Origin of the sequence: Halomonas saccharevitans (genome assembly GCF_900116405.1) — a bacterium.
Classification (GTDB): domain Bacteria; phylum Pseudomonadota; class Gammaproteobacteria; order Pseudomonadales; family Halomonadaceae; genus Halomonas; species Halomonas saccharevitans.
Genome location: NZ_FPAQ01000030.1, coordinates 1 through 41,357 on the forward strand (window position 1 = coordinate 1; position 41,357 = coordinate 41,357).

At 66.6% G+C, this 41,357-nt stretch carries 37 protein-coding genes and 1 other RNA gene; 22 read left to right on the plus strand and 16 right to left on the minus strand.

All coding sequences use genetic code 11. The features are described 5' to 3' along the window. Window positions 1–264: group II intron maturase-specific domain-containing protein (locus BM388_RS18000; protein WP_342714255.1), on the plus strand; the 264-nt coding region annotated here is incomplete at its 5' end. Between the two features lie 89 nt (window positions 265–353). Here the strand turns inward: BM388_RS18000 and ccoG are convergent. Next, complete coding sequence (gene ccoG, locus BM388_RS13180) at window positions 354–1,793, minus strand: cytochrome c oxidase accessory protein CcoG (RefSeq protein WP_089850912.1); 1,440 nt, start codon at window positions 1,791–1,793, stop codon at window positions 354–356. A gap of 232 nt (window positions 1,794–2,025) precedes the next feature. On the opposite strand from ccoG, the gene mapR reads away from it, so the two are divergent. After that, window positions 2,026–3,435 carry a GntR family transcriptional regulator MpaR gene (gene mapR, locus BM388_RS13185; RefSeq protein ID WP_089850974.1) on the plus strand — a complete coding sequence of 470 codons (1,410 nt, stop codon included), beginning with the start codon at window positions 2,026–2,028 and terminating at the stop codon, window positions 3,433–3,435. Between the two features lie 166 nt (window positions 3,436–3,601). On the opposite strand, the gene BM388_RS13190 is transcribed toward mapR, so the two are convergent. The 3 genes from BM388_RS13190 to BM388_RS13200 form a co-directional block, all read right to left on the minus strand. Next, complete coding sequence (locus BM388_RS13190) at window positions 3,602–3,889, minus strand: hypothetical protein (RefSeq protein ID WP_089850914.1); 288 nt, start codon at window positions 3,887–3,889, stop codon at window positions 3,602–3,604. A 127-nt stretch (window positions 3,890–4,016) separates the two neighbouring features. After that, window positions 4,017–4,430 carry a hydroxyisourate hydrolase gene (gene uraH / locus BM388_RS13195; protein ID WP_089850916.1) on the minus strand — a complete coding sequence of 138 codons (414 nt, stop codon included), beginning with the start codon at window positions 4,428–4,430 and terminating at the stop codon, window positions 4,017–4,019. Window positions 4,431–4,561: 131 nt separating this feature from the next. Then, on the minus strand, window positions 4,562–5,071 hold the full coding sequence (locus BM388_RS13200; RefSeq protein ID WP_089850918.1) for a GlcG/HbpS family heme-binding protein: 510 nt from the start codon (window positions 5,069–5,071) through the stop codon (window positions 4,562–4,564). A 135-nt stretch (window positions 5,072–5,206) separates the two neighbouring features. Between BM388_RS13200 and BM388_RS13205 the strand changes: the two genes are divergently transcribed. Further along, entirely contained in the window at window positions 5,207–5,878 is a 672-nt protein-coding gene (locus BM388_RS13205; protein WP_089850920.1) for a heavy metal response regulator transcription factor, read from the plus strand. Then, window positions 5,878–7,287 (plus strand): heavy metal sensor histidine kinase, encoded by a 1,410-nt coding sequence (locus BM388_RS13210; RefSeq protein WP_089850922.1) that lies wholly within the window; start codon window positions 5,878–5,880, stop codon window positions 7,285–7,287. The genes BM388_RS13205 and BM388_RS13210 overlap by 1 nt, the downstream gene beginning before the upstream one ends. On the opposite strand, the gene BM388_RS13215 is transcribed toward BM388_RS13210, so the two are convergent. After that, on the minus strand, window positions 7,238–7,729 hold the full coding sequence (locus tag BM388_RS13215) for a universal stress protein (protein ID WP_089850924.1): 492 nt from the start codon (window positions 7,727–7,729) through the stop codon (window positions 7,238–7,240). The two genes, BM388_RS13210 and BM388_RS13215, sit on opposite strands and share 50 nt — an antisense overlap. A 110-nt stretch (window positions 7,730–7,839) precedes the next feature. Next, entirely contained in the window at window positions 7,840–8,745 is a 906-nt protein-coding gene (locus BM388_RS13220; protein ID WP_089850926.1) for a LysR family transcriptional regulator, read from the minus strand. 215 nt (window positions 8,746–8,960) lie between these two features. On the opposite strand from BM388_RS13220, the gene cuyA reads away from it, so the two are divergent. The 12 genes from cuyA to BM388_RS13280 all read left to right on the plus strand — a co-directional run bounded on the left by cuyA (window position 8,961) and on the right by BM388_RS13280 (window position 21,380). Beyond that, window positions 8,961–9,974 carry a D-cysteate sulfo-lyase gene (gene cuyA, locus BM388_RS13225; protein ID WP_089850928.1) on the plus strand — a complete coding sequence of 338 codons (1,014 nt, stop codon included), beginning with the start codon at window positions 8,961–8,963 and terminating at the stop codon, window positions 9,972–9,974. Window positions 9,975–10,086: 112 nt separating this feature from the next. After that, complete coding sequence (gene hisD, locus BM388_RS13230) at window positions 10,087–11,403, plus strand: histidinol dehydrogenase (protein WP_089850930.1); 1,317 nt, start codon at window positions 10,087–10,089, stop codon at window positions 11,401–11,403. Window positions 11,404–11,413: 10 nt separating this feature from the next. After that, window positions 11,414–12,622: a DegT/DnrJ/EryC1/StrS family aminotransferase gene (locus BM388_RS13235; RefSeq protein WP_089850932.1), complete on the plus strand. Its 1,209-nt coding sequence runs from the start codon at window positions 11,414–11,416 to the stop codon at window positions 12,620–12,622. A gap of 57 nt (window positions 12,623–12,679) precedes the next feature. Further along, window positions 12,680–13,663, plus strand: coding sequence for a TRAP transporter substrate-binding protein (locus tag BM388_RS13240; RefSeq protein WP_089850934.1), 984 nt, complete (start codon window positions 12,680–12,682; stop codon window positions 13,661–13,663). 76 nt (window positions 13,664–13,739) lie between these two features. After that, a complete protein-coding gene (locus BM388_RS13245) occupies window positions 13,740–14,294 on the plus strand; it encodes a TRAP transporter small permease (protein WP_217641071.1) in 555 nt (184 codons plus the stop codon). 5 nt (window positions 14,295–14,299) lie between these two features. Beyond that, window positions 14,300–15,580, plus strand: coding sequence for a TRAP transporter large permease (locus tag BM388_RS13250; RefSeq protein ID WP_089850936.1), 1,281 nt, complete (start codon window positions 14,300–14,302; stop codon window positions 15,578–15,580). 39 nt (window positions 15,581–15,619) lie between these two features. Further along, the gene (gene cuyB / locus BM388_RS13255; RefSeq protein ID WP_217641072.1) at window positions 15,620–16,369 is read left to right on the plus strand and encodes a cysteate racemase; all 750 of its coding nucleotides are present in this window, start codon (window positions 15,620–15,622) and stop codon (window positions 16,367–16,369) included. Between the two features lie 159 nt (window positions 16,370–16,528). After that, on the plus strand, window positions 16,529–17,563 hold the full coding sequence (locus tag BM388_RS13260) for a YeiH family protein (protein ID WP_089850938.1): 1,035 nt from the start codon (window positions 16,529–16,531) through the stop codon (window positions 17,561–17,563). A gap of 196 nt (window positions 17,564–17,759) precedes the next feature. Then, the gene (gene acuR / locus BM388_RS13265; RefSeq protein ID WP_089850940.1) at window positions 17,760–18,392 is read left to right on the plus strand and encodes an acrylate utilization transcriptional regulator AcuR; all 633 of its coding nucleotides are present in this window, start codon (window positions 17,760–17,762) and stop codon (window positions 18,390–18,392) included. An 88-nt stretch (window positions 18,393–18,480) separates the two neighbouring features. Continuing rightward, window positions 18,481–19,464: an acrylyl-CoA reductase (NADPH) gene (acuI, locus tag BM388_RS13270; protein WP_089850942.1), complete on the plus strand. Its 984-nt coding sequence runs from the start codon at window positions 18,481–18,483 to the stop codon at window positions 19,462–19,464. A 128-nt stretch (window positions 19,465–19,592) separates the two neighbouring features. Beyond that, window positions 19,593–20,810, plus strand: coding sequence for an MFS transporter (locus BM388_RS13275; RefSeq protein ID WP_089850945.1), 1,218 nt, complete (start codon window positions 19,593–19,595; stop codon window positions 20,808–20,810). A gap of 129 nt (window positions 20,811–20,939) precedes the next feature. Next, complete coding sequence (locus BM388_RS13280; RefSeq protein WP_089850979.1) at window positions 20,940–21,380, plus strand: DUF3617 domain-containing protein; 441 nt, start codon at window positions 20,940–20,942, stop codon at window positions 21,378–21,380. Between the two features lie 105 nt (window positions 21,381–21,485). Here the strand turns inward: BM388_RS13280 and BM388_RS13285 are convergent, their stop codons facing one another. Together BM388_RS13285 and BM388_RS13290 are read right to left on the minus strand one after the other, a co-directional pair. Then, entirely contained in the window at window positions 21,486–24,599 is a 3,114-nt protein-coding gene (locus BM388_RS13285) for an efflux RND transporter permease subunit (protein WP_089850947.1), read from the minus strand. After that, window positions 24,599–25,693, minus strand: a complete 1,095-nt coding sequence (locus BM388_RS13290; RefSeq protein WP_089850949.1) for an efflux RND transporter periplasmic adaptor subunit — start codon at window positions 25,691–25,693, stop codon at window positions 24,599–24,601. The genes BM388_RS13285 and BM388_RS13290 overlap by 1 nt, the downstream gene beginning before the upstream one ends. Window positions 25,694–25,932: 239 nt before the next feature. On the opposite strand from BM388_RS13290, the gene BM388_RS13295 reads away from it, so the two are divergent. The 3 genes from BM388_RS13295 (at window position 25,933) to BM388_RS13305 (ending at window position 30,877) form a co-directional block, all read left to right on the plus strand. After that, entirely contained in the window at window positions 25,933–27,108 is a 1,176-nt protein-coding gene (locus BM388_RS13295; RefSeq protein WP_089850981.1) for a BaiN/RdsA family NAD(P)/FAD-dependent oxidoreductase, read from the plus strand. 185 nt (window positions 27,109–27,293) lie between these two features. After that, entirely contained in the window at window positions 27,294–29,285 is a 1,992-nt protein-coding gene (locus tag BM388_RS13300) for a hypothetical protein (RefSeq protein WP_089850952.1), read from the plus strand. 344 nt (window positions 29,286–29,629) lie between these two features. Next, window positions 29,630–30,877: an ATP-grasp domain-containing protein gene (locus BM388_RS13305; RefSeq protein WP_089850954.1), complete on the plus strand. Its 1,248-nt coding sequence runs from the start codon at window positions 29,630–29,632 to the stop codon at window positions 30,875–30,877. A gap of 129 nt (window positions 30,878–31,006) precedes the next feature. Here BM388_RS13305 and BM388_RS13310 read toward each other — a convergent pair whose 3' ends face one another. The 5 genes from BM388_RS13310 to BM388_RS13330 all read right to left on the minus strand — a co-directional run bounded on the left by BM388_RS13310 (window position 31,007) and on the right by BM388_RS13330 (window position 33,779). Beyond that, window positions 31,007–31,462, minus strand: coding sequence for a CopD family protein (locus BM388_RS13310; protein WP_089850956.1), 456 nt, complete (start codon window positions 31,460–31,462; stop codon window positions 31,007–31,009). Window positions 31,463–31,610: 148 nt separating this feature from the next. Continuing rightward, entirely contained in the window at window positions 31,611–31,889 is a 279-nt protein-coding gene (locus BM388_RS13315; RefSeq protein ID WP_175535100.1) for a YqjK-like family protein, read from the minus strand. Continuing rightward, a complete protein-coding gene (locus tag BM388_RS13320; protein WP_089850960.1) occupies window positions 31,876–32,271 on the minus strand; it encodes a phage holin family protein in 396 nt (131 codons plus the stop codon). Before BM388_RS13320 ends, BM388_RS13315 begins: the two co-directional genes overlap by 14 nt. Beyond that, on the minus strand, window positions 32,271–32,603 hold the full coding sequence (locus tag BM388_RS13325) for an ElaB/YgaM/YqjD family protein (protein WP_089850962.1): 333 nt from the start codon (window positions 32,601–32,603) through the stop codon (window positions 32,271–32,273). The genes BM388_RS13320 and BM388_RS13325 overlap by 1 nt, the downstream gene beginning before the upstream one ends. Window positions 32,604–32,738: 135 nt before the next feature. Next, window positions 32,739–33,779: a phospholipase A gene (locus BM388_RS13330; protein WP_089850964.1), complete on the minus strand. Its 1,041-nt coding sequence runs from the start codon at window positions 33,777–33,779 to the stop codon at window positions 32,739–32,741. Between the two features lie 147 nt (window positions 33,780–33,926). Here BM388_RS13330 and mscK point away from each other — a divergent pair, with 147 nt between their 5' ends. Beyond that, complete coding sequence (gene mscK, locus BM388_RS13335) at window positions 33,927–37,379, plus strand: mechanosensitive channel MscK (protein ID WP_245781551.1); 3,453 nt, start codon at window positions 33,927–33,929, stop codon at window positions 37,377–37,379. Between the two features lie 35 nt (window positions 37,380–37,414). On the opposite strand, the gene BM388_RS13340 is transcribed toward mscK, so the two are convergent. Together BM388_RS13340 and BM388_RS13345 are read right to left on the minus strand one after the other, a co-directional pair. Next, on the minus strand, window positions 37,415–38,179 hold the full coding sequence (locus tag BM388_RS13340; protein WP_089850968.1) for a TlyA family RNA methyltransferase: 765 nt from the start codon (window positions 38,177–38,179) through the stop codon (window positions 37,415–37,417). Between the two features lie 187 nt (window positions 38,180–38,366). Continuing rightward, the gene (locus BM388_RS13345) at window positions 38,367–40,409 is read right to left on the minus strand and encodes a hypothetical protein (RefSeq protein WP_089850970.1); all 2,043 of its coding nucleotides are present in this window, start codon (window positions 40,407–40,409) and stop codon (window positions 38,367–38,369) included. Window positions 40,410–40,592: 183 nt separating this feature from the next. Between BM388_RS13345 and ffs the strand changes: the two genes are divergently transcribed. Next, window positions 40,593–40,689: signal recognition particle sRNA small type (ffs, locus tag BM388_RS13350), an RNA gene on the plus strand. A gap of 83 nt (window positions 40,690–40,772) precedes the next feature. Beyond that, the gene (locus BM388_RS18280) at window positions 40,773–41,087 is read left to right on the plus strand and encodes a DUF6538 domain-containing protein (RefSeq protein ID WP_425431935.1); all 315 of its coding nucleotides are present in this window, start codon (window positions 40,773–40,775) and stop codon (window positions 41,085–41,087) included. Here the strand turns inward: BM388_RS18280 and BM388_RS13355 are convergent. Beyond that, on the minus strand, window positions 41,020–41,357 hold a 338-nt coding region (locus tag BM388_RS13355), incomplete at its 5' end, for a transposase (protein ID WP_139233946.1). The genes BM388_RS18280 and BM388_RS13355 overlap by 68 nt on opposite strands.

Here is a 41,357-nt window from a genome sequence, read left to right on the forward strand (position 1 = left end):
CTGGAAGCGTTGGATCAATGGGTACGTCGCCGATTACGCGACGTGATCTGGCGGCAATGGAAGCGCCCGAAGACCCGGCGCCGTAAGCTTCTGGCATTGGGTCTGAATGGCTTTCGGGCGTGGAAATCAGCGGGGAATGGGCGAGGCCCCTGGTGGAATGCCGGTGCCTCGCACATGAATCAGGCCCTCCCCCGGAAGTGGTTCGACTGGCTGGGTCTGATCTCGGTACTCGATACGGTAAGAGGGCTCAATCGTGCTTCGTGAACCGCCGTGGTACGGAACCGTATGCCCGGTGGTGTGGGAGGGCTCCGGGGGCGACCCCGGACCCTACCCGATAGTGTCGTGCGGCGCCCTCAGCGCGTGGCGGCCGGCCCCAGGAAACGCGTCTCGCGCTCGATCGCAAGCGCCCCGTCGCCGGCGGCGACGATTCTCAGCGTGACGGGGTGGCTCGGCCGGGTCAGGGCCTCGCGCTCGGCCTGAAGCGCGACCCGCCAGCGCTGGGTGCTGTTCGCTCCCACTTCCATGACGTCGGGGCCGATCAAGGCGAGCGCCGGGAGCCCGCTCGCGTCGAGGCGAAAGCGATGCGCCCGGTCGTCCTGATTGCGCAGGGTCAGGGTGTAGTGGTTGACGACGCGGCCTTCCGCGACCTGGGTGAAGAGCCGCTGGCGATCCCGTTCGATCTCGAACTGCAGGGGCGTGCGATCGACCATGAACGCCACCATCAGGCCGATCATCACGGCAAGCCCAATGGCGTAGCCCACTAGCTGGGGGCGCAGGATCCGCGAGGGCTGGCCGGCCAGGGCCCGCTCGGTGGTGTAGCGCACCAGGCCGCGCGGCTTGCCGATGCGTTCCATGACGTCGTCGCAGGCATCAATGCAGGCGGCGCAGCCGATGCACTCGTACTGCAGGCCGTCGCGGATGTCGATGCCGGTGGGGCAGACCTGAACGCACAGCTCGCAGTCGATGCAGTCGCCCGCCGGCGCGGCCTGGCCCGCGGCCTTGTGCTGGCGGTCGCGGCGCGGCTCGCCGCGGGCGGCATCGTAGGAGACGATCAGCGTGTTGGCGTCGAACATCGCCGACTGGAAGCGGGCGTAGGGGCACATGTGCAGACACACCTGCTCGCGCAGCCAGCCTGCGTTGAGGTAGGTGAAGAGCGTGAAGAAACCGATCCAGAACAGCGCCCAGGGGCCGACGTCGAGGCTCGCCAGGTCGACGACCAGCTCGCGTATCGGCGTGAAGTAGCCGACGAAGGTCAGGCCGGTGACGAAGGCGATGGAAAGCCAGGCGCCATGCTTGGCGGCCTTGCGCCACAGCACATCGAGGCGTCGAGGCGAGCGGTCGCGACGCATGCGCCGGTGCCGCGGGCCCTCGAGCCGATGCTCGAACCAGATGAACAGGAAGGTCCAGACGCTCTGCGGGCAGGCATAGCCGCACCAGACGCGTCCGGCGAGCACGGTGATCAGGAAGAGGCCGAAGGCGCAGACGATCAGCAGCCAGGCCAGCAGGATGAAGTCCTGGGGATAGAAGGTGGCGCTGAAGAGGTGGAACTCGCGGCTCGGCAGGTCGAACCAGACCAGGGGGCGATCGCCGAAGCGGAGCCAGGGCAACCCGACGTAGAGCGCCATCAGCACCCAGTTCGCGCGGCGTCGCAGGCGCTGGAAGACTCCCTTTATCTCGCGGACGTAGAGGCGCGAGCGCGTGGCGGGCCTCGCCGGCGGCGGGGTGCCGGCGGGCTCGTGGTGACCGACACCGGCCTCGGCCGCCAGGTCGTGAAGGGGAATGCGTTGCGTCATATCGGTATCCAGGGAAAGGGCAGGCGGGCAACGCCCGCACTATGCGTGCCGGGTGCTTGGCATAACAGGCTCAGTTGGAAAGCAAAAAGCCATATCAGATGCTCCCTGCACCCTCTGTCGCAGCGCTTGCTGCTGTGCTGTGGTTTCTCTCCCCGGCCGAGCCTGTTTTCGCAGCGAGCGCCTCGGGTGGGGTATGCTGACGCTCCCCCCCGACTCGCCGGATGCGGAGCCGATGAAGCGCTACGAGCAGTTTGCCGACAGGATTGCGACGCTCATTCGCCAGGGCGTGCTGGCGCCCGGCGAGCGCATCCCCTCGGTGCGCCAGGCCAGTCAGCGCCACGGCATCAGCCCGTCGACCGTGTTCCAGGCCTACTACCTGCTGGAGAACCGCGGGCTCATCACGGCGCGGGCCCGTTCGGGCTATTTCGTGCGCGCACATGCCCGGCGCCTGATGGAGGAGCCCAGGGTCTGTGTGCAGCGGGCGGATCCCGCCGAGGTGGAGGTCAGTGAACTGGTCTTCTCGGTGCTCGAGTCGCTCCAGGACACCAGTACGGTGCCCTTCGGCTCGGCCTTTCCGAGCCCCGAGCTCTTCCCCCTGTCGCGCCTGGCGAGCAGCATGGCGCGGGGGCTGCGCGGGCTGTCGCCCGACGCGGTGATCGCCGACATGACCGCCGGTCATCCCGACCTGCGCCGCCAGATCGCCCTGCGCTACACGCTCGGCGGTATGCAGCTGCCCCTGGAGGAACTGGTGATCACCAACGGCGCCATGGAGGCGCTGAACCTGGGCCTGCAGTGCGTCACTCAGCCGGGCGATCTGGTGGCCATCGAGGCGCCGGCCTTCTACGCGAGCCTACAGGTGCTGGAGCGGCTCGAACTGAAGGCGGTGGAGATACCAGTGCATCCGCGTGAGGGCATCGACCTCGATATCCTCGAGGAACGCCTGGCGACTCTGCCCATCAAGGCCTGCTGGTTCATGAGCCACCTGCAGAACCCCCAGGGCGCCAGCCTCAGCGATGCGCGCAAGCGTCGCCTCTACGCCCTGTTGAAGCGCCATCGGCTGCCCATGCTCGAGGATGATGCCTACGCCGAGCTGTACTTCGGCAGCACGCCGCCGACGCCCGTGAAGTGGCTCGACGAAGAGGGCCTGGTGATGCACTGCGGTTCGTTTTCGAAGTGCCTGGCGCCCGGTTATCGGGTCGGCTGGGTGGCGGGAGGGCGCTTCGCCGGGGCGATTTCGCGGCTCAAGTTGATGACGACCATCTCTCCGTCGATCCCCGCCCAGGCGGCCATCGCGGATTACCTGCTGCGCGGCGGCTTTGACCGCCACCTGCGCACGCTGCGCCATGCCCTGGAAGCGCAGCAGGCCGCCATGCTGGCCTCGGCCGACCGGCACTTTCCCGCCGGCACCCGGATCACCCGGCCCGAGGGCGGCTACTTCCTGTGGGTCGAGTTTCCGGAACACATCGACTCGCTGCGCCTGTTCCGCATGGCCCTGGACCAGGGCGTCAGCCTGGCTCCTGGCCCCATCTTCTCGGCTACCCAGGGCTTTCGCCACTGCGCCCGCCTCAGCTATGGCCACCCGTGGACGGCGCGCAGCGAGCGGGCCATGGAGACACTGGGGCGGCTGCTCGCCTCGTTCTGATCCGGTGCATCCCCACCCGCACAGATCAACGTGTCGCCCAGATTGGTGTGCCCCAGACGCAACGATGCCAGTCGGCTTTCGCCGACTGGCATCTTCGCTATCGCCTCATCCCACACCAGGGCCGAGTGCCGCTTCGGCTAGCCCTTCGTGTGGCAGGCGGAGTGTTTTAGCTGCCCGTCGCCTCGCGGGCCGGATACAGACCGCTGGGCATCAGGGCCAGATCGCGTGTGGCGTTCTGGCTCTGCTGCAGGCGCTTACGCGCCTCCATCATGGCCGTGGAGTCGCCGAGCATGCCGCCGGCGAAGACCTCCAGGTCGGTCATGTCCATCGGCGCGGCGTAGGAGATCGTCGCCTCGTTGAGGCCAAGGGCACGCTCGGTGGCCGGGTCGGCCTGGGCCGTTCCGGCGAGCATGACAGTGGCCAGCATCAGACCTGCAAGTGACTTGGAAAGCATGGTAAACCTCCGGCAATAGCGATATTGAAACGATGTTGAAGCTTAGGTGAACGGTCTTACGTGAGCGGGCTTGAATGAACTCACTGGCGTGAATCGACGCTGACGAGCCGATCCACGCCGGCGGTTATCAGTTGCCGCGGTAGGTGGAGTAGCCGTACGGGCTGAGCAGCAGCGGCACGTGGTAGTGCTGCTCGGTGTTCTCGACCTGGAAGGGCACCGGGATCTCCGGGAAGAAGGTGGCGGTGTCGTGTTCGGCGAACCACTCGCCGGTCTCGAAGGTCACGCGGTACACGCCGGCTTCGAAGGCTTCGTCTTCGGGATACAGGGCGTTGATGCGGCCGGCCTCGTCAGTGGTCGCGGTGGCCATGGATTCCCAGCCCGCGTCGGTGCGACGCTCAAGTTCGACCTCGACGCCCGGTGACGGCTGACCGTTCTGGATGTTGAGCACGTGCACGCTCAGCGGGTTGTCGGCGGCCATGGCGGTGGCGGCGGCGCTGCTGAGGGCGATACCGGCGGCGACGGAAGTGAGGATCTTTTTCATGGATGACTCCTGTTGGCGTATTGTCGACGGCGCTGTCGGCGCGTCCGTCGTGGGTCTATCGGAACGTGTGTCGAGGGTCTGTCGACCCGAGGCTTTCGGGTGCTGCAAATTCGGATGTTGCCAAAACGGGCTTACTGGCCGGCGTTGGCCTGGGGCAGCACGTCCTCGATGGCGCTGATGGCGCAGCCTTCGTCGATGGCGGAGCCGCCGGCGCCGGCAACGCCCAGGGCGCCGATCACTTCACCGTCGATGGTCACCGGTACGCCGCCGCCGAGCAGCAGCAGCTCGTCCAGGGTGTTCAGGTTGGCCGACTCGGGATCGTCGCGAGCGATCTTGGAAAGCGCCCGGCTGCTGGTGCCGGTAGAGAGCGAGGTGAAGGCCTTGCGCTGGGCGGCCACGGTGTTGTGCGGGCCGATGTTGTCGTCGCGCTGCAGGGCCACCAGGTTGCCGCCGCGATCGACAGCCGCCACCACGGCGGTGCGTCCGTCGGCGTTGCAGGCCTCGAGCGTGGAGTCGACCAGGCGATTGGCCAGCTCCAGCGACATGTTCTGCTGCGTGAGGCCTGCACCGGTGTCGGCGAGGACACTGCCGGCCAGCATGGCGGCGCCGAGCAGCGGCAGTCGAGCCAGTCGTGATGTCATGAGAACCTCCTGATGAATTGACGAGGCCATCGTGACACGCTGGCCTCGTCAATCACCTGACGGCAGGATTACAGCTTTGTAATGGGCAAGGGGGGCGGCTCCGGCTACTCTGTGCCGATTTCGCGGAGGGGCAGCATGCGTATCCTGGTGGTAGAGGATGAACAGAAGACCGCCGACTACCTGTGCAAGGGGCTCGGGGAGTCGGGATATCGCGTCGAGGTGGCGCGCGACGGCTTCGACGCCCAGCACCTGTTCACGGAAGTAGAGTTCGATCTGATCATCCTCGACGTGATGCTGCCGGGCCTGGACGGCTGGCAGCTGCTGCAGCTGATCCGTCGCCGCAGCCAGGTGCCGGTGCTCTTTCTGACCGCGCGCGACGCGGTGGAGTATCGCGTCAAGGGTCTCGAGCTCGGGGCCGACGACTACCTGGTCAAGCCGTTCTCCTTCGTCGAGCTGCTGGCGCGGGTGCGCACACTGCTGCGCCGCGGCCCGCCCCGTGAGACCGAGCACTTCCGCGTGGCCGACCTGGAGATGGACGTGCTGCGCCGCCGGGTGACCCGCCAGGGCGAGCGCATCGCGCTCACCAACAAGGAGTTCGCGCTGCTGGAGCTGTTCCTCGATCGCGAAGGGGAGGTGCTGTCGCGCACCTACATTGCGTCAAGGGTCTGGCAGATGAACTTCGACAGCGACACCAACGTGGTGGAAGTGGCCGTGCGCCGGCTGCGCGCCAAGGTCGACGATCCCTACACGCCCAAGCTGATTCACACCGAGCGCGGCATGGGCTACGTGCTGGAGGATCGTTCCTGATGCCGGTGCTCAACTCTCTGGCGGCGCGCCTGGCGCTGCTGTTTGCCCTGGTCAGCGTGGTGCTGCTGGGCAGCGTCGGCGCCTATCTGTATCACTCGCTGAATCGGGAAATCGCCTGGCGCGACGACCAGATGCTGCGCGGTCGCCTGGAACGCATGGAGGCGCTGCTCGACGACGGCGAGAGCGTTGCCGCCCTGCGCGAGCGCCCTCAGCTCTACGCCAACATGCTCGGCAACCGCGACAGCCTGCTGTGGATCCTCGACGCCCAGGGCGAGGTGCTGATCGAGGTCAATCCGGGACGCCTGCCGGTGCCCGACCTGCCGGAAAGCGACGGTGTGCGCCTCGACGGCGTGTCCGGTGCGATCCCGGCACGCCTGGCCTGGCAGACGCTCGAGAAAGACGGGCGGGCGCTGACGCTGGTGGCCGGCAAGCTGCTCGGCGAGCGCCAGCAGATGTTGGCGGCCTACCGGCTGCGGCTGTGGCTGGTGCTGGTCGCCGGGGCGCTGCTGGCCTTCCTGCTGGGATGGGGGGTGAGTCGGCGTGGGCTGCGACCGCTGCGCCGCCTGGCCGAGCAGGCCAACCGCATCGACGTGCGCCATCTGGATCGGCGCCTCAACGATGAGGGTGAGACCCAGGAGATCGGCGCGCTGAGCCTCGGATTGAACCAGATGCTCGATCGTCTGGAGGAGGGCTTCATGCAGCTCGCCCGCTACTCCGCGGACATGGCCCACGAGATGCGCACGCCGCTGACCAACCTGCTGGGGCAGACGCAGCACACCCTGCGACGTGAGCGCAGCGCCGAGGAGTACCGGCAGGTGCTAGAGTCGAACATCGAGGAGTACGAGCGGCTGTCACGCATGATCGACAGCATGCTGCTGCTGGCGCGTACCGAGAATCCGTCGAGGGATACGCCCCGCGAGGCGGTCGACCTGGGCCTGCTGGTCGAGCAGCTCTGCGAGTATTTCGAGGGCATGGCGGAAGACGACGAGCGCGAGCTTATTCATCGTGCCAGCGGCTGCGTGGTGGCTAACTGTGAGCTGCTGCGCCGGGCGCTGGCCAACCTGCTGGCAAACGCCCTGCGCCACGGCCGCAGCGGCACGCCGATCTGCGTCAGCACCGCAGTCACGGCGGAGAGGGTAGCGCTGCGCGTGCAGAACCAGGGTGACGTCATCGCGCCCGATGACCTGTCGCGGGTGTTCGAACGGTTCTATCGCTGTGATCCCGCGCGCACCGGTTCGGTGGATTCCGGCGGTTTGGGGCTTGCCATCGTGCGCTCGATCGCCCAGTGGCACGGCGGCGAAGTGGACGTCGAGAGCAGCGCCGAGCACGGCACCACCTTCACCCTGTCGCTGCCGCGGATCAGTCGCGACGCGGCGGCACCACCACCACCGGCACGTGGGAGCGCTTGATCACGCCCTTGGTGATCTTACCCGCATAGGTGGCCGAGAAGCTGCGCTTGTTGGCCGCCATCACGATCATGTCGCTGCCGCTGCGATGGGCATAGTCGGTGATCACCACGGCCGGATAGCCCTCCAGCACGCTGCGCTTCATCTCGCGGGCGCCGAAGGCGTCACGCAGCTCGGGGTGGCCGGCCCAGAAGGTCTCGATCTTCGCATCCAGCACCTCGCTGGCCTCCTTGAGACGCTGTTCCCGTAGGGTCTCGAGGATCTCCCGATCCGGGATGTTGACCCGGAGCGTGTTCACGACGTCATCGGACAGCGACTTGACCGCGTGCAGCACCTCCAGTTCGGCGCCGGTGGCCACCGCCAGTCCCACCGCTTGCGCCAGCACCGGATTGCAGTCGATCTTCAGCCCCACACAGCACAGGATGCGACGGATACCATGGCTCATGATGCCTCCTTGGACGGCGCGGCAACCAGGCGCCGCGTCGCGCGATCGGTATGAGTAAGCTGCACTATCTTATCGCACTTGGCCCATAGCGCCGAGGGTTGGCGTCGCGCTCAGATCGTCGGCGGCCGGTCGTGCATCAGCTGCCACAGCGTCTCCAGTGAGGTGGACTCGACGTCGGGCTGGCGGTAGCAGGCCACGACCAGCTTCGGGCCGCCCAGCGTGTCCAGCAGCGAGATCAGCCGGCCCGCCATCAGGTCCTCCTCGATCAGGCCGTGGGGCAGCCAGCCGATCCCCAGGCCCGCCAGGGTCAGCTCGCGGATGCCGATCGTGAACGAGGTCTCGCACACCAGCTCGGTATCGAAGCGGCGCTGAAGGTCGAGCAGGTAGGGGCTGGCCAGCACTCCCCCCAGAAAGCTGTCCGCTTCGTAGCCGATCAGCGGCAGATGCGCCTTGCCGTCGAGGTCGAACAGGGGGTGGCCATGCGGGCCGGCGGCGCAGACGGGGATCAACTGCTCCACGCCCAGCGGGACGCGCTCGATCTCCTCGCGATCAAGGAACAGCGGCGCGCCCTCGAGCTCGCTGCACAGCAGCAGGTCGGCCTCGCCGCGCTGGAACTGGCGAATGCAGTCGCTGCGATCCGAGGATCTGACCTGCAGGCGCGCCTCCGGTGCCTGCTGACGGAAATGGCGCAGCAGTCGCGGCAGGTAGCTCACGGTGAGGGTGTGCTGGGTGGTCAGGATCGTCCGGGGGCCGTGCAGGGCATCCGCCCGGATGCGGCTGCGCATGGCGTAGAGGCGCGCCAGCCAGTCGCGCATCGACGACTCGTAGGTCCGCGCATGGGGCGTGAGCGCGAGGCGTGGCGAGTGGCGATCGATCAGCTCGACCCCCAGCCACTCCTCCAGCTGGCGGATGCGACGCGAGAAGGCCGGCTGGGTGACGTGCCGCACCTCCGCGGCCTGGGAGAACGTGCCCGCCTCGATAAGCGCAAGAAAATCTTCTATCCATTCGATTTTCATAATAATCTTCCGGGAGTCGGCGCTAACAAGGGCATATTTGTGGTGTATGCAAAAAAGTAACCGTCCATGAGTATCTTGGCATTGGTGCGCGTCGGCGTGCAGGTATTAGCTTTAGTCCAGACCGGTCGGTGGCAAACGGTGATTCGCCGGCCCGTTGACCGTCTCATTTCGAGAGTACGCTTATGCCACAACAAATTACTCGCCTGGAGGCTCGTATGCATCTTTCCCGCTTTCCCCGTGTCCGGCTCGGCCACATGCCGACACCGCTCGAGCCGATGGACAACCTGAGCCGTCTGCTGGGTGGCCCGCGCCTGTGGGTCAAGCGCGACGACTGCACGGGGCTCTCCACCGGCGGCAACAAGACCCGCAAGCTCGAGTTCCTGATGGCCGATGCCCTGGAGAAGGGCGCCGACACCATCATCACCCAGGGCGCAACCCAGTCTAACCATGCCCGCCAGACCGTCGCGGCGGCCTGCAAGCTGGGCCTGGGCTGTCACATTCTGCTCGAGGATCGCACCGGCAGCCATGACCCGGCCTACAACTACAACGGCAACGTCTTCCTCGACCAGCTGCACGGCGCCAGCGTCGAGAAGCGCCCCGGCGGTGCCGACATGGCGGCCGAGATGGAGGCCCTGGCCGAGACGCTGAAGGCCGAAGGCAAGACCCCCTACATCATTCCCGGCGGCGGCTCCAACGAGATCGGCGCCCTGGGCTACGTCAACGCCGCCCTGGAGCTGCTCGCTCAGGCCAATGACATGGGCCTGCAGATCGATCACCTGGTGCATGCCACCGGCAGCGCCGGCACCCAGGCCGGCCTCGTCACCGGCCTTGCCGCCTGCAACGCGGGCATCCCGGTGCTCGGCGTCGGCGTGCGTGCGCCCAAGGACAAGCAGGAGGCCAACGTCTTCGCGCTGGCCCAGAAGACCGAGGCCAAGCTCGGGCTGACCAACGTCGTGTCTCGCGAGGACGTCGTGGCCAACTGCGACTACGTGGGCGAGGGCTACGGCATCCCCACCGAGAGCATGGTCGAGGCCGTCACCCTGATGGCGCGTCACGAGGGCATCCTGCTCGATCCGGTCTACTCCGGCAAGGGCATGGCGGGCCTGATCGACCTGATCCGCAAGGGCCATTTCAAGGAAGGCGAGAACGTGGTGTTCCTGCACACCGGCGGCAGCGTCGCCCTGTTCGGCTACCCGGATGCCTTCGGCTTCCCCGACTACCAGGCATGACGATCGGTCCCCGGCCCTCGGTGGGCCTCGAGGGGCCGAGTCGTCGTCCCCGGGGTGCGCCCCGGGGGATTCATCAGAGATTTGAGCCGTTAGCGCCATTGCGGAGCACACAATGACAATTCGACATCTCAAGACGGCGGAGGGCGCCGAGGGCGTCGCCGCCGAGGATCAACGGGTCACCACCGCGGTGCGCCAGATGCTCGACGACATTCGCGAGCGTGGCGAGCCGGCCGTGCGCGAGTACGCCGAGAAGTTCGATGGCTGGACCGGCGACTTCGTGCTCAGCGACGAGAAGCGCCAGCGCCTCATCGACGGCGTGCCGCAGTCGGTGAAGGACGACATCGACTTCGCCCATCGCCAGATCCGCCGCTTCGCCGAGGCGCAGCGCGACAGCCTGACCTCCTTCGAGATCGAGACCGAGCCCGGCGTGCTGCTCGGCCAGCGGGTGCTGCCGGTCGACTGCGCCGGCTGCTACATCCCCGGCGGCCGCTATGCCCATGCCGCCTCGGCGCTGATGAGCGTGGCGACGGCCAAGGCGGCCGGCGTGCCCCACGTGGTGGCCTGCTCCCCGCCCCGCGGCGACAGCATCAACCCGGCGGTGGTCTATGCCCTGCACGTGGCCGGCGCCGACATGATCCTCGAGATGGGCGGCGTGCACGCCATGGCGAGCATGGCCTTCGGCCTGTTCGGCGGGCGCGAGGCCGACATCCTGGTCGGCCCGGGCAATGCCTACGTGGCTGAGGCCAAGCGCCTGCTGTTCGGCCAGGTCGGCATCGACGTCTTCGCCGGCCCGACCGAGTCGGCGGTGATCGCCGACGACTCCGCCGACCCGATGACCATCGCCGTCGACCTGGTCTCCCAGGCCGAGCACGGCACCAACTCGCCGGTGTGGTTGTTCACCACCAGCGAGGCGCTGGGCCAGAAGGTCATCGAGCTGGTGCCGAAGGTCGCCGACGACATGCCCAACGCCGACGTGATCCATGCCGCCTGGCGCGACCACGGCGAGGTGATCCTGGGCGACACCCGCGAGGAGGTCGTCGAGGTGAGCGACCGCTACGCCTGCGAACACCTGCAGGTGCTGTGCGAGGATCTCGACTGGTGGAAGGAGCACCTCGGCAACTACGGCTCGCTGTTCCTCGGCGAGGGCAGCACCGTGACCCACGGTGACAAGTGCTCGGGCACCAACCACATCCTGCCGACCAAGCGCGCCGGTCGCTACAGCGGCGGTCTGAACGTGCACAAGTTCATGAAGGTGCTGACCACCCAGCAGCTCAGCGAGGAGGCCAACCGCACCTTCAGCGCGGTGGGCTCGCGCATCTCTCGCGTCGAGGGGATGGAAGGGCATGCCCGCGCCTGCGACTGGCGCCTGACCAAGTACTTCCCCGACGAGCAGTGGGATTTCCCCGTCCATCACCAGCAGCGTTATTGAGGCAGGTTCCATGCGCCGTTTCCCGAAATCCTTTACCCAGCAGGAGCCGATCGCCGAGGCGGCGATCGAGGCCGCGGTGGCGGTGATGCGCACCGGTCGCCTGCACCGCTATAACCTGGTCGAGGGGGAGAAGGGCGAGACCGCCTTGCTGGAGCAGGAGTTTGCCGAAAGCCTCGGGGTCCCCTATGTACTGGCCTGCGCCTCCGGGGGCTATGCGCTGCAGCTGGCGCTGCGCGCCTGCGGTCTCGAGCGGGGCGAGGCGGTGCTGTGCAACGCCTTCACGCTCTCGCCGGTGCCGGGCAGCATCCACGCCGCGGGCGGTGAGGCCGTGCTGGTGGACATCCTCGAGGACACCACCGTGGACCCCGACGATCTGGCCGCCGCGGCGCGGGAGACGGGAGCGCGCTTCTTCCTGCTCTCGCACATGCGCGGCCACATCGGCGACATGGACGCCATCGTGGCGGTCTGCGAGGCCCACGGCATCACCCTGATCGAGGACTGCGCCCACACCATGGGGGCCTGCTACGACGGCCGGCCCAGCGGTACCTTCGGCAAGGTGGGCTGCTTCAGCACCCAGACCTACAAGCACCTCAACTCCGGCGAGGGGGGGCTTTTGAGCACCGACGATCCCGAGGTGATGCGCCGCGCGGTGATCATGTCGGGTTCCTACATGCTCTACGACCGTCACCTGGCGGCCCCGGAGGCCGAAACGTTCAACGAGACGCGCTTGGTGACGCCCAACATGAGCGGGCGGATGGACAACCTGCGCGCGGCGATCCTGCGCCCGCAGCTGGCCGAGCTCGACGCTCGCCGGCAGCGCTGGAACACGCTCTATCGACGCCTCGAGGCGGGGCTGGCCGCGATGGCCCCGGTCGAGACGATTCCCCGGCCTGAAAAAGAGGATTTCGTGGGTAGTTCGATCCAGTTCCGGCTGCCAGCGTTCACCCACGACGAGATCGCCCGGTTCATCGCCGGCTGCGAGGCGCGGGGCATTCCTCTCAAGTGGTATGGGAAATCGCAGCCCGAGGACTACACCAGCCGCTACGACAGCTGGGGCTATCTCGAGGCCACTCGTCCCCTGCCCAACGCCGATCGCATCCTGGCCACGCTGTGCGATCTGCGACTGCCATTGACCTTCGATGAACAGGACTGTGACGACATCGCCCTGCTGATGGGCGACGCCATGGACCAGGCCACCAACAAGACTACCCGCGGGTAGTGCGTACCCCGCGGTACGCAGTAGCAGCACCCACCCGATGAAAATGGAGTGACAACAATGTTCAAGAAAACTCTCTTGGCTTCCGCCGTGCTCGCCACGCTGACTGCCCATGCCGCCCAGGCCGAGACCTTCAAGGTCGGCATGGGTGATCCCATGGAGTCCGACCAGGGGGCCCTGGCGCAGCGCTTCGAGGAGCTGGTCGAATCGCTCTCCGGCGGCGAGATGCAGGTCGAGCTGTTCCCCGGCGGTCAGCTCGGTTCCGAGACCGGCATGATCCAGGACACCCGCATCGGCAAGCTCGACTTCGCCCTGGTGGGGGTGGGTAACCTGACTCCCTATGCGCCGCGTCTCGGCGCCCTGACCATGCCCTACGCGATTCGCAGCCATGCCGATGCGGTCAAGGCCACCACCGGGCCCCTGGCGGATCGCTGGAACAGCATTGCCGAAGAAGAAGCCGGCGTGCATATCGTCAGCTGGCTCTATTCCAACTTCCGCTACCTCACCAACTCCGAGCGCCCCGTGACCACCCTTGCGGACATCGAAGGCCTCAAGGTGCGGGTGCCGCAGAACGAGCTGATGCTCTCCACCTATGAAGCCTGGGGCGCCAGCCCGATCAGCATGTCCTGGCCGGAGGTCTTCACCGGCCTGCAGCAGGGCGTGATCGACGGTCAGGACAACCCCTACATCGTCAACTACACGATGAAGTTCCACGAGGTACAGGACTACCTCACCGAGATCCACTACCAGTATTCCCTCCAGCCCATCGTGATGGGCGTGCGGACCTACGAGAAGCTCTCCGACGAGGAGCGCGCGATCATCGACCGGGCGGGTCTCGAGGCGCAGCTCTACGCGCTGCAGTTCCAGCTGACCGAGGCCTCCAAGGCACGCGCCGGCATGGAGGCCGAAGGGGTCGAGGTCTCGACCCTCGAGGACGAGGAAGAGTGGGTGCGCATCGCCAAGGAGCAGGTCTGGCCGGAGTTCTATGACGACATCGGCGGTCAGGAAGCCTTCGAGGAAATGCAGAAAGCATTGGGCCACTGAGTGAGGCCGGACCGGGCGGCGAGGCGTCGCCCGGTCCGTCGCGCTTCTCGCACTCCCACCGGGGAAGGAGGCTTTCGTGTTAGCCAAGCTCAATCATATCGAGGATTACGCCTGCCGCTTCCTGCTCGGGGTGTTCGTCGTGCTGCTGTTCGTGCAGGTGGTCATGCGCGTGACGCTGGGCATCGGCATGGCGTGGATCGAGGAACTGGCGCGCTACGCGTTCATCTGGTTCGTGTTCCTTGGGGCGGCCCATGCGGCCCACCTGGGGGCCCACAACCGTTTGCAGACGCACATCAAGCTGTTGCCCAAACGCGTCGCCAACACCTTGCTGCTGCTGGTCGACCTGATCTGGGTGGGCTTCTGCCTGGTGCTGGCTTGGAAGAGCCTGGATCTGATCGGGCTGCTGCTGGAGTTTCCCTACGACTCGCCGGCCCTGGGCTGGTCGCTGGCCTACGTCTACTTCGTGTTCCCCATCGCCTTCGTGCTGATGGCCTTTCGCGTGCTGCAGGTCCAGTACATGAAGCTGGTCAAGGGCATCGAGCCCGGCGACGTGGAACAGCAGGAAGTCAGCAAGATTACCGAGGGGGAGTCCAACACCACTGACGACTCGTCCTCCAACGGCAAGGGGTAAGCCGCATGGCCGCAACGTTACTGTTTTCCATGTTCGGGGCGCTGCTGTTCTTCGGCGCGCCCATCGTGGTGGCCCTCGGGGTCGCCTCCATGGCGGTCTACGTGCTCAACGGCGACGATATCAGTTCGCTGATCGAGCTGGCCTTCTCCGCCATCAACTCGTTTCCGCTCATGGCGCTGCCCTCGTTCATCCTGGCCGGCGCCCTGATGGGCGACGCCGGTATCGCCCGACGCCTGATCCACATCGCCGAGGAGCTGGCGGGTCCCGCCGCCGGCGGGCTGGGCGCCGCCGCGGTGATGGCCTGCATGTTCTTCGGCGCGATTTCCGGCTCCGGACCGGCGACCACGGCCGCGGTCGGCATGCTGGTAATTCCGGCGATGATCGAACGCGGCTACGGGCGCAGCTATCCGGCGGCGATCACCGCCACCGCCGGCGGGCTCGGAGTCGTGATCCCGCCCAGCATGCCGCTGGTGATCTACGGCGTCACCGCCAACGAGTCCATCTCGGCGCTGTTCATGGCCGGGGTCTTTCCCGGCATCATGCTCGGCGTGGGCCTGATCGTGGCCAACTACATCACCGCCAAGCGCAACGGCTACCAGACCGAGGGCACGGGCTACGACAAGAAGCGCATCTTCAGGGTCCTGAAGGACGGCTTCTGGTCGCTCATGGCGCCGGTGGTGATCCTGGGCGGCATCTATTCCGGGATGTTCACGCCTACCGAGGCGGCGGTGGTCTCGATCTTCTATGCCCTGTTCGTCGGCATCTTCATCCACAAGGAGTCGTCGCTGCGCGGGCTCAACGAGGCCTTCCAGAGCACCACCTGGCTGACCGGGCGGGTGCTGATCATCATGTTCACCGCCACCGCCTTCGGCCGCATTCTGGTCGAGAATCACATCCCGGCGATGATTGCCCAGGGCATCCTGCAGATCACCGACAGCCTGTGGCTGGTGTGGATCCTGGTGATCGGCTTCCTGCTGATCGTCGGCATGTTCATCGAGATTCTCGCCACCATCATGATCGTCACCCCGGTGCTGCTGCCGGTGATGGTGGAGCTGGGCGTCGATCCGATCCACTTCGGGATCGTGCTGGTGGTCAGCCTGGGCATCGGCTTCTCCACGCCCCCCCTGGGCGAGAACATGTTCATCAGCTCGAGCATCGCCAACGTCTCCATCGAGCGCATCTCGGTCCGCGCCATTCCGCTGGTCGGCTCCATGATAGTGATCGATCTGCTGCTGGCGTTCTTCCCCCAGATCACCCTGTGGCTGCCCACGGTGCTGGGCTTCTGATCATCCATGACACTCATGACACCGATGAATAGGCAAACGATGACGACCGACGACCGCGACAGCCAGGCCTCCTCCCGCGAGCCGCACACCATGGTCGGCGTGCTGGGGGGCATGGGGCCCGATGCCACCGTGACCTTCATGCAGCGGGTCATCGACGCCACGCCCGCCGAGGATGACATCGATCATGTCCATCTGCTGGTGGACAACAACCCCAAGGTGCCCTCGCGGATCAAGGCGCTGATCGACGGCGACGGCGAGAACCCGGGGCCGGCGATCGCCGCCATGGCCCGGCGCCTCGAGCGGGCCGGCGCCGCCTTTCTGGTGATGCCGTGCAACACCGCCCACTACTACTGGCGGGATGCCCAGGACGCCGTCGACATCCCGGTCTGGCACATCGTCGAGCGGACGCTGGACAGCGTCGCTCGTCGCCTGCCCGGGGCCCGGGTTGGCCTGCTCTGCTCGCCGGCGCTGCGCAGGATCGGACTCTACGAGGGCTTCGTCGAGGCGCGCGGCCTGTCGCTGGTCTATCCCGAGGACGAAGGCGCGGTGCTCGAGGTGATTCGCGCTGTCAAGCGCGGGCAGGGGCGTCATCCCGACACCCTGGCCGCCTTCGCCCGGGCCGCCGACGATCTCAAGGCGCGCGGGGCGGACGTGCTGGTGCTGGCCTGTACCGAGCTCTCGGTCATCGACGACGCCCTCGATGGCTCGCTGCCCGTGGTAGATAGCGTCCGGGTGCTGGCCGAACAGGTGGTGGCCGCCGCCGAGGGCGTCGAGGCCGTCACGCCCTAGCCGTTAAGCCCTAGCCGTCAAGACCTAGCCGTCTCGACCGAACGGGTCCGAACGATACCGGCCCCCACTTTTCCCGACTCGCCGGGCCTGTCTGTCCCTGTTTGCTGGATCGGGGGGAGAGGTCGTGCGCCCGGCGAGCGGCACCAGGAGAACCGCGACATGAAAACCACCCTCTTCGATACGCCACTCGCCGAGCGGCTCGGCCGGGCCACCCCCATCGGCCGCGGCCTGCTGGTGTGCGTCACCATTGCGCTTGCCACCACCTTCATCGCCGACCACTACGGCGGGCCGACGCTGCTCTACGCCCTGCTGTTCGGCATGTCGCTGCACTTCCTGAGCGAGGAGGGGCGCTGCCGCCAGGGCATCGAGTTCGCCGCTCGAACCGTGCTGCGCCTCGGCGTGGCCCTGCTGGGGGCGCGCATGACCCTCGCCCAGGTCGGCGACCTCGGCATCGGCCCCGTGCTCACCGTGGTGGTGGCCGTGGCCCTGGTCATCGCCATGGGCTCGGTGCTGGCCCGGGTGCTGGGCCTGGATCGCGATCTCGGGCTCCTGACCGGCGGCGCCGTCGCCATCTGCGGCGCCTCGGCGGCGCTCGCCCTGTCGGCGGTGATGCCGCGCCACGAGACCCACGAGCGCAACACCATCCTCACGGTGGTCGGGGTCACCACGCTCTCGACCATGGCGATGGTGATCTACCCGCTGATCGCCGGGGCCCTGGAGCTCGCCAACGCCCAGGCGGGGATCTTTCTCGGCGGCACCATCCACGACGTGGCCCAGGTGGTGGGCGCCGGCTACATGATCTCGGAAGAGACCGGCGACATCTCGACGCTGGTCAAGCTGGTGCGGGTGGCCATGCTGGTGCCGGCGGTGATGGTCTTCATGTGGCTGTTTCGGGCCTCGCGCCAGGCAGAGGGGGCGGCGACCAAGGTGCCGATGCTGCCGAGCTTCCTGGTGGGCTTCGTGGTGCTGGTCCTCATCAACAGCATGGGGCTGATTCCCGAGGCGGTGAACGAGGGGATGTCGACCCTGTCCCGCTGGTGCCTGGTCACCGCCATCGCCGCACTCGGCATCAAGACCTCGTTCCAGAAGCTCGCGGTGGTGGGCTGGAAGCCAGTGATCCTGATGGCGCTGGAGACGGTCTTCCTGCTGGTCGTGGTGCTCGGCGTGGTGATGATCGGCGGCCTGGGCACCTGATCGCCCGGGCCACCTCGCACTTCTAGCGTCGAATTCAGGCACGTTGAGTTACCGAGAGAAGAAGAGGCCAGTCGGCATTCGCCGACTGGCCTCTTTCGTGTACGCGGCGAAGGGGAAGGTGGGCGGGAAAAGGGGGCGGTGATGTGTCGCCATTTCTGGGCTTGATTTTATAGACAGTCGGTCTATATTTAGCGACATGACCAACACGACCTCCAAACCCCGTCGCGGCCGGCCCCCCAGGGTGCCCCGTGACGACCCGGATACCCGGGCGGCCCTGATTCGCAGCGGCACCGAGGTGCTGACCGAACAGGGCTTCACCGCCTCGGGCATCGACGGCATCCTCAAGCGCGTCGGCGTCCCCAAGGGCTCGTTCTACTACTACTTCGACAGCAAGGAGGCGTTCGGGCGTGCCGTGATGGAGCACTACGGCGCCTACTTCGCGAGAAAGTTGGATCGCCATCTGCGGCACGCCGCGCGCTCGCCGCTTGCGCGCATCGAGGCCTTCGTCGCCGAGGCCCGCGACGGCATGGCCCGCCACGACTTCCGCCGGGGCTGCCTGGTCGGCAACCTGGGCCAGGAGGCCGGCGGCCTGCCGGAAGGGTATTGCGAGTGGCTGCGGGCGACCCTCGATGACTGGCAGCGGCGCCTGGCGCGCTGCCTGAACGAGGCGAAGATGGCCGGCGAGCTCGCCGATTACGCCGACAGTGAGCGGCTCGCCGAGGCCTTCTGGATCGGCTGGGAGGGCGCGGTGATGCGCGCACGACTCGAGCGGCGTGCGCGTCCCCTGGAGGTCTTCATCACCACGTACATGGAGGGGCTTCCCCGCTAGGGGCGGCCCTTCATGCCACCCGCGTGGCATTTACATGCCATTCGATAGACGCTCGGTCTATAAACTGTTCAACAAGACGAGGTGCACGATGTTCAAGGCCATTCTGATCGACAAGAACGACGACGGGCAGCGGGTTGCGGTAGAGACGCTGGACGAGTCCCGCCTGCCGGACGGCGACGTCACGGTGCGGGTCGACTGCAGCACGCTGAACTACAAGGACGCCCTGGCGATCACCGGCAAGGGGCCGGTGGTGCGCCAGTTTCCCATGGTGCCGGGAATCGACCTGGCGGGCACGGTCGAGCACTCCACGGTGGATGCCTACCAGGCGGGTGACGCCGTGCTGCTCAATGGCTGGGGCGTGGGTGAGAAGCACTGGGGGGGCCTTGCCGAGAAGGCGCGCCTGGACAGCCGCTGGCTGATTCCCCAGCCCGCGGCCTTCAGCGCCCGCCAGGCCATGGCCATCGGCACGGCCGGCTACACCGCCATGCTGTCGGTGATGGCGCTGGAACAGCAGGGCGTGACACCGGAGCAGGGCGAGGTGCTGGTGACCGGCGCCAACGGCGGCGTGGGCAGCTATGCCATCGCGCTGCTCGCCCGGCTGGGCTTCCGGGTCGTGGCCTCCACCGGACGCCTCGAGGAGACGGACTACCTCAAGGGGCTCGGCGCCGAGTCGGTGATCGACCGGGCCGAGCTCTCCGAGCCCGGACGTCCCCTGGCCAAGGAGCGCTGGGCGGGTGCCGTCGACTCGGTGGGCAGCCATACCCTGGCCAACGTGCTGGCCTCGACCCGCTACGGCGGTGCCGTGGCCGCCTGCGGGCTGGCCCAGGGCATGGATCTGCCCTCGAGCGTCGCCCCCTTCATCCTGCGAGGCGTGACTCTGGCCGGAATCGACAGCGTGATGCGCCCCTATGCCGATCGCGTCGAGGCCTGGCGCCGGCTCGGCGAGCTGCTCGCGCCCGAGCAGCTGGACGCCATCACCCGCACCATCGGCCTGGATGAGGCTATCGACACCGCGGGCGAGCTGCTGGCCGGCCGGGTGCGCGGTCGCGTGGTGGTCGATATGTCGCGCTGAGGGCGGTGCCTGGCGATCTCGGACGACCGACAGGGGCACGCCGACGGCGTGCCCCTTTTTTGCGTCCGGGCGCCGCACGCTTTTCTGATAGGCTTGCCGGAGTCATCGATCGTCGCCGAGGAGAGGGAATGAGGGCCGCCAGTCGTCTGGAGAAACGCAACGTCGCCATCCTGGTCGCCAGCCAGACGCTCTACATGGTCGCGACGATCACCGTGATGACGCTGAGCGGGGTGGTGGGCCACCGGATCACGCCCGCGGCGGGGCTTGCGACGCTGCCCGTCGCCATGCTGATGATTGGCACCCTGCTCGCGACCCTGCCGGCTTCGCTCTACATGAAGCGGGTGGGGCGCCGGCGCGGTTTCATGGTCGGGGCGGCGCTCGGCGGCGCGCTCGGCGGGCTGGTGGCCTTCGCCGCCATCGCCCTCGAGCACTTCTGGCTGTTCTGTCTGGGCAACCTGCTGCTGGGTGGCTATCAGGGCTTTGCCATGTACTACCGCTTCGCCGCCGTCGACGTGACCCGCCCGGCCTTTCGCAGCCGGGCCATCTCCCTGGTGCTGGCCGGCGGAGTGGTGGCAGCCTTTCTCGGGCCCTGGAACGCCAGCCTGACCAATGACTGGATCGCCACGGTGCCGGATGGTGGGCCCTACCTGATGATTGCCGGCCTGGCGCTCGCGGCGATGCTGATACTCGGCGGCCTGCGCGTGCCGGCGAGCGGCGAGCCCGCCCCCGGCGAGTTCGCCCGTCCGATGGCCGAGATCGGCGCCCAGGCGCGCTTTTGGGTCGCGCTGGTCGCCGCGGCCACGGGCTACGCCATCATGGGGCTGGTGATGACCGCCACGCCGCTCTCGATGCGCGCCCTGGGCTTCGAGATGGGGCAGGTGGCCATCGTCATGCAGTGGCACGTGCTCGGCATGTTCGCGCCCTCCTTCGTCACCGGGGATCTGATTGCTCGCTTCGGGGTCATCCGCATCCTGCTGGTGGGCACCGCGATACTGGCCGTCTCGAGCCTGCTGGCGGCTTCCGGCACTGGGCTTGTCCATTTCTGGGCGGCGCTGCTGATGCTCGGCGTCGGCTGGAATTTCCTGTTCATCGGTGGCAGCACGCTGCTCGCCAGCACCCACTCCGAGGCCGAGCGCGGTAAGGTTCAGGGCGTCAATGACCTGGTCATCTTCTCGCTGGTGGCGGCGGGTTCGCTGCTGTCGGGGAATCTGCTGCGGCAGCTCGGCTGGACCGGGCTCAACCTGGCGATGCTGGGGCCGATCGTGCTGGTGGCTGTGCTCATCGCCTGGTTCAAGCTCAACGAGGCGCGTGATCGTCCGGCGCAGCTCAGCGGCGAGCGGCGGTAAACAGGCGCGCATCGCGCAAGGGGCCCGTGGGCAAGGAGCTCTAGCGCTTGATTGGGAGGCGGGGCCGATTGGGATATGCTGATGGCGATGCCGAAGGCCTGGCAGATCACCTACCCCAGGGAGAGCCCTATGTCGTTTCGTCCCCTTCTTGCCAGCCTGCTGCTGGCTACCCCGCTGCTGACCACTCCGCTCGTGGCCGCCGCCGCGGCCCCCAATATCGAGCCCGGCCAGTGGGAGTTCACCAGCACCACCTCGGTGGCCGGCGACCTGCCGATTCCCGACCAGGTTGAGACCAGCCAGGAGTGCATCGCCCAGGGCGACCTCGAAGACGAGGAGTTCAGCTTCATCGAGGAGGAGGAGGGCTGCGAGCTGCTCGACCACGAGGTCACGGTCGACGGCATGGACTATCGCATGGTGTGCCGGGCCGAGGGCGGCGAGGCCAGCATCGTTGGCCGCATGGACTTTCTCGGCGAGCGGGTCGAGGGCAACGTCGACATCCTGGTCGACTCCGCCGCGGGCGAGCTCAATATGACCACCGTCGTGGAAGGCCGGCGCCTCGGCGACTGCTGATCCGCGCGCTCGCCCATCGCCACCTCCCGGCCACCGCGCCGATTCAACGACGTGACCCCTCGGCCGCGATCGGCGCCGCCTAGCCACGGCGGCGTCGACCGAGCGTCAGTGGCCGGCGGGTTCCTCGCCCATCTCGTCGGCCAGGCGCCGGGCGACATCGCCGGGCGCGCCGGTGCGCCGGGCCAGCAGGTCGTAGGCCACCGGCACCACGAACAGGGTGAACAGTGTGGCCGCGGCCAGGCCGCAGAGAATGACGGTGCCGATCACCAACCGGGTCTCGGCGCCGGCGCCGCTGGAGACGATCAGCGGCACGGCGCCCGCCATGGTGGTCACCGCCGTCATCACGATGGGCCGCAGGCGCGTCACTGAGGCTTCCACCAGGGCCTCATGGAAGGCCATGCCGCGATCGCGCAACTGGTTGGCGAACTCGACGATCAGGATGCCGTTCTTGGCCGCCAGCCCCACCAGCATGACCAGCCCCACCTGACTGTAGATGTTCAGCGACTGCCCGGTGAGGTAGAGCCCCAGCAGGGCGCCGCAGATCGCCAGCGGCACTGTGAGCATGATCACGAAGGGGTGCACGAAGCTCTCGAACTGCCCGGCCAGCACCAGGAAGACCACCAGGACGCCCAGTCCCAGCAGGAAGGCGGTGGCGCCGCTGGCTTCCTGGTAGTCCCGCGAGGCGCCCTTGACGTCGGTCTGGGCCGCCGGCGGCAGGATCTCGTCCACCGTGGTTTCCAGGTACTCGAGCGCCTCGCCCAGCGGATAGCCGTCCGCCAGGTTGGCCTCGATGGTGATCGCCCGGACCCGGTTGAAGCGGTTCAGCGTGCTGGGCCCGGCGAAGTCCGTGAGCGTCACCAGGCTCGCCAGGGGGATCAGCTCGCCCGAGCGGTCGGAGCGCACCCGGATGCTCTCCAGGGACCTGGGGCTCGGCCGGGAACCGGGTGCTCCCTCGAGGATGACGTCATACTCCTGGCCGTCGTCCACGTACTGGGTCACGGTGCGCCCGCCCAGCAGGGTCTCCAGGGTGCGGCCGATCTCGGTGACCGTCACCCCCAGCGCGGCGGCGCGGGTGTAGTCGATGTCCACGCGCAGCTGCGGCTGATTCTCCTCGTAGTTGCTCTCAAGCCCCGTCAGGCGCGGGTTGTTCTCGCGCAGGTGGGCCAGCAGGGTGTCGCGCCACTCGGCCAGCTGCTCATAGGTGCCACCACCCAGCACGAACTGCACCGGCTTCTCGACCCGCGACCCGAAGCCTTGTCGCATCACCGGGAAGGCCCGGATGCCGGGCAGGTCGGCGAGGCGGCCGCGGATCTCGTCCATGATCGTCCAGGCCGAGCGGCGCTTTGCCCAGTCGGCGAGGGTGACGATGACGAAGCCGCTGTTGAAGTTCTCGATGTTGCCCCAGCCCCGCGGCGCGCGCACCAGGATGCGCTCGACCTCGCCCTGCTCGGTGAGCGGCAGCAAGCGGGTCTCGATCTCGTCCATGTAGTCGAGCATGTAGTCGTAGGTCGCACCGGGCGGGCCGTTGACCAGCACGAAGAAGTTGCCGCGATCCTCCTTGGGGGTGTATTCGTTGGGCAGTTGCCCGTTGAGCCACACCGTGGCGCCGACGATGCCGAGAAACAGCGCCAGCACCAGCAGGCGAAGCCCCAGCACGCGCTCGAGCAGACGGCGATAGCCCCGGCGGGAACGGTCCAGGCCCCACTGCACGGCCCGCGCCAGGCGGCCCTCGTGCATGTCGGCCTTGAGGATCTTGGAGGCCATCATCGGCGTCAGAGTCAGCGCCAGCAGGCTGGAGATGACGACCGCGGCGGCCAGGGTGAGGGCGAATTCCGAGAATAGGCGCCCGATGTCGCCCTGCAGGAGGCTCAGCGGCACGAACACCGCCACCAGCACCAGCGTGGTGGCGATGACCGCGAAGGCGATCTGGCGGGTGCCGCGGAAGGCCGCCACCAGTGGTGTCTCGCCGAGCTCCTGCATGCGCCGGTGGATGTTTTCCAGCACCACGATGGCGTCATCGACGATCAGGCCGATGGCCAGCACCAGGGCCAGCAGGGTCAGCAGGTTGATGGTGAAGCCCAACACCGCCAGCGCCGCGAAGGTACCGATCAGGGCGATGGGCACCGTCACGGCCGGAATCAGGGTGGTGCGCACGTTGCCGAGAAACAGGAAAATCGCCACCACCACCAGGCCCATGGCGATGAACAGTGTCTGTACCACCTGGCCGATGGCGCCGGAGACGAACACCGACGAGTCGAAGTTCAGCGACAGCGACATGCCTTCGGGCAGGGTGCCCTGCAGGCGCGCCATCTCCGCCTTGGCGCCCTTGGAGATCTCCAGCACGTTGGCGGTAGACTGCTTCATCAGCCCCAGCCCGACCACGGGCACACCGTTACCGCGAAAGATGGTGCGCTCCTCCACCGCGCCGATCTCGACTCGCGCCACGTCGCCCAGGCGGACCAGGTAGCCGTCGGCGCCCTCGTCGAGGGCCAGCTGGCGGAAATCCGCGGGGGTGGCAAAGTTTCTTGGCAGGCGCACGATGAACTGACGTGCCTCGGAGACCAGGGCGCCGCCGGGAAGCTCGACATTTTCCTCACGCAGGACGTCTTCGACGTCGCCCACCGTCAGGCCGCGCGCCGCCAAAGCGTCAGCATCGAGCCAGACACGCATGGCGTATTCTCGGCCGCCCCCGACCCGCACCTGGGCCACGCCGGGCAGCACCGAGAAGCGATCCACCAGATAGCGGTCGGCGTAGTCGGTCAGCTCGGCCACGTCGTAGCCCTCGCCGCTCAGCGAGAACCAGATCACCACTTCGGAGCTCGAATCGGCCTTCTGCACCTCGGGCGGATCGGCCTCCTCGGGCAGGTTGTCCCGGGCCCCGGAGATACGATCGCGAATGTCGTTGGCGGCCGCGTCGATGTCCAGGTTCAGGCTGAACTCCACGTTGATGCTGGAGCGGCCGTCGCGGCTGGAGGAGGAGATCACCTCGATGCCCGCCACCCCGGCGATGCGATCCTCCAGCACCTGGGTGACGCGGGTCTCCACGATGCTGGCCGAGGCGCCGGGGTAGCGGGTGTCGATGGAGACCACCGGCGGGTCGATGGCGGGGTACTCCTGGAGCGGCAGCCGCTCCAGCGCCAGCAGGCCGAAGGCGACGATCAGGGCGGCCATCACCACCGCCAGTACCGGGCGCTGGACGGACAGGTCGGAGAGGCGCATCAGCCGTTCACCTCGGCGGCGTCGCGGCTGCGACGCAGCAGCTGGGGCACGGTGGTGTCGCCGTCGAGGATGCCCAGCAGGCGAGTCGGCTGGCCATCGCGGACCCGCTCGGTGCCGTGGGCGACCACCAGGTCATCCTCGGCGAGCCCCTCGAGGATCTCCACCTCGCCCTCGCGACGCGCGCCGATGCGCACCTCCCGTTCCTCGACCCGGTAGGCCTCGCCGTCGCTCTGGAGGGTCAGCACGAACTGGCGCTGCCCCTGTGGCATCAGCGCCGCCTCGGGAATCACCAGCGCCTCTCGGGGCGAGCTCTCGAGTCTCACCTGCATGAGCATGCCGGGGCGCAGCGCGAGCGCTGGATTGGCGAGTTCGGCACGCACCCTGATGCTGCGGCTTATCGGGTCGATCCGCGTGCCGATGCTCGCCACCTCGCCGCGAAACGGGGTGTCGGGCAGGGCCGCACTGGTCGCGGTCAGCGTCAGGCCCGGCGCGATCTGAGCGAGGGCCCGCTCGGGCAGGGTGAAGTCGAGCTTCATGACCTCGAGCCGGTCCAAGGTGACGAGCTCGGTGCCGGGGGTCACCAGGGTGCCCACGCTGACGTTGCGAAAGCCCACGATGCCGCCGAAGGGCGCCTGGATGCGAGTGTCGGCAAGCCTGGCTTCCAGCGCCTGGATTTCCGCTTCGGCCTGGCGCAGGCGGGCCCGGGCGTCTTCCACGTCGGCCCGTGGCGCCAGGTTGCGGCTCTGCAGCTGGGCGAGCCGGCTGACGGCGTTGCGCCGCTCGTCGCGCAGCGCCTGGGCGACCCGCAGGTCGGCGCGCTGCTCGTCATCGGCCAGGCGCACCAGCAGCTCGCCGGCCTCGACCCGCTCGCCGCCCTCGAAGGTCAACTCGGCGATGGTCTCGGTGACGGTGGCGGAGAGGGTCACGCTCTCGTCGGCGCGCAGGGTGCCCAACGCCTCCAGCGGGTCTGACCAGGCGGCGAGGCTGGCGCGGGCGGCGATCACCGCGGTGGGCTGCTGGGCGATGACCAGCGGCGAGAGCACCAGCAGGGCCAGGCCGATCAGCAGGGTCAGGCGTGTTCGCGATGAGATCATGGCGGGCTTCTTGTCGATGGTCGATGAGCGGGTACCCGTTCCGTCGGGCCCGTAGCAGCTTGGAATTCGGCTGTGGCAGAGTGTGACAGCACAGTGTGGAAGAAATGCACAGGTGGTTTGCTGTCATCCCAATGTACAATTCTTGTACAGAAATAACCACTCTCCGACGGTGCTCGGCGTCGAACCGGCGGACTGCTAGAATGCGCGGCCCGACTCGATGCCTGCAGGAGACCCTGGCCGTGACGTATGACGTGGTAGTGATCGGCGCCGGCGCCGCCGGCCTGATGTGCGCGCTGACTGCCGGCTATGCCGGGCGGCGCGTGCTGGTGGTGGATCATGCCAACAAGGCCGGCAAGAAGATCCTGATGTCCGGCGGGGGACGCTGTAACTTCACCAACCTGGCCTCCAGCCCGGCCAACTTCTATTCGGACAACCCGGCCTTCTGCATCTCGGCCCTCAAGCGCTACCGGCCCGAGCACTTCGTCGAGCTGGTGGACCGCCACGGCGTGGAGTACGTGGAGAAGGCCCCGGGCCAGCTGTTCTGCGCCGACTCCGCGAAGGAGATCCTGCGCGTGCTGCTGACCGAGTGCGACTGGGCGGGGGTCGAGATTCGCCTCAAGACCTCGATCGAGGCCGTGGAGCGCGCCGGGGAGGGCATGCGGCTGACCACCTCGGCGGGGCGCATCGACGCCGGCGCCGTGGTGGTGGCGAGCGGTGGGCTCTCCATCCCGACCATGGGCGCCAGCGGGTTCGGCTATGATCTCGCCCGGCAGTTCGGCCTCGCGGTCACCGAGACCCGGGCCGCCCTGGTGCCCTTCACCCTGACCTCGCAGTGGAAGGCGCGGGCCGAGGCCCTAGCCGGGGTCAGCGTCGAGGTGGCGGTGAGCTGTCGCGGTCGTCGCTACCGCGAACCGATGCTCTTCACCCATCGCGGCCTGTCGGGCCCCGCCATGCTGCAGATCTCCAGCGTCTGGCAGCCGGGCGATACCCTCTCCATCGACCTGCTGCCCGGTATCGATGCCTTCGAGGCCTTGGCCTCGGCGCGCCGTGAGACACCCAGGCGCCGCCTCTCGACCTGGCTTGGCGAGCGGCTGCCGAAGCGGCTCGCCCAGGCGCTGGTGGAGTGGCATGGCGATGACGGGGTGCTGGCCGAATATTCCAATGATCGTCTGGTGGCCTGGGCAGAGCGGCTCGGCGACTGGCGGGTCAAGCCGTCCGGCACCGAGGGCTGGCGCACCGCGGAGGTGACGATGGGCGGAATCGACACGCGGTCGATCTCGTCGAAGCACTTCGCGGTCACGGGGCTGCCCCAGCTGCGTTTCATCGGCGAAGTGCTGGATGTGACCGGCGAGCTCGGCGGCCACAACTTCCAGTGGGCCTGGGCATCCGGCGTGGCCTGCGGTATGGCGCTGTAGCGGTTTTCCTTCCTGGCACAACCGTTCACGGAAAGCCTGGCGTCGGACGCCGTCGCCACGAAACAGCGGGGCTGGCAAATACCCGGGGAGTCGCCGTCCCGGGTTCGCCTCAGGTGACCGTTAACCTGGCTCAGGGGCTCCCTCGCGCGTTTGACATGTCTCGAGGGAGGATTGACAGTGGATGAATGAGCCATGGTACCCACAGTTTCGATCCCCACGACGATCATTCGTCGGTCGCCCCATCCGTCGAGCAGCTCGACGCTGCTATCGAGCGGCTCGCCGCCGCCAATGCCGTGGCAGGTGTCTCGCCCGTGTTCGAGGTCCTGGAGCCGGCACGCGCCTTGATGTTCGACGAGGCGGGGATGGAAGCCCTCTATGCGCGGATACCGGCACTCGAGGCCGCCGGGTTCTTCCGCGGCAGCGATTGGGATTATCCCCAGACGCTGGTGCCATCCCTTGCTGTCAGAACGGTTCGCCATGGTGACCCGGTCGCCGCCCTGGTGGAGAGCCTGAGCCAGGTCCGCCTGCTGGCGGTGGCCAGCGGCGACTTCAGCCATCCCTCCATCTCGGCAGAGCACGCCCATCACTTCCTCGCCCAGGTGATGGCCATGAACCTCGATCTCGTGGTCAGTGATCTTCAGGAGAGCGACCGCCTGCGGCCCGACGGGCTGGGCATCGTGGTCCAGAATCTCTATCACTTCCTGCTGCGTCATCTGGGCTACGAAAACCTGCTGGAGCATCTGGTCGCCGAGGTGTGGCGAGTGCTGGCGCAACGCCCGGTTCAGGTCGACGGCGTCAAGCATATGGTGACGCAGATCGCCGCCTGCCTGCACAAACCCGACGCGATGATGGGAGACGTCGGGGATGATGCGCTGCGACTGATCAATGCCGTGTTTAGCCCCACCGAGGGCTGCCGCGAGGATCCCGGCTTCGATCTCTATGCCGAGCGATTGGCGGCCATGGATGAGGCCTCTCTGCTGCAGGAGGCCATAGCCTTTGCCCAGGCGATGCACGGCACCGGCCTGGTGTCGCCCTACATGCCGGGCTTCATACGTTTTCTGCGGACCCGGTGGAATGCCTTGATTCCTACGGCGCTGGGCCTCAGCTACACCGGCGCAGACGCCTTCCACTGCTATCCGTCCTTGATCCACACCCTGATCGACCAAGCTCTGTTCGCCGAAACCAGTCAGGCGGTCTATGGCCTCGCCATGATGCTCGAGCGGGGCATCCTGTATGCGCCGCCGGTGGCTCCATCGCTGTGGCGGCAGGTGCGGTTGAGCCTGTGTGACGCGGCGGCCGAGAAGATCGTCAGCGTCTTCGGTAGCCGGCGCTCACCGGAATGCTTCCTGCTGGCGGATGTTCTCAACGTCCTTGGCCATCCCCTTGGCGTGGGGCAGGGCAACTATCCTACCTGCCAGTCCACACGCGCCCTTTCCATGTGGGCCTACAGTGCGCCGGCCGATCTGCTGCGCATCCTCGCCTGGGCGGCGCGCGATGATGAGATCGTGATGCGTTTCGAGGGCGAGCCTATTTCCTCGCGGGAACTCGGCGCCGGCCTGGCGAGTGAGCCGCCCGTTGACGTGGATGCCGTTTCATTGCTGACCGTTCCGCACCTCGACCGCATCTATTTCGAGATGGGACGTCGCAGTGCCGGTCGTGGAGAGGACCCGCACAAGTGGGTCAATGCCGAGTTCCACGGAGAACAGGTCGGCCATGGGTTCTGCATCGCCGTCGACGTCTTTACGGGTGGCTTGAAGGATTTTGAGGGATTCATCCGAAATTTCTACGCCACGTATCATCCGTATTACAATGGCGATATACCGGTCATTAATCCTCAGCCAGCAGGAATCGCCGTGACCGATAGTGCCACGCGTTTTCTCGGCTGGCATGCCATCACGATTCAGCGTCTCGCCCTCGATCCTGGCGGGATAATGCGGGTATATTTCTTCAATCCCAACAATGACAGCGGTCAGGACTGGGGGCAGGGAATCATCACCTCAACACAGGGAAACGGCGAGCTATATGGAGAGGCATCGCTACCCGTTGACCAGTTCGCGTCGCGGCTCTACGTCTTCCACTACGACCCGCTGGAGAAGGGTGATCCTGAATGCGTGCCGGCGGAGGAAGTGCAAGGCGCCATGCGACTGGCCCATGCCAGCTGGGCGTCAGGCCGCTAGTGCGGCATTGCGATAATTCGTTGCCGAGAACTCATTAATTTAGAGTTTATTGACTCCGTTTCCTATTCGATAGCAGAGCCGCTACACTGGGTTTGAGAACAAGATTCAAGTGCACAGGCGGATCTTGTCGAGCCTTTTCGCATCACACCGCACATGCTGCCGGGTGGCCTGGTTTTCGTTAAATATTACTTCCTGGCGGCTTGATTTATAGAGCATGTTTTATAGAGCATGCGCTCAGCTCCGAGTGCTAGCTTTTCCTAAAACCACAAGGAGAATGTCGAATGACGATGCCAGCAACAGAAACTGAACTGCCCCCGGAAGTTGCCGCTTGGACCGATCCTTCGATGGACTCTGTTCGCGGAACGGAAACGCCCAAGGATCCGAATAAGGGTTACATCGCCCTGCTGGGTTGGAGCGTCAATGCCATCAAGGCGGCACAGCAGTTTGATCGTCGCTATGTGGTTGTTGCGCCCGAGTGGGCCGAGGATTTCTGCACGGCTAACAAGATTCCGTTCATTGCCTGGGATTTCATCCGCCTGAACGATCGTTCGATGGAGATTGCCGAAAAACTCAAGGAGGAGGGCGTTGATGTCGCCATCCCCCTCTTCGAGGAAACCGTCGAATGGTCAGGCGCGATCAATTCCGTGCTGATGGACAGCCCCCGTATGTACGGACAGTCCATCCTGTTCCGTGACAAGGCGTTGATGAAACGCCGCGCCCAGCTGGGTGGCATTCGCGTGGGGATCTTCGAGGAGGCCCACGAGAAGGAGGACGTCGTTCGCTTCATGAAGCGCGTCAACCAGACGCTGCTCAAGCTCGACGGTGATCCAGACGACCCGATCCACGTAAAGGCTTTCGACAAGGCAGGTTGTCTCGGCCATCGAATGATCCGCACGATGGAAGAGATCGAGCATATCCCGGATGAAGAGTATCCGTTGCTGATGGAGAGTCACCTGGACGGTTGGGAATTTGCCGTCGAGGCCTGGATCCACGATGGCAAGATCCAGTTCCTCAACATCTCCGAATACGTAACACTGGGCTACTCGGTCTTCGTTCCTGCCACCAGGGAGCTCGAGAGCTGGCGCGATGCCATCACCAAGCAGATCGAGAAGCTGATCAAGACGTTCGACATCCAGTTCGGTCTGATTCACCCGGAGTATTTCGTGACCGCCGATGGCGAGATGTACTTCGGTGAAGTCGCCTATCGCCCACCCGGGTTCAAGGCCTTCGAACTCATCGAGCGTGCCTACGGTTTCAATGCCTATCAGGCATCGATGGTCGTGTTTGACCCCAAGAGCACCAAGGAGGAGGTCGCCAACTTCTTCCCGCGCGAAGTGGTCGACGCCAAGGGCTATGCGGGTTGCTTCGGCGTGTATCCGCGTCGTCGTGTCGTCAGCAAGCTGGAGATGCCCAAGGAAACCACCGAGCATCCGTATTTCGATTCTCACGAACTGGTTGCGCCGACCGAGGAGACGGTGCCGGATCGCTCAGCCTTCGGCACGCACTGGGGCCTGGTGTTCTTCTTCGGCGATGACCCGATCAAGATGCGCGATCTGCTCAAGGCCCAGGAAGACCTGGATTTCTATGTCTAACGTTGCAGTTCAGGCCGTCATCTAGCCGGCGGTAATATGGCGAAAGGCAGGGCTCAGGCCCTGCCTTTTGCGTGGGTATCCATCTCTTGCATGGATGCTTGCATTAGAGCTCACATACGAGCGTCTGCGTTATAGATAGCGACCACCGGAGGCAATAACGACCGTCGCCAGCCCCAATATCAGGTTGATGCCGATCAGCCGACGGATCCGGGCCAGCTGCTTTCCCCCGGCGGGCCAGTCCTCGCCGGCCACGGCCCGTCCCAGGCGCACCAACGGCGCGAACCAGATGTGCAGGAAGATCGCCATCATCGCGAGTCCCGTCACCAGCATCAGGTGAACATGCACGCCGGCACCGGCCATGCCGCCGAAGGTCCCGAAGAGCATCCAGAGCCCCGTCGCCAGCAGCACGATCACGCTGGCCCATACCCAGGGGAAGAAGCGCTGGAAGACGTGGTACCAGAGCGTCAGCCGCAGGGGTGGCTCGAGCAGCTCGCCGGCGACCCGGCGCAGGATCATCCAGGCGAAGAACATGCCGCCGACCCAGATCACGGCAGCGAGAAGGTGCAGGCTGATGGCAAGGGGCATGAGGGAGATCCTTTAGGGCCTGTAGTGGCTTTGATAGGGTCGAACTGGCCGGGGCCGTCAGGGCCTTCTCGAGGCCCCGTTTCGAGCATGAGGGTGGGGGAGGTCGCTCGCCTGGCGGCATCATCATAGGGATGGGCGGCGGTCTGACTCAGCGCAGCAGATCGCGAGCCTTCTTGGCAAACAGCGCACCGGTGGTCAGCCGGCGTGCCAGGCGCGCCGTGCCTCCGGGGTGGCGCAGCCCGCGATAGGCCAGCAGTCCGCCCGCCACGAGCAGCGGGGTCTTGAAGCGTGACAGCAGCTGCCAGCCCTGATCGAGAGTCTGTTCGGCCGTGCGCCAGCGGTGGGCGGCCACCAGCAAGTCGATGCGTTGCTGCTCGATGGCATGCTCGAGCTCGGCCCGGCGGGCTAGGCGTTCAGCGCGGTTCACGGCTCGCCTCCACCAGGTCGCGATCCGTAGCCAAGTGGCGAAGGGTGCCGGCCAGCAGAGTGCGGCGCCGAGCCAGCTGCATCACGCGCAAGGCCATCAGCAGCCCGCTGCCGAGCAGCACCACGGCGCTGGCGCCGATGGCGGCCAGGCGGTGGGTCTCCCAGAAGGCGACGATCACCAGGGCGGTCAGGACGCCGATACCGAGCAGCAGCAGGATCAGGCTGAGGCCGGCCAGCAGCAGCAGGCCGAACAGGCGTGCACGCTCCTCCTCCAGTTCGAGCACGGCGAGACGCAGGCGCGTCTCGCCGGTGGCAAGCAGGCTGCCGAGCAGGCGCTTGCCGGCACCGAACAGCCGTTGAGCCGGTCCTTGGCTTGCCGCCATCAACGCCGCCCGATCAGCATGCCAACCACCACGCCCATGGCGGCGCCGATGCCGATGCTGGTCCAGGGATTATCATGGACGTAGCGGTCGCAGGCGTCGGCCTGCTGGGTCACATTGTCCCGCGCCTCGCCGTAGAGTCGCTCGCCGCGTGCCTCGAGGCGTTCTCGGGTGTCCTTCATCCGCTTCTCTGCGCGCTCGCGGAGCTCCTTGATGTTGCTTCGCGAGTCATCGGCCGTGGCATCGACCAGCTCCTCGATGGTCTGGGTGAGATGTTGCAGGTCGTCCTTGAGCTGCTGTGTGGATTCGCTGGTGCGCGAGTGTTGTTGGGCCATCGGGTCTTCCTTTGACGGTGAATGACAGGCTCAGCATAGCATCCAGCCGATTCACTTCAATCCACTCGGGCTTATGTCCGGGGCGCTTTCGTCGAGCCATCCACCCCGGCGATACGTTTCGAATCGGAAACCGGCTCAGCGCTCGAGGCCGCCATAGGAGAACAGGGGATTGAGGCTGAAGCCGAGACTCAGGCGATTGGTGCGCTCGTCATAGTCGATCAGGCTCTCGCCATAGCCATAGTAGTACTGCAGGTGGCCGCGAATGCTGCCGAACATCGGCCAGGAGTAGTCCAGCTGGGTGCCCAGGTTGCCTTCGCCGGGATTGCCGCGCAGCATCAGGCTCAGCTCGTTGTCATCGTTGACGCGCTTGGCCACTGTGATGTCGCCATAGCCGAGATACTTGTGGATGTCGGGGTTGTCGTCCTCGCCCTCGGATTCCGGGATGCGCCAGTGGGGCGCCAGCACCACGGTCCAGTCGTCGTTGGTGAAGGAGGACTGGAGGATCAGCCGGTTCCAGCTGCGCGACAACTCCCCGGAGCGGCCGTTGGACTGGTGGTTGAACGACAGGCGATTGTGGATGTTGGTCCAGCCCAGCAGCGAGGTGCTGTTATCGAAGTCGATGAACACCTCGGGCTCGTAGTTGGTCTCGCGAAACGGCGAGGAGGCATCCGCATTGTAGGCCTGCCACCAGCTGCGCTGGGTATAGCCGAAGTGCAGGTCGCCGCCGACATCGCCGAAGAGATCCTCGACCAGGTTGAACTTGACGCTGAACTGGAACTTCATCTCCGCCCGGTCGGCGTCGCTATCATCGTTGACGTCGCGAAAGACGCCTTCGTTCGGCGTAGCGTTGTAGCTCAGCGGGAACCAGTAGTTGCGCTTGTGGGTGGTGATGGCGTAGGGGTTCTTGGCCGAGGCGCGCTCGAGCTGGCGGCGTTTGTCCACGGCCTCCTCGAGCTCCTGGCCGGTGTCGTCATCGGCGAGGACGGCGGTGGCGGATGGCGTGTTCTCGGGCGTCTGCAGCTGTTGGCGCAGCGCGCCCATCTCTGCCTCGAGTTCGGCGATGCGGGCTTCGATGGCCTGCCGCTCGACCTCGCTCAACGGTTCGGCGGCCAGGGTCGTGCCGCTCAGGCTCGCCATCAGCAGCGCAGCGCACAGGGGAAAACGGGCAGGCATCATGGTCAGGCACCTTGTGGAAGATCACGAGCGTTTCTATCACGCCAGTCCGGCAAGTCAACTGTGACCCCGGGGCGACAGGCGGTCATTGCCTTGCGGCTTCGGGGAGCCGAGAATCACGCGATGTCCCATCATACCCGAGGCTGCCCCTTGAACGCCTATTATCGTCTCGGCCGTCGGCGCGCTGCCGTGTGCTGCGGCCTGCTGCTCTTGCTGTGCCTGGTGGTGGGGCTTTGGGTGGCAACGCCCGCGCTGGCCCAGGAGGTCGTCCCGCCGGCCGGTGCCGACCAGCCGCTTCCCTCACGGGAGGAGGTCAAGGCACGTCTCGAGGATCGCCAGCTGGCCGAGGGCGAGACACCCGCCGAGGGCACCCAGCGTGAGATCGAGGCGCTGCGCGCTGCCCTCGAGGGTCTGGAGCGGCTGGCCGCGGTGAAAGAGCAGCTGGCCGAGCTCGAGACGCGGGTCGAGCGGGCGCCGCAGGCCCTCCAGCGCATTCAGCAGGCGCTTGGCAAGATGGAGCGAGTCGATCGGCAGACCACCATCGAGGAGTTGGAGGAGCTCTCCCTCGAGGCGCTGGAGACGCGCCGCAAGAATGCCCAGGAAGCCCTGTCGTCGTCCCAGGACACGCTCGCCGAGGTCTCCTCTAGGCTGCTCAATGCCCAGACCCTGCCGGAGCGTGCCCAGCAGGCCATCGGCGAGGCGATGCAGCGGGTCGATGAGCGGCGTCGCCAACTGGAGGAGCTGGCCGGCGCCGAGGTGGCGGCGGATGCCCCCAGACGCTGGCAGCTGCGCATCGAACGCGCGCTGGCCGAACAGACCCTGGCGCTGCATCAGCGACAGCTGGAGACCAACAGTCGTCTGCGCGAGCTGGACCAGGAGCATCTCGACCTGCTCGAGCGCCAGGTGGCCAGCCAGGAGGCCCGGCTGACCATGCTCCAGGCGGCCCTCGATCGTCGCCGTCGCGAGCAGTCCGAGCAGGTCATCGCCGAGGCGGTCAGCGAGGAGGGGGAGGGCATCATCGGCCATCCTCTGGTGCGCCAGGCCCGGGAGATCAACCGCACCATGAGCCTCGAGCTGCTGCGCGCCACCGATCGAGCCAATCGCCTGGTTCGCGAAAGTCTCGAGGTGCGTCGTCAGTTCGATCGGGTCCGCCAGCTTCAGCGCAACCTCAACGAGCAGATCGACGCCGTCCGCGGCAGCATGCTGCTGTCGCGTATCCTCCGCGAGCAGCGATTGACTCTGCCGCGGGTGGAGGAGCGGACTGGCCTTCAGGAGGAGATCGCCGACCTGCATCTCAAGCAGTTCGAGCTCGGCCGCCAGCGCGACCAGCTGCGCGAGGGCGAGAAGCTCGCGCGCCAGCGCATCGATGAAGCCGATGCCGAGGCCTCGCCGGCACTGGTCGAGTCGCTGCTCGATCTCTACCAGGCGCGTCGCGAGCTCGTTGATCAGCTGGAAAAGGCCTACGGCGAGATGCTCAGCGCGGCCATCGATCTGCAGCTTACCCAGCAGCAGCTGCTGGATACCAGCCAGGAGCTGCGCGCCACCATCGATGAGCAGCTGTTCTGGATCGCCAACACCCGCCCCTTGAGCCTGACCTGGCTGGGCAACCTGCCGGAGAATCTGGCCATGGAGTGGCGTGAGGGGGAGTGGCGCGCCTTGCTGCCGGCACACTGGCGGCTACCGAGCGCCCGGGCGCTGCTCGGCGTGCCGGTCCTGCTGGCGGCGCTGGGGCTGGTTGCCTGTCGCCATCGTTTCCGGGCGCGACTGTCACGGCTACACCAGGAGGTCGGTCATCTCAAGCGCGACTCCCAGGGGCATACGCCTCAGGCGGTGGCGCTAAACGCCCTGCTGGCTCTGCCCGGCCCGCTCTGCCTGCTGGCGGCCGGCATCGCGCTCCTGGCGGGCACCGGGGGCATCGGGCAGGGGATCGGCGAGGCGCTGCTGCACCTGGCCCTGGCCTGGGCCGTGCTCACCTGGGCCCGCAACCTGCTGACATCGCACGGGGTGGCCATCCGTCACTTCTACTGGTCTTCCGGCTATGCCGCCTCGCTTCGCAAATGGCTGCTGTGGCTGGGTGTGGCGCTGGTCCCGGTCCTGCTGATTGCCCCGCTGGCTCGGGACGCGGCCGTCGCGCTGAATCAGCGTCCGTTGGGCCTGCTGCTGATGTTGAGCGGCCTGCTCGCCATGAGCTTGGTGCTGGCCAAGCTGATCCTGGCTCACGTGCCCTTCTTCGGGGTCAAGCTGTTCCGCCTGCTGCTGGGGCTTGCCATCGCGCTGGTGCCGCTGGCGATGGCGGGTCTGATCGTCTCCGGATACGAATACACCGCCCTGAGCCTGGTGGGGCGCTTCGTCATCTCGCTCTATCTGCTGGGCCTCTGGATCCTGGTGGAGGCCACGGTGATCCGCGGCCTGGCCGTGGCCGCACGGCGACTGGCCTACCGCCGTGCCCTGGCGCGGCGGCACGCCCAGGCTCAGGAGAGCGTCGAGGGCCTGGAGGTCGTCGAGGAGCCGCCGCTGGACATGGAACAGGTCAACCAGCAGTCGCTGCGCCTCTCCAGGCTGATCCTGGTGATCGGCTTCCTCCTGATGCTCTACCTGGTGTGGTCGGATCTGCTCTCGGTGTTTGGTTACCTCGAGCAGGTCACCCTGGTGTCGCCCGGCGAGGGAGAATCCCCCGAGGCACTCGGCGACATGGTCTCGGTAGCCGACATCATCACCGCCCTGCTGGTGGTGGTGCTGACCATGACGATGGCGCGCAACCTGCCGGGCCTGCTCGAGGTGATGGTACTCTCGCGGCTGGCGCTTAAGCAGGGCAGCGCCTATGCCATCAGCTCGCTGCTTGCCTATGCCATCGTCGGCGGCGGTGTGGTCGCGGCGCTGGGTACCCTGGGCGTCTCCTGGGACAAGTTGCAGTGGCTGGTGGCGGCGCTGAGCGTGGGGCTGGGGTTCGGCCTGCAGGAGATCTTCGCCAACTTCGTCTCGGGGCTGATCATCCTGTTCGAGCGGCCGGTGCGCATCGGCGACACCATCACCCTCGGCAACCTCACCGGTACGGTGAGCAAGATCCGTATCCGCGCCACCACGGTGACCGACTTCGATCGCAAGGAGATCATCATTCCCAACAAGACCTTCATCACCGACCAGCTGATCAACTGGTCGCTCTCCGACACCATCACCCGGGTGGTGCTTACCTACGGGGTTGCCTATGGCTCGGATCACCGCCTGGTGCACCGTCTGCTGAGCGAGGCGGCCGACGAGAACGCGCGGGTGCTGGCGGACCCCGAGCCCCAGGTGTTCTTCATGAGCTACGCCGAGAGCACCCTGGACTTCGAGCTGCGCATCTTCGTCAACAGCCTGGGCGACCGGCTGTTCGCCACCGACGAGATCAACTGCCGGGTGGGCGAGCTGTTCGCCGAGCATGGCATCGACATCGCCTTCAACCAGCTCGACGTCTGGCTGCACCGGGCCGACGGTCAGGCCAGCAGGGTCCAGAGTGTCTCACCGCGGCGGCCGACCGAGCCCAACCGCCCGGCACCGGGCGCGAAGGGCGACCCGGGCGAGTTCGATGCCGGCGGTGATGGGGGCGGCGACGCCGGGCGATGAGACCGAGGAAGGGGAGGGCGGAAAGCGCCGGGGCGTCAGCGTCGCACGGCGTGGAGCAGGAACTCCCGGTTGCCGTCGCCGCCGAGCAGCGGACTCGGCTGCCAGTGCAGGATCTCGAAGCCGAGCTCGGAACAGACCTCCCGGATGCGCGCTTCTACCTCGGCGAAGCGGCCTTGATCCACTACCAGGCCCCGCGCGTTGACGCCTCCCGGGCCCACCTCGAACTGCGGCTTGACCAGGCTCAGCAGCTCGCTTCCCGGCGGCAGCAGGGTGGCGAGCTCGGGCAGGATCAGCGTCTGTGAGATGAAAGAGACGTCCATCACCGCAAGCTCCGGGCCGTCGCTCCCGAGCGCCGCGAAGGCCGCCGCGAGGCGCGGGTCGCTCGCCATGGCGCGCGCGTTGAGCCCCTCCAGGCAGGTCACCCTGGGGTCGTGGCGCAGGCGAGCGTCGAGCTGGTCGTGCCCCACCTCCACCCCGATCACGTGACGGGCACCGAAGTGCAGGGCGCAGTCGGTGAAGCCCCCGGTGGACTGGCCGACATCGAGCACCGAGCGCCCCGCGAGCGACAGCCCGAGCGCCTCGATCAGCGCTTCGAGCTTGAGTCCGGCTCGGGAGGCATAGCGCTCCTCGGGATCGTCCTCCACCCTCAGGTCGGTCGTCTCCGGCAGCTTTTCGCCGGGCTTGGTCAGCGGCGCATCGCCCGTCGCCAGGCGCACGCGACCATGGCGGATCAACCGCTGGGCGCGGGTGCGGGAACGGGCCAGGCCCTGGGTGACGAGCAACTGATCGAGACGGGGCATGGCGGCTCCGGCGAGGCGTGAACGGGAGCGCCATTATGGCATATCGCGTCGCTTGCTCGAGAGGCAGGCGAGCGTGATGCCGGCAGGGAGGAGTTCCTCGGCACGATGCCCCCGCACCCAGGGGGTACGGGGGCATCGAGTCGGGCGGCTGTCGCGGTGGGCGGGGTCGTCGACCGAGCCTTTCGGTCTAGGGACCCTCGTCGGCCTGCAGGCCGACGGGGGGAAGCCGGTCGCTGCCCCAGCTGCGTTGGATATGGCCCGTTACCCGGTCCAGCTCTTCCTGGGTGATCTTCGCCAGTTCACCCCGCTCCAGGGGATCGTAGTGGTAGATGTAGAGGCGCGAGGCGAACTGCTCGAAGGGCAGCGAGGACTCGCCGAAGCGCTCACCCTGGTCTGCCGTGCTCACCTTGGTGCCATCGCCCCAGTCCTGGCCGCTGTCGTTGTTGGGGTTGAAGAAGTACACCCGCATGACGTCGTGAGGGTCGAGGGTAACCCGCAGGATGGTGATGGCGTGCCAGCCGATGAAGCGGGCGGCGCTGTCGGTCACGGCGATGCCCGCCGGCTGGGGGTGGATCAGCGGTTGATTGCCGTTGTAGTAGGGGTGATAGCTTGCGTAGAAGTGGCGCAGGAAGTCGTCCAGCTCATGCAGCTTGCCGGTCGCCACGTCGACATTGATGCGAAAGCCCCGGCCCGACCACCAGCCGTGGAACTCCGGGTTGACCCAGCGGTGCGGGTCGCCTTCTCGGCCGATGCAGCGCCGGATCATTTCCGCATAGATGCGATCCAGGTGCGGCACCACGATCAGCGATACCGGATCGAGGTCCATGGGCAGCGACTGGGCCACCCCGGAGAGGCTCGCCATGGAGGAGAGCGGCATGCCCTCGAAATGGATGATGATGTCGTCGTCACGGGCCGCCCAGGTCACCATCTGCAGCAGGTAGTCCGGGTCGTTGTAGGCCCACATGGATAGGGCGCGAGCCGACTGGCAGGTGGGATTGTTGCCCTGGCCCACGCCCAGCGGCAGGCCCAGCATGCACAGCACGCCCTCCAGCAGCCGGGCGCGGGGCGAGACGGTCTCGCCGAAGGCCAGGTTGAGGCGCGCCTGGGACCACTCCGACAGGGAGAGCCCCAGCTGGCGCCACATGGCCGGGGCCACCGGCGGCTGGTAGAGGATGCCGCGCTCCAGCATCAGCGCCAGGCCATAGGCGGCCTGCGGGGTGGTCGGATAGATGCCCCCGCGGATCAGCGCATGTACCAGTTCGCGATAGCAGAGAAGGCAGTCGCGGCCGGTGGACGAGAGCCCCAGCGCTTCCGCCAGCAGGTGGTCGTTGTAGTCCAGCAGGTGGCGCAGCAGTACCGGATGATAGGCGGAGACCAGGCCGGTGTCGTGCATGGCGCGGGCGAAACCGGTGGCCTCGCCCTGAAGAGCCGGAGTGTCCATGCTCGACAGCCGTTCGCGGTATATCTCCAGGCCGGGGTCTTCGCGGCTGGCCCGGGTCGGGCCGAACAGCGAGCTGACCAGGCGGTCGGCGCCCTGGCCGCTGGCCCCCAGGTCGATGTCGGGGTTGGCCTGGCAGATGGCGATCTGGGTGATCATCTGCTTGACCGGCTCGACCTGGATGGGCCGCTGTTCGATGATTCGCCAGATCTCCTCGATCAGGCGGTCGATGATGTGTTCATAACCGATGCGCTCGGCCAGATGGCCGAACAGCTGTCGCGGCACCAGCGCCAGCTGTCCCTGGGACTCGCGTTCCGCCTCGCTGGGAGTGCCGAACAGCAGCCAGAGATTGATGGCCATCACCTGGGTCAGATAGTGGTGCGCCTGCTCCATCGAGATATGCGGATGCAGGAAGTCGCCCTTGGCCACGGCCAGCAGCCGCAGCTCGCTGAGCGCCTCGATCGCGACGGTATTGGGATCGGCGCTTTTCAGCGCATGAGGGGTGAGGGAGGGCACGAGGTACTGGGGTGTCTCCCAGTCGGACCCGCGAAAGGCGCCGGCCTCCTCGAAGGCGCGGGCTCGCTGCTCGATGGCGTCGCAGCCGCCGTCTTGCAGCATCACCTGCCGGGCGATATCGAGAAGGTCTGGGAGCATGCCCGCTTTGGCGTTGTCGCTTGCGTCGTTGAACAGGCTGACGGTGTCATCGAACTTCTTGAGCAGGCCGGCAAGCTCGTCGCTGGCTCTCGGTACATCGCTGAGGGGGCTGTCTGTCGTGTCACGTGGGTTCGTCACACGAACTCCTTGTCGTCAGGTGTCATGGACTCTATGACGCCTGCATTGGACGTAGAAATCAAGCACCCGATTCCCGCATCGACCCTTGTTGCCGGGAGGGCACATTGGTATAGTGCGCCCCGGTCAACGAGGGTGTGTCCCGCGTTGGCCGTGGCGTCTTGGAGACGCATGCTGTGGTGGCCCCGTTGGTCCTCCCGCAACGCTATATCGCAAATCCCGCCAGGCCCGGAAGGGAGCAACGGTAGTGATGGACGCGTGTGCCGGGATGTGGCTTTCGGGGCCGCCTCCATCTTCTGTCATCTAATTGATTTTGAAGGGTTTTTCACCATTGGTTCCGTCAAGGCATCCAAAATGGTGAACCAAATGCCCTCTAACCCTCCCTACCTGATCCGATCCAGACACGGCATCTACTACTTTCGTCTGGTGATCCCTCCTTCGCAACGTTCCTCCATCGGTAAGACCGAATTTAGACGTTCCTTACGTACCCGTTCCAAGCGTGAAGCTGTCATGCGCTGTGCAGAAGCTCTCACAGAAGCTATGGGCATCCTTGCTGGGCAGGGTTCTGAAAAAGCCCCTGTCACACCTCTACAGGCCCCCAAACCTGTCATTTCTAGGTTCTGTCTGGAAAGTCAGCACGTAGGCAACGATCTATGCAGGCCAGGCATACCATCGCTCTGAAGCTGCTGGCCAACTTGTCGTAGCGGGTGCAGACGCGGCGCAGTTCCTTGATCCACGCGAAACAGCGCTCGATGATGTTGCGCTCTCGATAACGGGGCTTGTCGAAGCCCCGAGGGGCGCCTGGTCGAGGCTTTCGCTTCATCTTGCGCCGGGCGATGATCGGTTTCATGCGGTGCCGGTCGCAGTAGCGGCGAAGAGGATCACTGTCATAGCCCTTGTCGGCCACGATGTATCGACAGCGCTTACGTGGTCTGCCCCGGCTTCCAGGCA

Coding starts and splice junctions, on each gene's coding strand:
- ccoG (WP_089850912.1), bottom strand. CDS start 1,793: ATGACGCAACGCATTCCCCTTCACGACCTGGCGGCCGAGGCCGGTGTC.
- mapR (WP_089850974.1), top strand. CDS start 2,026: ATGAAGCGCTACGAGCAGTTTGCCGACAGGATTGCGACGCTCATTCGC.
- BM388_RS13190 (WP_089850914.1), bottom strand. CDS start 3,889: ATGCTTTCCAAGTCACTTGCAGGTCTGATGCTGGCCACTGTCATGCTC.
- uraH (WP_089850916.1), bottom strand. CDS start 4,430: ATGAAAAAGATCCTCACTTCCGTCGCCGCCGGTATCGCCCTCAGCAGC.
- BM388_RS13200 (WP_089850918.1), bottom strand. CDS start 5,071: ATGACATCACGACTGGCTCGACTGCCGCTGCTCGGCGCCGCCATGCTG.
- BM388_RS13205 (WP_089850920.1), top strand. CDS start 5,207: ATGCGTATCCTGGTGGTAGAGGATGAACAGAAGACCGCCGACTACCTG.
- BM388_RS13210 (WP_089850922.1), top strand. CDS start 5,878: ATGCCGGTGCTCAACTCTCTGGCGGCGCGCCTGGCGCTGCTGTTTGCC.
- BM388_RS13215 (WP_089850924.1), bottom strand. CDS start 7,729: ATGAGCCATGGTATCCGTCGCATCCTGTGCTGTGTGGGGCTGAAGATC.
- BM388_RS13220 (WP_089850926.1), bottom strand. CDS start 8,745: ATGAAAATCGAATGGATAGAAGATTTTCTTGCGCTTATCGAGGCGGGC.
- cuyA (WP_089850928.1), top strand. CDS start 8,961: ATGCATCTTTCCCGCTTTCCCCGTGTCCGGCTCGGCCACATGCCGACA.
- hisD (WP_089850930.1), top strand. CDS start 10,087: ATGACAATTCGACATCTCAAGACGGCGGAGGGCGCCGAGGGCGTCGCC.
- BM388_RS13235 (WP_089850932.1), top strand. CDS start 11,414: ATGCGCCGTTTCCCGAAATCCTTTACCCAGCAGGAGCCGATCGCCGAG.
- BM388_RS13240 (WP_089850934.1), top strand. CDS start 12,680: ATGTTCAAGAAAACTCTCTTGGCTTCCGCCGTGCTCGCCACGCTGACT.
- BM388_RS13250 (WP_089850936.1), top strand. CDS start 14,300: ATGGCCGCAACGTTACTGTTTTCCATGTTCGGGGCGCTGCTGTTCTTC.
- cuyB (WP_217641072.1), top strand. CDS start 15,620: ATGACGACCGACGACCGCGACAGCCAGGCCTCCTCCCGCGAGCCGCAC.
- BM388_RS13260 (WP_089850938.1), top strand. CDS start 16,529: ATGAAAACCACCCTCTTCGATACGCCACTCGCCGAGCGGCTCGGCCGG.
- acuR (WP_089850940.1), top strand. CDS start 17,760: ATGACCAACACGACCTCCAAACCCCGTCGCGGCCGGCCCCCCAGGGTG.
- acuI (WP_089850942.1), top strand. CDS start 18,481: ATGTTCAAGGCCATTCTGATCGACAAGAACGACGACGGGCAGCGGGTT.
- BM388_RS13275 (WP_089850945.1), top strand. CDS start 19,593: ATGAGGGCCGCCAGTCGTCTGGAGAAACGCAACGTCGCCATCCTGGTC.
- BM388_RS13280 (WP_089850979.1), top strand. CDS start 20,940: ATGTCGTTTCGTCCCCTTCTTGCCAGCCTGCTGCTGGCTACCCCGCTG.
- BM388_RS13285 (WP_089850947.1), bottom strand. CDS start 24,599: ATGCGCCTCTCCGACCTGTCCGTCCAGCGCCCGGTACTGGCGGTGGTG.
- BM388_RS13290 (WP_089850949.1), bottom strand. CDS start 25,693: ATGATCTCATCGCGAACACGCCTGACCCTGCTGATCGGCCTGGCCCTG.
- BM388_RS13300 (WP_089850952.1), top strand. CDS start 27,294: ATGAGCCATGGTACCCACAGTTTCGATCCCCACGACGATCATTCGTCG.
- BM388_RS13305 (WP_089850954.1), top strand. CDS start 29,630: ATGGACTCTGTTCGCGGAACGGAAACGCCCAAGGATCCGAATAAGGGT.
- BM388_RS13310 (WP_089850956.1), bottom strand. CDS start 31,462: ATGCCCCTTGCCATCAGCCTGCACCTTCTCGCTGCCGTGATCTGGGTC.
- BM388_RS13320 (WP_089850960.1), bottom strand. CDS start 32,271: ATGGCGGCAAGCCAAGGACCGGCTCAACGGCTGTTCGGTGCCGGCAAG.
- BM388_RS13325 (WP_089850962.1), bottom strand. CDS start 32,603: ATGGCCCAACAACACTCGCGCACCAGCGAATCCACACAGCAGCTCAAG.
- BM388_RS13330 (WP_089850964.1), bottom strand. CDS start 33,779: ATGATGCCTGCCCGTTTTCCCCTGTGCGCTGCGCTGCTGATGGCGAGC.
- BM388_RS13340 (WP_089850968.1), bottom strand. CDS start 38,179: ATGCCCCGTCTCGATCAGTTGCTCGTCACCCAGGGCCTGGCCCGTTCC.
- BM388_RS18280 (WP_425431935.1), top strand. CDS start 40,773: ATGCCCTCTAACCCTCCCTACCTGATCCGATCCAGACACGGCATCTAC.